The following is a 57671-nucleotide window of genomic DNA, read 5'->3' on the forward strand; positions in this document are numbered from 1 at the left end:
GCGAGACCCTCGCATCCGGGGCCGGCGATGGCGATTCCGGTGCCGCCGCCGATGACGGCGGCGACGCGCGCGCGCCGGCCAGCCAGGGCAACCTGTTCGCCGCCGAAGAGACGCCGGACGCCGGCGGCGGCAGCGAACTGGGTCGCCGCACCAGCGAGGCGTTCGACAAGATCGTGACCCTCTATCTGGCCGCGCGCGCCGGCCACAAGCTGCACGGTCCGGACATCGTCGTCGCCGCCGAGAAGGCCGGCCTGGTCTACGGCTACATGGGCGTGTTCCACCGCCTGGTCGAGCATCATCCCGAGCGCGGCCCGGTGTTCAGCGTCGCCAACATCATGAAGCCGGGCAGCTTCGACATGGCCGAGATCCAGTCGCTGGAGACGCCGGCGATCGCATTCTTCCTGACCCTGCCCGCGCCGATGCCGGCGCTGGACGCCTGGGAGGCGATGCTGCCCACCGCGCAACGGATGGCCGAGCTGCTCGACGGCATCGTCCTCGACGAGCAGCGCAATGCGCTCGGCCGTCAGCGCATCGCCCACATCCGCGACGAGCTGCGCGCCTACGACCGCCAGCGCGAAGCGCCGCCGTTGAGCAAACCCGGCCGCTGGTGATTCGCGTCCAGGTTTCCGGGAGCGCTACCTAGCAGCGGCGCAAGCCGCGATGAAGTTAGAAGTTACCTGTCAGGACGCGTTCGCGGCTCACGCCGCTGCCACAGCCGTCCATTGGGACATGCAGCCACACAGATGAGCACCGATCCCGCCGCCCGTATCGCCGAGCTGTGCCGTCAGCTCAACGACGCCAACTACCGTTACCACGTGCTCGACGATCCGGCGATCCCGGATGCCGAGTACGACCGCCTGCTGCGCGAGCTGGACGAGCTGGAGGCCGCGCACCCGGAGCTGGCCAGCCCCGACTCGCCGACCCAGCGCGTCGGCGCGGCGCCGTCGGGCGCGTTCGACGAGGTCCGCCACGCGCTGCCCATGCTGTCGCTGGGCAATGCCTTCAGCGACGAGGAGGTCGCCGACTTCGTGCGCCGGATCGACGAGCGGATCGGCCGCGAGGCGCCGGTGTTCTCGGTCGAACCCAAGCTCGACGGCCTGGCGATCAGCCTGCGCTACGAGCACGGCCGCTTCGTCCAGGGCGCGACCCGCGGCGACGGCGCCACCGGCGAGGACGTGACCGCCAACCTGCGCACGGTCAAGGCGATTCCGTTGAGCCTGCGCGGCGAGGGCTGGCCCGAAGTGCTGGAGGTCCGCGGCGAGGTCTACATGCCGCTGGCCGAGTTCCAGGCCTACAACGCGCGGGCGCTGGCCGCCGCCGAGGAAGGCCGTGGCGACAAGGTGCTGGCCAATCCGCGCAACGGCGCCGCCGGTTCGCTGCGCCAGCTCGATCCGCGGGTGACCGCGCGCCGGCCGCTGGCGTTCTATGCCTACGGCGTCGGGCTGGTCGAGGGCGGCGAGCTGCCGGACACCCATTCGGCGACCCTGGCGAAGTTGCGCGAGTGGGGTTTTCCGGTCAGCGGCCAGAGCGACGTGGTCACCGGCCTGGACGGCCTGCTCGGCTATTACCGGCGCATGGGCGCCGCCCGCGACAGCCTGCCGTTCGACATCGACGGTGTGGTCTACAAGCTCGACGACTACGCCGGCCAGCGCGAGATGGGCTTCGTCTCGCGCGCGCCGCGCTGGGCGATCGCGCACAAGTTCCCGGCGCAGGAACAGTCGACCGTGCTGGAGGGCATCGACATCCAGATCGGCCGCACCGGCGCGGCGACCCCGGTCGCGCGCCTGCAGCCGGTGCAGGTCGCCGGCGTCACCGTGACCAATGCGACCCTGCACAACGCCGACCAGATCGCGCGCCTGGACGTGCGCGTCGGCGACACCGTGATCGTGCGCCGCGCCGGCGACGTGATTCCCGAAGTGGTGCGGGTGGTGGCCGACATGCGCGCACCCGACGCGCAACCGTGGACGATGCCGGCGCAGTGTCCGGTGTGCGGTTCGGAGCTGGTCCGCGACGAGGGCGGGGTGGTGTTCCGCTGCTCCGGCGGACTGACCTGCGCGGCGCAGCGCAAGGAGGCGGTGCGTCACTTCGCCTCGCGCCGGGCGATGGATATCGAGGGCCTGGGCGAGCGCTATGTCGAGGAACTCGACGATCTGGGCTACATCCAGAGCGTGGCCGACCTGTTCAAGCTGGAACTGGACGACCTGCTGGAGATGAAGCGGCGCGCCGACGAGCGCGACGGCACCACGCCGGCTCACCTGGAAAAGGCCGGGGCGAAGGGCGCAAAGGTCGCGACCAAGTGGGCCGAGAACCTGATCGAGGCGATCGACCACAGCCGCAAGGCCTCGCTGGAGCGCTTCCTGTTCGCGCTGGGCATCCAGCACGTCGGCGAGAGCACGGCCAAGGCGTTGGCCGCGTGGTTCGGCGACCTGCAGCTGATCCGGCGCCTGCCGTGGCCGCTGTTCAAGCGGGTGCCGGACATCGGCGGCGAGGTCGCGCGCAGCATCGGTCACTTTTTCGACCAGCCCGGCAACCAGCAGGTGATCGATGACCTGCTCGAACGCGGGGTGACGATCGCCGATACCCATACGCCGTCGCCGAAGCTGCGCGAGGCGCTGGGTCTGGCGGCCGTGCTGACCGACATGGAGATTCCCAAGGTCACCGCGCTGCGCGCCGAACAGCTGGCGACGGCATTCTCCGACGCCGCCGCGCTGCGGGATGCGCCCGAGCACGCCTTCGTGACCGCCGGCCTGCCCGCGGACTCGGCGCGCGCACTGGCCGGGTGGTTGTCGCAACCGCCGCATGCGGCGCTGCTGTCGCGCTGCGGCGAAGCGATGGCCGAGCTGTTCGCGCGCATGCCCGAGGGCGAGGCCGCCGCCGTCGGCCCGCTCGATGGCCAGACCGTGGTGCTGACGGGCACGCTGTCGGCGATGACCCGCGACGAAGCCAAGGCCCGGCTGGAGGCGCTGGGCGCCAAAGCGTCGGGCAGCGTGTCGAAGAAGACCCACTTCGTCGTCGCCGGCGAGGCTGCCGGTTCCAAACTGGCCAAGGCCGAACAGCTCGGTGTCGAGGTCTGGGACGAGGCGCGCCTGCTGGCGTTCCTGGCGGAGCACGAATGAACCGCAACAACGCCGTTCCTGGCCGTGGCCGCAGGAGCGGCGTGGGCCGCGATCCGGTCCGTGCCGCGAGGCGGGGCCGGTGAGCTGGCAACCCTCGGCCTCGTTCGAGGCGCTGCGCCTGCGCGCAGGCTTGAACGCCCGCATCCGCGCGTTCTTCGCCGAGCGCGGCGTCACCGAAGTCGAGACCCCGGTGATGTCGGTGGCCGGCAACACCGATCCGAACATCGCCTCCTTCGCGCTGGAGTTCAGCGGTCGCACCGATGGCGCGCCGCGCACGCGTTGGCTGCGCACCTCGCCGGAGTTTCCGCTCAAGCGCCTGCTCGCCGCCGGTTTCGGCGACTGCTATGAGTTGGGCCGGGTGTTCCGCGACGGCGAGGCCGGCGGCCGCCACAATCCCGAATTCACGATGCTGGAGTGGTACCGGCTGGGCTGGGACCACCGACGTCTGGTGACCGAGACCGCCGAGCTGGTGCAGGCGGCGCTGGCCCTGGTCGACCGTCGCGCGCGGCTGCAGACGATCGGTTACCACGAGCTGTACCGGCAGCGGTTGGGGGTGGATCCGGCCAGTACCGACGAGGCCGGCCTGCGCGCCGCGCTGGGCGACATCGAGATCGACCCACGCGGGCTGGGTCGCGACGACTGGCTCGATCTGTTGATGACCCATCGCCTGCAACCCGGCTTCGATCGCGACACCTTGTTGGCGGTGATCGACTACCCGGCCTCGCAGTGCGCGCTGGCGCGGGTTCGCGAAGACGGGGACGCCGTGGCGGTCGCCGAGCGTTTCGAGCTGTACCTGGGCCCGCTGGAACTGGCCAACGGCTACCACGAGCTCACCGATGCCGGCGAGCAGCGGCGGCGCTTCCTGCACGATGGCGGCGTGCGTGCGCGCCGCCAGCAGACGTCACCCCCGGTGGACGAGCGCCTGCTGGACGCGCTGGCGGCCGGTCTGCCGGCCTGCGCCGGAGTCGCGCTCGGCGTCGACCGGCTGCTGATGGCGATGCTCGGCAGCGGACGGATCGGCGATGTGCTGGCGTTCGACTTCGCGCGGGCGTGAATCCGTGACGCGGGAACGGTAACCGGGCGCTTGGGGCATTGCGTGTCGGGCGGCGTGTCACTACGGTGGCGATCGGCGCCGTCACTTGTCCGTTCAGGATCGGTTGCGCCGCGATCGTCCGCTGGCGGGCGGGGATTCAGGTGGTCGCGGTACCGTGGAAGCAGTCACGCGATGCGCGATGACGAAGTCATATCGGGAGGGAACAGGCAATGGGTGCGTTGATCCGGATGCTCGCGCCGGTACTGGTGCTGGCCTGCGCAGGCTGTATCTATGATCCGGGGTTCTTCGGTGGCGGCCCCACCGCGCCCGGCACGCCCTATCCGGGCGGCGGCCACCCCGGTTACCCGACCTATCCGAACTATCCCGATCCGTACCCGGACAACGGTCGCGGCGGTCCCTTCGTCTGCGAGTCCCGCGACAACCGTACCCAGCGCTGCCCGGCCGATACCCGTGGCGGCGTGCGCCTGGTGCGCAAGCTGTCGCGCGCTTCCTGCGTGGAAGGGCAGAGCTGGGGCGTGGATCGCAACGGCGTGTGGGTGACCCGTGGCTGCCGTGCCGAATTCGTTGCCGGCTACGGCGGCACCCCGCCGGGCTACGGCACCGGGCTGGTGCGCTGCGAGTCGCAGGACAACCGCACCCGGCATTGCCCGGCCGACACCCGTGGCGGCGTGCGCCTGTCGCGCAAGCTGTCGCGTGCCAGTTGCGTCGAGGGCCACAGCTGGGGTTACGACCGCGGCAGCATCTGGGTCAGCCGGGGGTGTCGCGCCGAGTTCGTGACCGGTCGCGGTGGCGGCCACCGTCCGACGCCGGACCCGGGACATGGCCGGATCGTGCGCTGCGAGTCGCGCGACGGCCGCCACCAACGCTGCAGCGTGCACGTGCCCAGGGGCGTGGTCCTGTCGCGGCAGTTGTCGCGCGCGCCGTGCATCCGCGACAGCAGCTGGGGCTGGGATCGCAACGGCATCTGGGTCGGCAGCGGCTGCCGGGCCGAGTTCAGCGTCCGCTGAGCGCCCGCGGTCGAGGTCCGCTGCGCGCACCCGCCAGCGGTTAGAATCTATCGATGACGCAAGCCATCGACTTCGACCGCTACGACCGCATCCGCCCGATCCGCTGGACCGGCGATACCCTTGAACTGCTCGACCAGCGCAAGCTGCCGTTCGAGGTCGAATACGTCCGTTGCGCGGACAGCGATGCGGTCGCGGAGGCGATCCGCCTGCTGATCGTGCGCGGCGCTCCGGCGATCGGCATTTCCGCCGCCTGGGGCGTGGTGCTGGCGGCGCGCGACATCGACGCGGCCGACGGCGCGCAGGCGCTGCAGCGGCTGGAACCGGCGATGCAGCGGCTCAATGCCGCCCGCCCGACCGCGGTCAACCTGGCCTGGGCGCTGGCGAGGATGCGCCGGGTGCTGGCCGCCGCCGGCGCCGACTGGCACGAGGTCATCGCGCGCGAGGCGCAGGCGATCGCCGACGAGGACCTGGCCGCCAATCGCCGCATGGGCGCGCTGGGCGCGGCCCTGATCGCCGAAGGCAGCGGGGTGATGACCCACTGCAATACCGGCTCGCTGGCGACCGCCGGCTTCGGCACCGCGTTGGGAGTGATCCGCGCCGGCGTCGCCCAGGGCCGGATCGCCCGCGTGTTCGCCGGCGAGACCCGGCCATGGCTGCAGGGCGCGAGGTTGACCTCGTGGGAGCTGCAGCAGGACGGGATCGCGCCGACCCTGGTCGCCGACGCGGCCGCCGCGCACCTGATGAAGGGCGGGGCGGTGCAATGGGTGATCGTCGGCGCCGACCGGATCTGCGCCAACGGCGACACCGCCAACAAGATCGGCACCTATCAGCTGGCGATCGCCGCCCGCCACCATGGCGCGAAGTTCATGGTGGTCGCGCCGTCCTCGACCGTCGACATGGATACCGCCAGCGGCGACGCGATCGAGATCGAGGAGCGCGATCCCGGCGAGATGTTCGCGATCGGCGGCGTGCGTACCGCCGCCCCGGACATCGCCGCGTGGAACCCGGTGTTCGACGTGACCCCGCACGAACTGATCGACGCGATCGTCACCGAGCAGGGCGTGATCGAGCGCCCTGACGCGGCGGCGATGCGGGCCGCGTTCGGCGGCTGAATCCGCGCCATCGGTCCGGGCCGCGCCGGGACCGCCGGCGGACGCGCCAAGTCCTTGTTTCTGCCCATAAATCGGCCGTGCCCGAGGCTGCGGGGAGGGGCCGTGTTGTGGTAAGATTTCACGTCTTTTTGATGGCGCTGCGCGCGTCGTCCCGGGCGGCGCCGGATCGGCCTGTCCGCGGGTGGCGCAACGTGGCCGATCCAACGCCCAATACGGAAACCTGATGGCCGATCTCGCCAAGGAAATCATCCCGGTCAACCTCGAAGACGAGATGCGTCGCAGCTACCTGGATTACGCGATGAGCGTGATCGTCGGTCGCGCGCTCCCCGACGCCCGGGACGGACTCAAGCCGGTGCACCGCCGCGTCCTGTACGCGATGAACGAGCTCGGCGCGCACAGCAACAAGCCGTACTACAAGTCGGCCCGCGTGGTCGGTGACGTGATCGGTAAGTACCACCCTCACGGCGACAGCGCGGTATACGACACCCTGGTGCGCATGGCGCAGCCGTTCTCGCTGCGCTACATGCTGATCGACGGCCAGGGCAACTTCGGCTCGATCGACGGCGACAACGCCGCGGCGATGCGATACACCGAAGCGCGGATGTCGCGGCTCAGTCACGAACTTCTGGCCGACATCGACAAGGAAACCGTCGACTTCCAGCCCAACTACGACGAGAAGGAACTCGAACCGTCGGTGCTGCCGACGCGGGTGCCGAACCTGCTGGTCAACGGCTCGGCCGGCATCGCGGTCGGCATGGCGACCAACATCCCGCCGCACAACCTGTCGGAGGTGGTCGACGCGACCATCGCCCTGATCGACAACCCCGAGATCGACATCGACGGGCTGATGGAGTACGTCCCCGGTCCCGACTTCCCGACCGCGGGCATCATCAACGGCACCGCCGGGATCATCACCGCCTACCGCACCGGCCGCGGCCGGGTGCGGATGCGCGCGCGCGCCGAGGTCGAGGTCAACGACAGCACCGGCCGCGAGGCGATCGTCGTCACCGAGATCCCCTACCAGGTCAACAAGGCGCGTCTGATCGAGAAGATCGCCGAGCTGGTCAAGGAAAAGCGCATCGAGGGCATCTCGGAGCTGCGCGACGAGTCCGACAAGGACGGCATGCGCATCTTCATCGAGGTCAAGCGCGGCGAGTCGGCCGAGGTGGTGCTGAACAACCTCTACCAGCAGACCCAGATGGAGTCGGTGTTCGGCATCAACATGGTCGCCATCGTCGACGGCCGGCCGCAGCTGCTGAACCTCAAGGACATGCTCGAGGTGTTCGTGCGCCACCGCCGCGAGGTGGTGACCCGTCGCACCATCTTCGAGCTGCGCAAGGCCCGCCAGCGCGCCCACATCCTGGAAGGCCTGACCGTCGCGCTCGCCAACATCGACGAGATGATCGAGCTGATCAAGACCTCGGAGAACCCGCAGGTCGCCAAGGAGCGCATGCTCGCCCGCCGCTGGGTACCGGGCCTGGTCGGCAGCCTGCTGGCCGCGGCCGGCGCCGAGGCCTCGCGTCCGGACGACCTGCCCAAGGGCGTCGGCCTGGTCGACGGCACCTACCAACTGACCGAGACCCAGGCCCAGCAGATCCTGGAGATGCGCCTGCACCGCCTGACCGGCCTGGAGCAGGAGAAGCTGACCGACGAGTACAAGCAGCTGCTGGAGGTCATCCGCGGCCTGATCGAGATCCTCGAGAATCCCGAGGTGCTGATGGAGGTCATCCGCACCGAGCTGCGCAACGTCAAGGAAGAGTTCGGCGATGCCCGCCGCAGCGAGATCCGGCAGAGCGAGGAGGACCTGGACATCCTCGATCTGATCGCGCCGGAGGACGTGGTCGTGACCCTGTCGCACGCCGGCTACGCCAAGCGCCAGCCGGTGACCAGCTACCGCGCGCAGAAGCGCGGTGGCCGCGGCCGCAGCGCGGCGGCGACCAAGGAAGAGGATTTCATCGACCAGCTGTGGCTGGTCAATACCCACGACACCCTGCTGACCTTCACCAGCGCAGGACGGGTGTTCTGGCTGCCGGTGCACCAGCTGCCCGACGCCGGCCCGAACGCGCGCGGACGCCCGATCGTCAACTGGATTCCGCTGGAGGAGGGCGAGCGCGTACAGGCGGTGCTGCCGGTGCGCGAGTACGACGAGGGCCGCTTCGTGTTCTTCGCGACCCGCAACGGCACGGTCAAGAAGACCCCGCTGACCGAGTACGCGTTCCGCCTGCAGAAGGGCAAGATCGCGATCAAGCTCGACGACGGCGACGCCCTGGTCGGGGTCGAGATGACCGACGGCGACCGCGAGGTGATGCTGTTCGCCAGCAATGGCAAGGCGGTGCGTTTCGCCGAGTCGGAGGTGCGCTCGATGGGTCGCACCGCCACCGGCGTGCGCGGCATGAGGCTGGCCGACGGCGAGGAGGTGGTGAGCCTGATCGTGGTCGAGGGCGACGGCGACATCCTGACCGCCAGCGAGCGCGGCTACGGCAAGCGGACCCCGGTCGACGAGTACCCGTGCAAGGGCCGCGGCATCCAGGGCGTGATCGCGCTCAAGACCACCGAGCGCAACGGCAAGCTGGTCGGCGCGGTGCAGCTGAGCGAGCAGCACGACGTGCTGCTGATCTCCGATGGCGGCACCCTGGTGCGTACCCGCGCGGCCGAGATCTCGCAGGTCAGCCGCAATACCCAGGGCGTGACCCTGATGCGATTGGCGGCCGACGAGTCGCTGCAGGCGGTCGAGCGTCTGGACGCCTCGCTCGATGGCGGCGACGAAGCCGATGGCGAGATCGATCCGGCATTGGCGGACGCCGCCGGAGCCGCGTCCGTGGCACCCGAGGAGGTCGCTGGCGAACAGCCGGATCCGACGGCCTGATCCCACGCTTGCCGGGCGCAGACGGTTCCTGCGATCGAGAACGCCGCCTTCGGGCGGCGTTCTTTTTTGCCGCGCCGGAGCCCTGGTGTCGCGCGAAATTTTCGTCACGGACGCAGGTCTATACTGGCGCGACGTCACGGAAGCCGCAGCCAGGGGGAGTACCACGATGGGGATCAGTCGCTTGCGCAAGTCCGCAGAGGGCCGCAGCCGCGGCGGTGGCCGATGGACTGCGTTGCTGCTGCTCGCCCTGCTGCTCCCGACCGCCTGCCAGCGCGACCAGGACGGCCAGTTGCCCGCCACCAGCGGCGAGAAGATCCAGGCCGAGGCGGCGACCACGCAGGCCGGTTTCGCGCTGGCTTCGGCCTATCCCGACCAGCACGACGAGCAGCTGGCGATCGCGCTGGAGTTCACCCAGCCGGTGGTCGGCTCGCAGGATTTCGACGCCCTGATCGCGGTCGCCAGCTCCAAGGGCGCGGCGGTATCGGGCAGCTGGGTGCTCGACGACGAAGGCAAGGTGCTGCGGTTTCCGCATGTCGAGGCCGACAAGGACTACACCGTCACCATCAAGGCCGGCCTGACCGCCGCCGCCGGCGACCGCCTCGACCGGGAACTGGTCAAGACCGTGCATACCGGGCCGCTGGAACCGGTGGTCGGTTTCGCCTCCCAGGGCAGTGTGCTGCCCGCGCGCGACAGCCGCGGCCTGCCGGTGGTTTCGGTCAACGTGGACGAGGTCGACGTCGAGTTCCTGCGCGTGCGCGAGGCATCCCTGCCCAGGTTCTTCAGCGAGTACCAGCGTGGCGGCCGCCGCGACGGCTGGCAGCTGGACGCCAACTACCGCGACAACACACCGCTGGGCGATCTGGCCGAACCGGTCTACGTCAACCGCTTCGTGCTCGGCGGCAAGCCCAACGAACGGGTGCTGACCCATCTGCCGTTGCAGGACATCCGGGAGCTGCAGGAACCGGGCCTGTACTTCGCGGTGATGAAGCGCACCGGCCGCTTCGGCGACGACTTCGAGACCGCGTTCTTCACCGTCAGCGACCTCGGCCTGCACGTGCGCGCCTACAAGGACACGCTGTTCGTGCATACCGCCTCGCTGGCCAGCGGCGCGCCGGTCAGCGGCACCGGGCTGCGCATTCTCGACGCCAAGGGCGAGCCCGTGCTCAAGGGCGAGACCGACCGGCACGGCAACGCGATGCTCGAATACAGCCTCGATGCCGGCCACGTGCTGGTCGCCGAGCGCGGCAGCGACGTTTCGATGCTGCCGTTCAACCAGCCCGCGCTCGACCTGTCCGAGTTCGCCGTCTCGGGACGCGAGCAGGCCTGGTTCGACGTGTTCGCCTGGTCCGGTCGCGATCTGTACCGGCCCGGCGAGACGGTGCGGGTGTCGGCGCTGTTGCGCGACCAGGACGGTCAGCCGCTGAAGGCCGGCGGCAGCGGCGGCGACCTGTCCAAACAACCGCTGTACGTGCGCTACGTGCAGCCCGACGGCAAGATCCTGATCGAGTCCGCGCTCAGCCCCGATCCGCGCGGATACGTTCGCCATGAGCAGACCATCCCGGCCGATGCCGCGACCGGACGCTGGAAGATCGAGTTCCGCAGCGACCCGGCGAGCAAGGAGGCGGTGCAGGGGATGACCCTGCGGATCGAGGAGTTCCTGCCGGAGCGGATGAAGCTCGACCTCGACAGCGCGCAGGCCGTGCTCAAGCCGGGCGAAGCGCTGAAGCTCAAGGCCACCGGCGCCTACCTGTATGGCGCCTCGGCGGCCGGCAACCGCTTCACCGCCAAGCTCGCGGTCGCGGTGGAACAGCATCCGCTCGACAACCTGCCGGGCTGGTTCTTCGGCGATCCCACCGTGGATCTGCCGCGCGAGGCCAAGGAGGTCGTCGACGCCAAGCTGGGCGAGGACGGCAGCTACACCGCGGACATCAAGTTGCCGGCCGAGGTCAAGGCCGACACGCCGGTCGCGGCGATCGTGTCCGGGAGCCTGTTCGAGACCGGCGGACGCAGCGTCAATCGCAATCTGAAGCGGGTGCTGTGGCCGGCCGAGGCCCTGGTCGGCGTGCGCCCGCTGTTCGACGACAAGGAGGGAACCGACGCCAATGCCAGCGCCGGTTTCGAGCTTGGGCGTTTCGGCGTCGACGGCAAGCCGCGTCCGGGCAAGGGCCTGCGGGTGACCCTGGTGCGCGAGCATCGCGACTACCACTGGAACCACGACGACGAACACGGCTGGGACTACGACTTCGTCCGCCGTTTCGAGGACATCGAAACGCGCGAGGTCGAGGCTGGCAGCGCGCCGCTGCGGATCGACTTCCCGGTCGAGTGGGGCGACTACCGGATCGACGTGTTCGACCCCCAGACCCGGCTGACCACGCGCTACCCGTTCACCGCCGGCTGGAGCTGGAACGACGAGAACCGCGGCCTCGACGCGCGTCCGGACAAGGTCAAGCTGTCGCTGGACAAGACCAGCTACCGCGCCGGCGACACCCTGGAGGTGACCCTGACCCCGCCGCACGAGGGGCGGGGCCTGGTGATGGTCGAGAGCGACCGCATGCTGTTCGTGCAGGGCGTGGACGTGAAGGCCGGCACCAAGGTCGAGATTCCGGTCACCGCCGACTGGGAGCGCCATGACGTCTACGTGACCGCGCTGGTGTTCCGCGGCGGCAGCGCACCGAGCAAGGTGACCCCGGCGCGGGCGGTGGGCGTCGCCCACGTGGTGATGGACCGCAAGGACCGCAAGGTCGCGGTCGGCCTGGTTTCGCCGGAGATGATGCGTCCCGAGCAGGACATGCCGGTGACCGTCAGCGTGCCCGAGCTGGCCGGCAAGGACGCCTGGGTGACCGTCGCCGCGGTCGACGTCGGCATCCTCAACATCACCCGCTTCCCGGTACCCGATGCGGCCGCGCATTTCTTCGCCCAGCGGCGACTGGGCGTCGACGCCTACGACGTCTACGGCCGCGTGATCGAGAGCTTCGACGGCAGCCTGGCGCGGATCCGCTTCGGCGGCGACATGGCCTTGCAGCCGCTGGTGCAGGCACGGCGTCCGACCGCGCGGGTGCAGACCGTCGACCTGTTCGCCGGGCCGGTCAAGCTCGACGGCAAGGGCAATGCACGCCTGGCGCTGCCGGTGCCGGACTTCAACGGCACCCTGCGGGTGTCGGCACTGGTCTATGCCGGCGGCCACTACGGCAGCCGCGATCGCGAGACCGTGGTGCGGGCGCCGGTGCTGGCCGAGGCGAGCCTGCCACGGGTGCTGGCGCCGGGCGACCGCAGCAAGGTCACCCTCGACGTGCAGAACTTCACCGACAAGCCGGGCAGCTTCAAGGTCCGTGTCGACGGCATCGGTCCGCTCTCGGTCGATGGCGGCGAACGCAGTGTCGAGTTGAAGGTCGAGGGCAAGGCCACGCTCGATTTCCCGCTGACCGCGCGCGAGGGTTACGACGTCGCCCAGGTCCGGGTCCGTGTCGAGGGCAACGGCTACAAGGTCGACCGCAAGTACGACCTGCCGGTGCGCCCGGCCTGGCCGTCGGTGCTGCGCGCCCGTACCCGGGTGCTCGACGAGCTCGCCGCGATCCAGCTCGATCCGGGCCTGGCCGACGGATTGATGCCCGGCTCGGTGACCGCGCGCCTGTCGGTCAGCGCATTGCCGCCGATCCCGTTCGCCAGCGCGCTCGACGGCGCGCTCAAGTACCCGTACGGCTGCGCCGAGCAGACCACCAGCAAGGGCTACGCGACGCTGGAACTGGACGATGCGACCGCGAAGATGCTCGGCATCGAGGGGCTTGGCGAGGGCAAGCGCCGTCATCGCATGGAAGGCGCGTTCGCGCGCCTGGCCGGAATGCAGATCAACTCCGGACACTTCTCGATGTGGGGCGATGGCGACTACGTCAATCCGATCATCACGCCCTACATCGTCGAGTTCCTGCTCGATGCGCGCGAAGCCGGCTTCGCGGTGCCCGATGCGATGCTGCAGAAGGCGCTGAAGGTGCTCAACGAGGATCTGCTGGCCGGCGGGCCGTCCTATTTCGGCTACGACCGCCGCGAGCATCTCAAGTTCGCCTACAAGGCCTACGCCGGCTACGCGCTGGCGCGGGTCAACCGCGCGCCGCTGGGCACGCTGCGGGCGATGTACGACAACGAGCGCGACAAGAGCGTGACCGGACTGCCGCTGGTGCACCTGGGCCTGGCGCTGAGCCTGCAGGGCGACAAGGCACGTGGTGCCCGTGCGATCGCCGCCGGTTTCGACCGCAGCTCGGCGTCGCGGCCGCGCTATCTGGGCGACTACGGCAGCCGCGTGCGCGACGATGCGTTGATGATCGCGCTGGTGCACGAACACGACCTCGCCAGGCCCGAGTACGACGCACGGGTGGTCGACCTGGGCCGCGAACTCGACAGCCGCCGCAACCGCGGCTGGCTGTGGCTGAGCACCCAGGAGCAGGTCGCGCTGGCGCGACTGGGCAAGGCGCTGATGGCCGACCAGGGCAATCGCGTCTCCGGCCAATGGCTGGTCGATGGAAAGATCAGCGATGCCGCCGAGGCGCGTTACATCGGTCGCGACTTCGATCATGCCGGGCTGTTGTCCGGGGTGCGCTTCAGCCCGCAAGGGAAGGTGCCCCTGTACGCCAACCTGGAGGTCGCCGGCGTGCCGCGCAGCGCACCGGCGCCGGACGCCTCGGTGATCAAGGTCGAACGCCGCTGGTTCACGCCGGAGGGCAAGCCCTGGGAAGGCGGTGCGCTGGAGGAGGGCGACGTGCTGATCGCCGCGGTCAGCGTCAGCGCCGACCAGGACATGCCCGACGCGCTGTTGACCGAGCTGCTGCCGGCCGGACTGGAGATCGAGAACTTCAATCTCAGCGACGCCAAGCAGTGGGCCGACGTGGTGGTCGACGGCATCACCCTGAGCGAGCGCGACCGGGCCGCCGAGATCCGCTACGAGGAGTATCGCGACGACCGCTATGTGGCCGCGCTCAAGCTCGACCGGCGCGATACCGATCACGTGTTCTACATGGTCAGGGCGGTCACCCCGGGCGTCTACGCGGTACCGCCGTCGCTGGTCGAGGACATGTACCGGCCCAATCTGCGCGGCATCGGCCGGGCGGTACCGGCCAGGATCACGGTGGTGCCGCCGGGCGGTTGATCCCGCCCCGGCGGCTGTCGCCGGGGGCGGGTCCCGATGCCCGGCGGGCCATCGTCCCAGGCTCCCGTAGGAGCGGCGAGAGCCGCGATTGCACGACGTTCTCATCCGCACATGTCCGTGATCGAACCCAGCACAAGCCGGCGTCCCCCGAGAGGGCGCCGGCTTGCCCTCAAGCTGACCCTGGCGGGGCTGCTGCTGGCGACCCTGGCGATGCTGCTGGACCTGGCCTTTCCGTTGCCCGTGCCGGACGCGCGCGGTGCCGGCGCGGTGGTGGTCGCCGCCGACGGCACGCCGCTGCGCGCCTTCGCCGACCGCAACGGGATCTGGCGCTACCCGGTCGAGCTGGAGGAGGTCTCGCCGCTGTATGTCGAGGCGCTGCTGGGATACGAGGACCGCTGGTTCTGGCGCCACCCGGGAGTCAATCCCCTGTCGATGCTGCGCGCGGGCGGGCAGTGGCTGCGGCATGGCCGGGTGGTGTCCGGCGGTTCGACCCTGACCATGCAGGTCGCCCGCATCCTGGATCCGCCGGCGGGCGGCAGCCGCACGCCGTGGGCGAAGGCGCGCCAGGTGCTGCGGGCGCTGCAACTGGAAGCGCATCTGTCCAAGCGCGAGATCCTGACCCTGTACCTCAACCATGCGCCGTTCGGCGGCACCATCGAGGGGGTCGAGGCGGCCAGTTGGGCCTATCTCGGCAAGCCGTCCTCGCAGCTGTCGCACGCCGAGGCGGCATTGCTGGCGGTGCTGCCACAGGCACCGAGCCGGTGGCGCCCGGACCGTGAACCGGAGGCGGCCGGTGCCGCCCGCGACAAGGTGCTCGAACGCATGGCCCGGCTCGGCCGCTGGAGCCGGGCCGAGGTCGAGGATGCGCGCATCGAGACCGTGGTGTCGCGTTCGCTGGCGCCGCCGCGCCACGCCGCGCTGCTGGCCAGGCGCCTGCGCCAGCAGTTGCCGCGGGCGCGCAGGATCACCTCGACCCTCGACATCGAGTTGCAGCGGACCCTGGAAGCGCGCGTTTCCAGCTACTTCTCGAGCCTGCCCGAGCGCACCTCGGCGGCGCTGCTGGTGGTCGACAACGCGACCCTGGAGGCGCGCGCCTATGTCGGCTCGGTCGAATTCGCCGATGCCGAGCGGCTCGGCCACGTCGACATGGTGCGCGCCTGGCGTTCGCCTGGATCGACGCTCAAGCCCTTTCTCTACGGGCTGGCGATCGACGACGGCCTGATCCATTCCGAGAGCCTGCTGGTCGACGCGCCGCAGTCCTTCGGCGACTACCGCCCCGGCAACTTCGACGCCGCCTTCAACGGACCGGTAAGCGTCGCGACGGCGCTACGGCTGTCGCTCAACGTGCCGGCGGTCGACGTGCTCGACCGGCTGGGGCCGGCGCGGTTCTCGGCCCGGCTCGCGCATGCCGGCATCGAGCTGCACTGGCCGCGCGGCGCGTCGCCGAACCTGGCGATGATCCTCGGCGGCACCGGTGCGCGGCTGGAGGATCTGGTGGGCGCCTATGCCGCGCTCAACCGCGACGGACTCGCCGGCCACGTCCGCTACCGGCCCGACGAAGCCGGCAGCGAGCGACGCCTGCTTTCGCCGGGGGCGGCCTGGATCGTGCGCGAGATCCTGGAAGGCAATCCACGCCCGGGCACCGCCGTCGATACCTTCGATGCCAGCCGGCGCGCGCGCGTGGCCTGGAAGACCGGCACCAGTTACGGGTTCCGCGACGCCTGGGCGTTGGGCTCGACCCGCAGCTACACGGTCGGGGTCTGGGTCGGTCGGCCGGACGGAACGCCGTTGCCCGGACAGTACGGCGCGGTGACCGCGCTGCCGCTGCTGTTCGAGGTGATCAACACCCTGCCGAGTCCGCGCGGCGATGCCGCGCCGTCGCCGCCGCCGGACACGGTGGCCCAGGTGGATATCTGCTGGCCGCTGGGCCTGCCGCCGGATCCGCGGGCGCCGGAGCTGTGCCAGCAGCGGCACGCCGCGTGGACCCTGCAGGGGGTGGTGCCGCCGACCTTCGCCGAGCGCGGCGCCCGCTTGTGGAGCGCCGGCGAGGTCCGCTTCGATGTCGATGCCGGCAGTGGCGAACGCTTGTCGGCGCAGTGCGCCCGCGACCATGAGCGCCGCGCCGCCCGGATCGCGCGTTGGCCGGCGCTGGCATCGCCGTGGTTGACGCGCGCGCAACGCACGGCCTCGCGGTTGCCGCCGCTGGCCGCCGACTGCGTCGACGACGGCCGCGAAGGGAGCGAGGCGCTGAGCATCGAGGGCATCAACCATCGTGCGACCCTGGCGACGGCGCCGGGCGGGCGCGGCGGCCTGCGCCTGTTCGTGCGGGCGGTCGGCAGCGATACCCGGATCCGCTGGCTGCTGGACGGACACCTGATCGGCGAGTCGCAGGGTAGCGGGCGCTTCGAACACGACTTCGGCGAGCCCGGCGCGCATACCCTGACCGCGCTGGCCGACAGTGGCGCCTGGGCCAGCGTGGACTTCAGGGTGCTGCGCTGAAGACCGTCGGCCGGTTGCGGCTTATGCCGCTCCCGCAAGGCTGCGGAGCGACGGGACGATGTAGGAGCGGCGTAAACCGCGATGCGGACGCCCTGGTATCCGGGCGTCCGCACTCCCGGGTCAGGACAGCTGCGCGAGCACGTATTCGGCCGAGGACACCTTGAACTCGCCGGGCGCCTCGACCCACAGCTGCTTGACCACGCCATCCTCGGCATACAGCGCGAAACGCTTGGCGCGCAGTCCCATGCCGTAGGCGGTGGCATCCAGTTCCAGCCCCAGCGCCTTGGTGAACTCGCCGTTGCCATCGGCGAGCATCAGCAGCTCGGCCGGCACCTGCTGGGACTGCGCCCAGGCCTGCATCACGAACGGGTCGTTGACCGACAGGCAGGCGATGTCGACGCCCCTGGCGCGGAACGCGTCGAAGTGCTCGACGAAGCCAGGCAGGTGGCGTTCGGAGCAGGTCGGGGTGAACGCGCCCGGGACCGCGAACAGGACCATCTTGTTGCCGGCGAACAGCGACGCGGACGCGACCGGTTCGATGTCGTTGCCGACCTTCTGGAGCAGGATGTCGGGGAGGGTGTCGCCGATCTGGACGGTCATGGGAGATCTCCGTGGGGAAGCCGGAAGTCTAGCGCGTCGGAGACGGCCTGAATGCCTCGGAACGACTTGAAATCCGCCCGCCGGTACCCATTTTCCGGACATGGCCGCAGCGGCCGTGGGCCGAGGCGGCCGGACCCGAATCCCTCTTGACTGGAGTATCGACATGAACATTGTCCGTTACAGCCAGCGGCCCGGCCCTGGCGCATTGCAGGAAGAAATCAGGCAGGTCTTCGATCGCTTTTTCGACAACGACGACCGCGACGAATCGTCGGTGGTGACCAGCCAGTGGGTGCCCCGCGTCGACGTCAGGGAAGAGGCCGACCGCTTCGTGCTGTATGCCGATCTGCCGGGCGTCGACCCGGAGGAGATCGAAGTGCAGATGGACAAGGGAATCCTGTCCATCAAGGGCGAGCGCAAGGCTCAGGACGCCACCGGCAGCGAGCGGTTTTCACGTATCGAGCGCTACCATGGCAGCTTCCATCGCCGCTTCGCGTTGCCGGACAGCGCCGATCCCGACGGGATTGCCGCCAACGGCCACAATGGGGTGCTGGAGATCGTCATTCCGAAGAAGCCCGAAACCACGCCGCGTCGTATCCAGGTGGGCAGGCCCGACTGACCGGCCACGCTTCCGGCGAGGCCCCCAACGCGGCCGGCGGACCATCGCCGGCCGCTGCCCGTGGAGGTCCGTGACGGAGCGGTTCCCGGGCTGCCTGACCCGCCGTCACCCAACACTTTCCGGACCAGGAGCCCTGGATGCAGTTCAAGGACTACTACGAAACCCTGGGCGTCGAGCCCAGCGCGGGCGATGCGGAGATCAAGACCGCGTACCGGCGGCTCGCCCGCAAGTATCACCCCGATGTCAGCAAGGAGCCTGGCGCGGAGGACAAGTTCAAGGCGGTCAACGAGGCATACGAGGCGCTGCGCGATCCGGACAAGCGCCGGGCCTACGACCAGTTGCGCGCACGCGGCTACCGGCCGGGCGACGAGGTGCAGCCGCCGCCGGGCGGTTTCGGAGGCGGTTTCGACGGTGCCGGTTTCGAGGAGATCTTCGCCGGCGGCGGTGCCGGTGGCGGTTTCAGCGACTTCTTCGAGAGCCTGTTCGGCCAGGGCCGTCGCGGCGGCGGGTTCCGTGGCCCGGGCGGTCCGCGCGGGCCGTCGGTGCCGCCGCGCGGCGATACCCGCGCCAAGCTCGCGGTGCCGCTGGAAGCGGTCTACGACGGCGGCAGCGTGCGCATCTCGATCAATGGCAAGACCCTGGACGTGCGTGTGCCCAAGGGGGTCCGCGAGGGCCAGGCGATCCGCCTGGCCGGCCAGGGCGAGCACGGCGATCTGCTGCTGGAGATCGAGTACGCGGCGCATCCGCAGTTCGAGGTCGACGGCCGCAACATCATCCACGTGCTGCCGCTGGCTCCGTGGGAGGCGGCGCTGGGTGCGAGTCTGAGTGTTCCGACCCTGGGCGGCGCGGTCGAGGTCAAGGTGCCGGCCAATTCCGAAGCCGGACGCAAGCTGCGCCTGCGCGGCCGCGGGCTGCCCGGCGCCACTCCCGGCGATCAGATCGTCGAGCTGGAGGTGCTGGCCCCGCGCGCGGAGAACGAGGCGCAGAAGGACGCCTATACCGCGTTGCGCGATGCGTTCGGGGACGACTGGCGGAGGGTGTGAGGCGGGCGGGGCGGCGCTGCCGCCAGGGACCGGTGGCTGGCGCCGCTCAGGCGCTGGCCGGCAGCAGCTGGCCGATCACCTCGGACAGGTCGCTTTCGGTGAACGGCTTGGTGATGTAGGCCTTGGCGCCCTGGCGCATGCCCCAGACGCGGTCGGTGTCCTGGTCCTTGGTGGTAACCAGCACCACCGGGATATGGCGGGTCGCCTCGTCGCGGCAGATCGAGCGGGTGGCCTGGAAGCCGTTGAGGTTCGGCATCACCACGTCCATCAGCACCAGGTCGGGCAGCTCGCGCTTGGCCGCCTCCACGCCGGCGGCGCCATCCTCCGCGGTGAGTGCTTCATGGCCGAGCTTCTCGACGATGCGCCGGATGCCCATCAGCTGCGAAGGTGAGTCGTCGACGATCAGGATGCGCGCCATAGTGGTCCCCCGGGAACGTGAACCCGATTGTAACGGCGGGCGGTGACGCCGCAAGCGCCGGTGCCTCAGTCCGCGAACGCGACCAGGGTCCGGCCGAAGGATCCGCCCGACAGCATGGTCCCGAACACCTCCGGCAGCCCATCCAGGCCGACCTCGCGGGTGCAGATCCGCTCCAGATGTCGAGGCTTCCAGTCGCTGGCCAGGTGCTGCCAGACGGTTTCACGGATATCGCGGGCGGTACCGGCCGAGGCCACGCCCAGCAGCGAGACCCCGCGAATGATGAACGGCATCACTGTCGCCTCCAGCGCATGCGAGGCGGCCAGGCCGGCGCTGGCGACATTGCCGTAGGGCTCGGTCTGGGCCAGCAGGCTGGTCAGCATCGGCCCGCCGACGTTGTCCAGGCCGCCGCCGAAGCGGGCCGACTCCATCGGCCGGGTCGTGGCCAGGGCGTCGCGACCGAGCACCTCGCTGGCGCCGATCGACTTCAGATAGTCGGCCTGGTCGGCCTTTCCGCTGATCGCGTGCACCTCGAAACCGGCGCGGCTGAAGATGTCCAGCGCCAGCGAGCCGACGCCACCGGTGGCGCCGGTGACCGCGAGCGGGCCCAGCTCGGGGGTCTGCCGGTTCTCGGTCATCCGCAGCAGCGCCAGCGCCGCGGTGAAGCCGGCGGTGCCCAGGATCATGCTCTCGCGCAGGCTGAGCCCGGGCGGCAGCGGGATCGCCCACTTCGCCTCCAGCCGCGCGTACTGCGAGTAGCCGCCGTCGCGGGTCTCGCTCAGGCCGCAGCCGGTGACCAGCACCGCGTCGCCCTCGCGGAAACCGGGGTCGGTCGAGGCGACCACGTGGCCGGCCACGTCGATGCCGCCGACCAGCGGGAAGCGGCGCAGGATCTTGCCCTTGCCGGTGCCGGCAAGGGCATCCTTGAAGTTCACCGACGAATAGGCGGTGCGGATCACCACCTCGCCGGGCGAGAGGTCGTCGATCGACAGCGGCTCGATGCCGCTGCGGTAACCGGCGTCATCGTTGTGGATGCGGAAAGCGTCGAAGGTCGCGGGGAGGGGGGACATCGGGAGCTCCTTGTGGGTCGGACGCGGCGGACGGCCGGGGCGGGGATTCAGCGCAGCGACTTGCGCCGCTTCTCGTCCATCCACTTGTCGGCCTGTGCCGGTGAATAGTCGCGCATCCACGCCAGCATCGCCGGGATGTCGTCGCCGTGCCAGAGGTCGGCGCGCTGGTCCGGATGCAGGAAGCGTTCGGCGACCATGCGGTCGATCATCGCGATCAGCGGCGCGTAGAAGCCTTCCACGTCGAGGAAGGCGCAGGGGCGCTGGCCGATGCCGAGCTGGCGCCAGGTCAGCATCTCGAACATCTCGTCGAGGGTGCCGAAGCCGCCGGGCAGGGCGATGAAGCCGTCGGCGAGGTCGAACATGCGCGCCTTGCGCTCGTGCATGTTGGCGACCACCTCCAGTCGGGTCAGGCCCTGGTGGGCGACTTCCCACTGCACCAGTTGCTCGGGAATCACGCCCACGACCTCGCCCCCGCCCTCCAGCACGGCATCGGCGACGATGCCCATCAGGCCGACGTTGCCGCCGCCGTAGACCAGGCCGATGCCCTCGGCGGCGAGCCGGTGGCCCAGGGCCATGGCCCGCTCCGCGTAGGCCGGGTTGGAGCCGGCATTGGAGCCGCAATAGACGCAGACGCTGCGCATGATCAGTAAGCCTCCAGCATGATGATGCCCGACATTTTCCGTGCCGCCTCGCGTTGGGCGCGCGGTTGCAGTTTCGACAGCAGGTTCCAGAACCAGGCCCCGCGCATGCTCCGCTCCAGTCGCAGTGACTCGTCCCAGCTCGAACGGAAGTCGCGTTCGCGCCAGCCCAGCGGCTCGAAGAAGGCGGTGCCTTCGGCGGGACCGAACAGGAATGGCGCATTGGCCTGCTGCAGACGGCGCTGCCAGTTGCGCGCCAGCATCTTCAGCAATCGTGGCGAGGCCAGGTCGCTCATCCACAGCGTGCCCGGGCCCAGGCCGCGCAACGCGCGGGCGAGGTCGGCGACCTGGGTGGGCTCGAGGTAGATCAACAGGCCCTCGGTGATCACCAGCACCGGTCCGTCGGCGGCGGCGCGGGCGACAACCGCGTCGCGGGCGCCGGCTTCGCGCAGGTCGGCGGTGACGAACTCCAGCCGGCAGCGCGGCGTTTCCTGCCGCATGTGGTCGCGGAAGTAGTCGACCATCTCCGGCAGGTCTACGTGCAGCCAGCGTAGGTCGGCGGGCAGGTCGAGCCGGTAGGGGCGGGCGTCGAGACCGGCGGCCAGGTTGAGCACGCTGCGCACACCGTTGCCGACCGCCTCCAGCAGCAGCTCGTCCATCACCTGGGTGCGCACGACCATCGGCCAGCTCATCGACATGCCCTTGGGCATCGAAGCGACGATCGCCGCGCCTCGTTCGCCGGCGAGCCGGCGCGCGTACGGGTCGTGGAAATGCGCATCGCCGCGCTCGCTTTCCATCGCGCGATACATCGCGACCCACAGGGCGGTGTCGGATACGTTGCGGATCGGGCGCGGGTCGTTCATCACGGTGTTCCTCCAACGACGAAGCCGCCGGCGGCACGGGGCGGCGGGCGGCTTCGGCGGGTGATCCGGAGTCGGGCTCCGGAATCGCTCAGTTGGCCTTGTGGATGGCGCGCTTGGACACCGCCATAGCGGCGTCGTGGATCGCCTCCGACAGGGTCGGGTGGGCGTGGCAGATGCGTGCGAGGTCGTCGGCCGAGCCCTTGAACTCCATCGTCAGCACGCCCTCGTGGACCAGCTCGGACACGTTCACGCCAACCAGGTGCAGGCCCAGCACGCGATCGGTCTCGGCGTGCGCGATCACCTTCACGAAGCCCGCCGGCTCGGCCATCGCGACCGCGCGGCCGACCGCGGCGAACGGGAAGCTGCCGGTCTTGTACGGCACGCCCTCGTCCTTGAGCTGCTGCTCGGTCTTGCCGACCCAGGCGATTTCCGGTTCGGTGTAGATCACCCACGGAATGGTGTCGAGGTTGACGTGGCCCGGCAGGCCGGCGATCAGCTCGGCGACCGCGATGCCTTCCTCGAAGCCCTTGTGCGCCAGCATCGGACCGCGCACGCAGTCGCCGACCGCCCAGACGCCGTCGACGCCGGTGTGGCAGTGCTCGTCGACCTCGATCTGGCCGCGCTCGTTGAGCTTGACGCCGGTGCCGTCGGCGAGCAGGCCGCCGCTCGCGGCGCGGCGGCCGACCGCCACCAGCAGCTTGTCGACGGTCAGGCTCTGCTCACCCTTGGCGTCGCTGTAGGTGACCACGACTTCCTTCTTCTTGCCCTTGCCCTTGATCTCGGTCGCGCTGACCTTGGCGCCCAGGCGAATGTCCAGGCCCTGCTTCTTGAACTCGCGCGCGGCGGTCTTGGCGACCTCGGCGTCGGCGGCGGCGAGGAAGTCCGGCAGTGCCTCGAGGATGGTGACCTCGGCGCCCAGTCGCTTCCACACGCTGCCCAGCTCCAGGCCGATCACGCCGGCGCCGATCACCGCCAGGCGCTTGGGCACCTCGGTGAAGTCCAGCGCGCCGACGTTGTCGACGATGTTCTCGCCGTCGAACTTGGCGAACGGCAGCTCGATCGAATCCGAACCCGCAGCCAGGATCACGTTGGTGCCCTTGAGCTCGACCTCGGAACCGTCGTGCTGCTTGACCTTGACGATGTTGCCCTTGTGCAGGGTGCCGAAACCGTAGAACGGGGTGACCTTGTTCGCCTTGAACAGCATCGCGATGCCGCCGGTGAACTGCTTAACGATCTTGTCCTTGCGGTCGATCATCGTGCCGACGTCCATCTTGGCATCCTTGAAGCTGATGCCGTGCTCGCCGAACAGGTGGCCCATGTTCCAGTACTGGCGCGAGGAGTCGAGCAGCGCCTTCGACGGAATGCAGCCCACGCGCAGGCAGGTGCCGCCGAGGGCGGGCTTGCCGTCCTTGCCCAGCGCCGCGTCGATGCAGGCGGTCTTCAGGCCCAGCTGGGCGGCGCGGATGGCGGCGTGGTAGCCGGCAGGGCCGGCGCCGATGACGACTACGTCGAATTGTTCGCTCATTTCATTCGCTCACGAGAGGAGGAGTGAGTGGAGAGAAGCGAGGAGCGGGAGAAGGAAACAAAGCAGGCTGCTCCCACTCCTCCCTCCCGGTCGTTCACTTCCCGCTCGAATCTGCAGGAGTGGGTGGAGGGAAGCGAGGATCGAGCCAATCAACCGCTCTCACGCCTCGCTCCCGACCACTCGCTCCTTGCCCTTACATGCCCAGCAGCATGCGGTGCGGGTTCTCGAGCTGGTTCTTGATGTCGACCAGGAACAGGACCGCGTCCTTGCCGTCGATGATGCGGTGGTCGTAGCTCAGCGCGATGTACATCATCGGCGCGGCGACGACCTGGCCGTTCTCGACGATCGCGCGCTCCTTGATCGCGTGCATGCCGAGGATGGCCGACTGCGGCGGGTTCACGATCGGAGTCGACATCAGCGAGCCGAAGGTGCCGCCGTTGGTGATCGTGAAGGTGCCGCCCTGCAGGTCCTCCAGCGCCAGCTTGCCGTCGCGTGCCTTGGTCGCGTATTCGGCGATGCCCTTCTCGACGTCGGCGAAGCCCATGCGCTCGACATTGCGCAGGACCGGGGTGACCAGGCCCTTGTCGGTCGAGACCGCGATCGAGATGTCGGCGTAACCGTGGTAGATGATGTCGTCGCCGTCGACCGAGGCGTTGACGATCGGGTGGCGCTGCAGGGCGTTCGCGGTGGCCTTGGCGAAGAAGCTCATGAAGCCCAGCTTGATGCCGTGCTCCTTGAGGAAGCTCTCGCCGAGCTCCTTGCGCATCGCCATCACCTTGCCCAGGTTGACCTCGTTGAACGAGGTCAGCATCGCGATCGACTCCTTCGACTGCATCAGGCGCTCGGCGATGCGCTTGCGCATACGGGTCATCGCCACGCGCTCCTCGGGACGCGCGCCGCCGGCCTGGCCGACGCCGCCGTCGCGGGCGTAGTTGAGCAGGTCTTCCTTGGTCACCGCGCCGCGGCGGCCGGTGCCCTCGACGTTGGCCGGATCGATGCCCTGGCTGACCGCGGTGAAGCGCGCGCCCGGCGGCAGGTCGTCGGTCTTGCCGGCGGGCTTGGGCGCTTCGGCCTTGGGCTGGACCGGCTTGGTGTCGGCTTCCTGTCGGGCGGCCTCCTTGCCGGCGCTGGCGCTCTGCGCCTTGGGCGCCTCGGCGGCGACCGCACCGGCCTCGACCAGGCCGAGGATCTGCTCGCTGGTGACGGTGTCGCCTTCGTTGAACTTGATTTCCTTCAGCACGCCGTCGACCGGCGAGGGCACTTCCAGCACCACCTTGTCGGTTTCGAGGTCCACCAGATTCTCATCGCGCTTGACCGCGTCGCCCGGCTTCTTGTGCCAGGTCGCGATGGTGGCGTCGGAGACGGACTCGGGCAGTACCGGAACTTTGATCTCGGTGCTCATGGGGTGGGCATCCTGGATTGCTTGAAATGAGGGTCGGTGGGCGAAGGAGGTGGGTTATTCGGGACTTGCGTCGCCCTGGAGCGGATTGACGAGCGCATCGGCGACGAGCTGGGTCTGCTCGGCGACGTGGTCCGCATAGTGGCCCGCAGCCGGCGACGGCGAACGCAGACGTCCGGCGTAGTGCAGGCTCTGCTTGCCTTGCAGGCAGTGGATCAGGTGGTGGCGGATCTGGTACCACGCCCCCTGGTTCTGCGGCTCTTCCTGACACCAGACCACGTCGGTGGCCTTGGAGAAACGCTTCAGCTCGGCCGACAACAGGTTGCGCGGGAACGGGTACAGCTGTTCGATGCGGACGATCGCGACGTCTTCCAGGCCGTCCTTCTGCGCCTGCTCCAGCAGGTCGTAGTAGACCTTGCCGCCGCACACCACCACGCGCTTGACCTTCTTCGGGTCGGCGGCGGCGTCCGGGATCAGGTGCTGGAACTCGCCATCGGCCAGCTCGTCCAGGGTCGAGACCGCGAGCTTGTGGCGCAGCAGCGACTTGGGCGTCATCACCACCAGCGGCTTGCGGGTGGTCATCAGCATCTGCCGGCGGATCATGTGATACGCCTGCGCCGGGGTGGTCGGCGTGCAGACGATCATGTTTTCCAGCGCGCACAGCTGCAGGAAGCGCTCCAGGCGCGCCGAGCTGTGCTCGGGGCCCTGGCCTTCGTAGCCGTGCGGCAGGAACAGCGCCAGTCCGCACAGACGGCCCCACTTGGCCTCGCCGGAGGACAGGAACTGGTCGATCACCACCTGGGCGCCGTTGGCGAAGTCGCCGAACTGGGCTTCCCAGATGTCCAGCGTCATCGGGTCGGTGGTCGAGTAGCCGTACTCGAAGCCCAGCACCGCTTCCTCGCTGAGCAGCGAGTCGATGATGGTCACGTCCGAGGGCGTGTCGACCAGCCGGCGCAGCGGCAGGATGTACTCGTCGGTGCTCTGCTCGTGCAGGATCGCGTGGCGGTGGAAGAAGGTGCCGCGACCGCAGTCCTGGCCGACCAGGCGCAGCTTGTAGCCCTCGGTCAGCAGGGTGGCGTAGGCCAGGTTCTCGGCGAAGCCCCAGTCGCCGGAGAGCTCGCCGGCGGCCATCTTGCGGCGGTCGTCGTAGATCTTGGCCACGCGCGGGTGCAGCTTGACCTCGGCCGGAACCTCGTTGATCAGTCCGGCCAGCTTGCGCAACTCGCCGCCATCGAAACGGGTGTCGACCTGATCGCTGAGCTGGCCCTTGAGGAAGCGCGGCCAGTCGATGGTGAACTCGTCGGACTTGGCCTCGGCCAGCTCGGTGGTGACCTCGCCGTTGTCGAGACGGTCGCGGTAGGCGTCGACCAGCTGCTGCGCCTCTTCGGCCTCCAGCACGCCCTCGGCGACCAGCTTCTCGGCGTACATCGCGCGCGGGGTCGGGTGCTTGCGGATCTTCTGGTACATCAGCGGCTGGGTCGCCGCCGGCTCGTCGGCCTCGTTGTGGCCGTGGCGGCGGTAGCAGACCAGGTCGATGACCACGTCCTTGCCGAAGGTGTTGCGGAAGTCCAGCGCCAGCTCGGCGCAGAACACCACCGCCTCCGGGTCGTCGCCGTTCACGTGCAGCACCGGCGCGCCGACCATCTTGGCGACGTCGGTGCAGTACAGGGTCGAACGGGCGTCCTGGCGGTCGCTGGTGGTGAAGCCGACCTGGTTGTTGATCACGATGTGGACGGTGCCGCCGACCGCGAAGCCGCGCGCCTGCGACATCTGCAGCAGCTCCATCACCACGCCCTGGCCGGCGAACGCGGCGTCGCCGTGCATCAGCACGGGCAGCACCTGGCCGCGGCCGTCATCGCCGCGACGGACCTGGCGCGAACGCACGCTGCCGGCGACCACCGGATCGACGATCTCCAGGTGCGAGGGATTGAAGGCCAACGCCAGGTGGACCGGGCCGCCGGGGGTGGCGATGTCGGCCGAGAAGCCCATGTGGTACTTGACGTCGCCGGTGTGGGCGCGATCGCTCTGCGGGTGCTCGAACTTGCCCTCGAACTCGTCGAACAGCTGCCGGGGCGGCTTGCCGAGCGTGTTGACCAGCACGTTGAGGCGGCCGCGATGGGCCATGCCGACGATCACGTCCTGCACGCCGTTGGCGCCGGCGCGATGGATCAGGGTGTCCATCAGCGGGATCAGGCTGTCGCCGCCCTCCAGCGAGAAGCGCTTCTGGCCGACGTACTTGGTGCCCAGGTAGCGCTCCAGGCCCTCGGCCGCGGTCAGGCGCTCGAGGATCCGCTTGCGGTCCGCGGCCGCGCGGCCGAAGCGGCCGCCGGCCTTCTCCAGCCGCTCATACACCCAGCGGCGCTGCTCGGCGTCGGAGATGTGCATGAACTCGGCGCCGATCGGGCCGGTATAGGTGGCCTTGAGCAGGTCGATCAGCTCGCCGAGCTTCATCCGTTCGCGTCCGGCGACGCCGCCGGTGCTGAACTCTGCCGAGAAGTCGGACTTGTTCAGGCGGTGGAACGGCAGGTCCAGGTCCGGGGCCTCCAGCTTCTCGAGCATCCCCAGCGGGTCGATGTCGGCGGCCAGATGACCGCGCGAGCGGTAGGCGGTGATCAGGCGTCCGACCGAACGCTCGCGCTCGTCGCCACCGCCGGAGCTGGCGGCCTTGCCGGCGTTGCGGGCGGCGACGGCGATGCTGTCGAGGACCGCCGAGTGCGGCACGTCGCCGGCCTCGCGACCCTTGAAGCCGTCGAAATAGGCCTTCCACTTGGGCCCGACACTGTCGGGATCGACCAGGTACTGCTCGTACAGGTCTTCGATATAGGCGCCGTTGGCGCCGAGCTGCGACGACTGGGAAAACTGCTTTAGGAGGCTGTCCACGATGGCATCGGGAAACTCAAGGGGAGGGGCTGGACCGTCCGCGGGCGCGATTCGCGCCTTAATGGGGGCCAAGACGCGGAATTATAACGGCAGCAGGGGGGGCGGCGGCCACCACCTAAAGTCGAAAGAACCGTTCTGGCGAGGTCGCGGGTCATGCGCGGGTCATCCTCGACCGCCGCCGCGGGGCTCACAGGCCCAGTGCGCGGAACTCGGTACAGGGGCGGGCGCGCTCCCAGACCTCGCGGAAACCGGCGCGCAGCTGGCGCGCGCGGCCGGGTGCGTCGAGCCGGGTCTCGCCCTCGAAGCGGTGGCCGAGGGTGCGGGTGTACCAGCCGCCGCGGTCGTTGACCGCGTAGGCGCCGGCGAAATCGCGGTCGACCGGCTCTTCGATCACCCGGAACGCGATCGCCGACGGCAGCCGTTGCGACAGCGCGATCAGCGGCGCCTGTTCGCGCTGCGGCGGGCCCGGGTCCTGCAGCAGGATCCTCAGCTCGCCGCCGGCGATCGCGAAGCGGCGGAACGCGGTCATCAACCCGGGCCGGTCCAGCAGACCCGGGTCCAGCTCGCGGCTGTACACGCACAGCAGACGGCCGGCGCTGGCGACCAGGCCCAGCATCGCCGCCAGCGCGGTCTCGCGGTCGCCGACCGGATTGGGGCCGTCGACCACCCGGGACATGGTCTGGTGTTCGATCCCGGCTTCCTCGAAGCGCGGACCCTCGGGCAGGAAGCCGTGGCGCAGGTAGAAGTCGATCGCGTCGACCTGCGCGTGCAGCGACAGCGAGCGCCAGTGATGGACGCGCGTGCGCTCGATCAGCGCCTCCAGCAGTGCGCTGCCGACGCCGCGGCCGCGCCATTGCGGGAGCACCGCCATCCGTCCGATCCGCCGCTGGGGCGTCAGCCGGCCGGTGCCGATCGGCTGGCCGTCGCCGTCGCGGGCCAGGACGTGGTCGCACAGCGGGTCGAGCGCGTCGAGCTCAAGTTCGGCCGGGACGCCCTGTTCGCGCACGAACACCGCCTCGCGGATCGCGCGCAGCGCGGGCAGGGCGGTGGCGTAGTCGACCGCCTCGACGCCGAAGCCGGTCGCGCTCAATGCCCGCTCCCGTCGTCGGGCCCGTCATCATCCTCGCCGGCGTCGGGCGCGTAGCTGGCCCCGTTGCCGCCGTCGTCGTCGCCGAACTGCAGCTGGTAGTGGCCGGCCCGGAACAGCTCGAACACGCAGTCGCGGCCCTTCTGCGACAGCGCCCGGTAGTCGCCGCCGTCCAATGCGGTGGCATTGGCGATCCGCGCCGCGTCGCGGGCGGACAGGGCAAGGATCCGGCCGCTGACGAACAGGCGCGCGCCGCGGCTGGCCCTGCGCCAGGCCATCCGCGACCACGGATGGCGTTCCAGCAGCGCGCCCTGTTCGAGGTCCCATTCGACCTCGATCCGTGAGCGCTCCGGTCCGGCCGCGACCACCTCGCCGGCGCTGCGGTAGACGGTCATGAAACGGCCGAACCAGTCGCCCAGGCGTTCGGGGTCGTTCATCCGCAGCATGTTCAGCGCCTCGACCGCGCGGTTCATCGCCGCGGTGTCGATCTGCGCCGGGTCGGCGGCCGGCGCCAGGTCGGGGTCGTGGTAGCGCAGGGTGTCGTCGGCGTCCGCGGCGAGGGTGTCGACGAAGTCGCCGAGCAGTTCGGCCGCCGACGGCGCACGCATGCCGACCGAGAAGGTCAGGCAGGCATCCTCGGCGACGCCGTGATGGGGCACGTTGGGCGGCAGGTAGAGCATGTCGCCGGGACCGAGCACCCAATCGTGGGTCGGCTCGAACTCGCGCAGCAGCTTCAGCTCGACGTCGTTGCGGAAGTCCAGCGACGGCTTCGCGCCCCCCAGCGCCACCGATGCATCGATCTGCCAGCGCCGGTGGCCCTGGGCCTGCAGCAGGAACACGTCGTACTGGTCGACATGGGCGCCGACCGAGCCGCCGGGGGCGGCGAACGAGACCATGATGTCGTCGATGCGCCAGCGCGGCAGGAAATCGAAGTGTTCCAGCAGGGCGCCGACGTCGGCGTCCCACTTGTCGACGTCCTGGACCAGCAGGGTCCAGTCCTGGTGCGGCATGCCGGGAAACTCGTCCTCACGGAACGGTCCGCTGCGCAGCTGCCAGTGGTCGCCGGCGCGGTCGTGGCTGACGATCCGCGACAACGCCAGTTCCTCGCAGGCCAGCCCGGCCAGGTCCTCGGGCTGGATCGGCGAGACGAAGCCGGCGAACGCATTGCGGATCAGCAGCGGCCGCTTCTGCCAGTAGTCGCGCAGGAACTCGGCCGGGGCCATGCCCAGCAGCGACCGCCCCCCCGCATCGACCTCGAGCGGCAGCGGGCGGGCGCGACGCGAGGGCCTTGCGGCCGACGGTCTGGAGGAGGTCTTGTTGGTCTTGCCCATCGGAATTGGGGGTCCTGGGGGATCGGAGGGGGAGCGGGAAGGCGCGCGGTCAGGCCCCCGCAGGCTCATCGTAGCCGCGGCCGAGGAATTGGATCAGGCACCAGCCGTGCCCGAACGGGTCGGCGATCTGCGCCAGCCGGCCCCAGTGGGCTTCGCGGACCGGGCCCTCCTGGATCGCCCCGGCCGCCAGCGCCCGCGTCAACGCGGCGTCGAGATCGTCGACGCAAAGATCGCCGTGCAGCGGGCTCCAGTGACGCTCGTAGCGGCGCGGCTGGTCGCTCGCGCCGATGCTGCCGGCGGGTTTGGCCAGCAGGTAGAGCGGCACTTCCAGGCCCAGCAGCTCGAGCACGCCTGCGCCCAGGCGCCGGCCCGGATGCAGGCCGAACGCCGCGCAATAGAACGCCTGCGCGGCGTCGATGTCGGGCACGTCGATGTTCAGCAGCAGGTTCAAGGCGGTGGGCCTGGCGGGCCAGGACGGGCCCGGTTCGGGGGACGGATTCTACCTGTCCCCGGGTCGGCGCCGTGTCGTCGCCGGCATTCCGGCCGCTGCCCGGGGGCGGTGTTCTCGGGACAAGCGGCCGAGGCGGGAAGGGTCGCGCCATGCGGCCCTTTTACATGTGCGGAAAGGCGATGCGATCAGATGTCGCGGGCCAGGCGCTCGGCGATGCCGGTGTAGCTGCCCGGAGTCATTTCCAGCAGGCGCTGCCTGGCCTCGGCCGGCAGTTCCAGCGAGCCGATGAACTCGCGCATCGAGACCTCGTTGATGCCCTGCTGGCCGCGGGTCAGCGCCTTGAGCTGTTCGTAGGGGTTGGGCAGGCCGTGCCGGCGCATCACCGTCTGCACCGCCTCGGCCAGGACCTCCCAGGCCGCGTCCAGGTCCTCGGCCAGCCGCTCGGGGTTGGCGCTGAGCTTGCCCAGGCCGCGTCCCAGCGCATCGAAGCCGATCAGCGCATGGCCGAACGCGGTGCCCAGCGCGCGCAGGGTGGTGGAGTCGGTCAGGTCGCGCTGCCAGCGGCTGATCGGCAGCTTGGCGGCGAAATGCTCGAGCAGCGCGTTGGCGATGCCGAAATTGCCTTCGGCGTTCTCGAAGTCGATCGGATTGACCTTGTGCGGCATCGTCGAGCTGCCCACTTCGCCGGCCTTGACCGCCTGCCTGAAGTAGCCCAGCGAGATGTAGCCCCAGATGTCGCGGGCCAGATCGATGCAGATGGTGTCGATCCGGCGCTGCGCGTCGCACAGCTCGGCGATACCGTCGTGCGGCTCGATCTGGGTGGTGTAGGGCTGCCAGTTCAGGCCCAGCGAGTGCACGAAGCGCTCGGAGAACGCCGGCCAGTCGACTTCCGGGTAGGCGGCGACGTGGGCGTTGTAGTTGCCGACCGCGCCGTTGATCTTGCCGGGCATGCGCGCGCCGGCGAGGGTCTCGCCCTGGCGCTGCAGGCGCGCGACGACGTTGGCCAGTTCCTTGCCGACCGTGGTCGGGGAGGCGGTCTGGCCGTGGGTGCGCGACAGCATCGGCAGTGCGGCGTGTTCGTGCGCCATCGCCCGCAGTTTCTGGATCAGCTCGTCGAGCCGGGGCAGCAGCACCTGCTGGCGGGCCTGGTTGAGCATCAGCGCGTAGCTGAGGTTGTTGATGTCCTCGCTGGTGCAGGCGAAGTGCACGAACTCCAGCGCCGGCCCAAGCTCGGCGTCGTCCTTCAGCCGCTCCTTGATGAAGTACTCGACCGCCTTGACGTCATGGTTGGTGGTGCGCTCGATGTCCTTGACCCGGGCCGCGTCCTCGACCGACAGCTGCTCGGCGAGCGCGCGCAGGCGCGCCGCGGCCGCGTCGGAGAACGGTGCCAGTTCGACGATCGCCGGTTCGGCGGCCAGCGCCAGCAGCCACTCGACCTCGACCGTGACCCGGGCCTTGATCAGGCCGTACTCGGAGAAGATCGGCCGCAGCGCATCGACCTTGCCGGCGTAGCGGCCATCGAGCGGGGACAGGGCGACGAGCTGGTTCTGGACGGACATGTTCTGGACGGACATGGCGGGGCGGCGGGGTGCGGGAGACGGGCGCGCATTCTAACGCCGATGGCCCGGGGCCGTGGTGCCGGCTCACGCACCGGCCACGCCCGCGCCCGTATCCTGCGGGCCGATGATCGGTTTTTGAACCCGGAGGACGGCATGACCAGGCAGGACGAGCGCATCGAACACGACAGCATGGGCGAGCTGAGGGTGCCCGCCGATGCGCTGTGGGGGGCGCAGACCCAGCGGGCGGTGCAGAACTTCCGGATATCCGGACGGCCGATGCCGCGCGGGTTCATCCGCGCGCTGGGCCTGATCAAGGCCGCCGCCGCCGGGGTCAACGGCCGCTTCGGGCTGCTCGGCAAGGGCGCGGCGACGGCGATCGGCAAGGCCGCGCTGGAAGTGGCCGATGGCGCCCACGACGCGCATTTTCCGATCGACGTGTTCCAGACCGGTTCGGGCACCTCCAGCAACATGAACGCCAACGAGGTCATCGCCCGGCTGGCATCGGGCGCGCGGTTGAAGGTCCATCCCAACGACCACGTCAACCTCGGCCAGAGCTCCAACGACGTGGTGCCGACCGCGATCCGGGTCTCGGCCTGTCTGGGCGTGCGCGAGGACCTGATGCCCTCGCTGGCGCATCTGCGCAGGACGATCGAGAAGCGCGCGCGGTCGCTGGGCAAGGTGACCAAGACCGGCCGCACCCACCTGATGGATGCGATGCCGCTGACCTTCGCCCAGGAGTTCGGCGCCTGGGCCTCGCAGTTGCGCTCGGCCGAGGCCCGCATCGACGATGCGCTCAAGCGGTTGCGGCGACTGCCGATCGGCGGCACCGCGATCGGCACCGGCATCAATGCCGATCCGCGCTTCGGTGCGGCGATGGCGAGGGCCCTGTCGTCGCTGGCCGGTACCCGTTTCGAGGCCGCCGGCGACCGCTTCGAGGGCATCGCCGCGCAGGACGATGCGGTCGAACTGTCCGGCCAGCTCAACGCGCTGGCGGTGGCCTTGATGAAGATCGCCAACGACCTGCGCTGGATGAACTCCGGGCCGTTGGCCGGGTTGGGCGAGATCGAACTGCCGGCGTTGCAACCGGGCAGCTCGATCATGCCGGGCAAGGTCAATCCGGTGATCCCGGAGGCGGTGGCGATGGTCTGCGCGCAGGTGATGGGGCATCACACCGCGATCACCGTCGCCGGCCAGAGCGGCAATTTCCAGCTCAACGTGATGCTGCCGTTGATCGCCAGCGACCTGCTCGACGGCATCGGTCTGCTGGCGAACGCGATGCGGCACCTCGCCGACGATGCGATCGCCGGCCTGGGCGTGCGCAAGGCGCGGGTCGAGGAGGCGCTGGTGCGCAACCCGATCCTGGTCACCGCCCTGAACCCGATCATCGGTTACGAGAAGGCGGCGGCGATCGCCAAGCAGGCCTATCGGGAAGGGCGGCCGGTGCTGGAGGTCGCGGTGGAGGCGACCGGGATGCCGGCGCGCGAGCTACGGCGCCTGCTCGATCCGGCCGCGCTGACCCGCGGCGGCATCCACGACGTCTGAGCGGGCCGGGCGGTCGGGGATGCGGAAGCGGAGGGGCGCAGGCGCCCGCTCCGCAATGACCTGTTCCGACGCTGGTCGGGTCGATCAGTTGTTGGCGGCTTCTTCCAGCGCGTTGCTGGCCGGAGCGGCATTGTTGGTCTTGTACTTCTCGATCAGCACGCCGGCGCCGTTGAACTCGAACACGGTCGACTCGTTGATGTTCTTGCCGAAGGTCCTGATCTTGGAGAAATCGTAGTACCAGGCCTGGTTGGAGCCCAGCTGTTCCTTGCGTCCCGGGTGACCGATCGCTTCGACGACCTGGTCCTTGGTGGTCTTGCCGATCTCGAAGGAATCGAACTGCTCGGCACTGATCTGGGTGCCGGTCTTGTGCGAGAGGAAGTCGATCGCGTGCGCGGAGGAGAAGGCCATCGACAGTGCGACTACGGCCAGTACCTTGTGAACCAGTACTTTCTTCATGATTGCTTGTCCTTGTGGCAGTGCGGTAAAGATGCCGGGCCCATTCCCTTAGGCTGTCCGTCACGAGGCGGCCAGGCCGCGGCGGCGCCAGCCTAGCACGGCCGGATATCCGCATTCCGGGCAGGAAATCAAATAAAAAGGCCCCGCGATCGGCGGGGCCTGCAATGGGTGAACGGTAGTGGCGGATTTTCAGATGTCGACCTTGCCCTCGTCCATGCAGTCGTCGATGTCGCCCTGGTCCATGTCGGCATAGGGAACGAACTCCGGCAACGACTCGACCAGTGCCTGCTGGGTTTCCAGCATCGGCGGCAACTGTTGGCACAGTTGGGTGACGGAGGCCTTGATCTTGCCTTCGATGTCGTTCTCGAGGCGCTTCTCGATGTCCTGCTCGCTGTCGCCGGTGAAGATCCCCTTGATCGCCTCGCCGACGGCGTCGGTCGCCAGCTCGGCGGCCTGCAGGCCGATCTCGGCGCCGGCGGCGCCGACTTCGGCGACGTGGCCGCGGTACTTCAACAGCAGCGCGCGCTGCGCGTCGTCGATCTCGATCTGGCGGTCGCCGACATAGAAGTCGCCGGCCGGGGTGATCCTGGCCTCGGGCGCATCCTTGTCCGCGCCCTTGGCATCGAGCTCGATGTCCTCGGACTGGATCTCGGTGCGCACCTTCTCGCGGACTTCCTGCATCCTCCCGCGCAGCTCCGAGGTCGTCTTGCGGCTGGCGTCGGCGGCGCCCTGCGCGGCGTTGTTGTCCTGTCCGCAGGCGGCCAGCAGCGGCAGCATGCAGAGCAGGGCGGTGGCGAGGTGCTTCTTCATGGTCGGGTCTCCGGTCAACGCGATGCGAACTCGTCGCGGATCTGCTTCTCGCAGCCGTCGATGTCGCTCGTTTCAAGGGTGGCGTACGGTCGGAACTGCGGCACGCTGGCGGCGAGTCGTTGCTGCGAGTCCATCAGCGCGGGCAGTTGCATGCACAGCCCGCGCACCGCGGGTTCGATCTGTTGGGCGACGCTGCGTTCCACGCGCCGCTCCAGGCTTCCGGTCATCGCGCCGAACAGCAGGCCGGCCCAGGAGGTGTCCACGGCATCGAGCGCGGCTTCCGCGCTGCGCTGGCCGATGGCGATGCCGGAGCGGGCGATGTCCAGGACCTGCCCGCGATAGGCGAGCAGGTCCCGGCGCTGCCGGGCGTCGATCGCCAACGTGCGGCCCTCGACCAGGAAATCGCCCGCGGGGGTGATCTCCGCCGGAGGAAGCTCGTCGCGGGCGTGCCCGGAGGTGCCGAAGCGAAGACTGCCGTCCAGGCGCAGGTTCTCCTCTTCCAGCTCCCGCAGCGCCCGGGCCAGATCGGTGCGGACTTCCTCGCGGGCCTCGGCCAGATCCCGGCGGATCTCCTCGCCGATGCCGTCCGCCTCGCGGTCCGCGGCCTGGCCGGCCAGCGGCAGCAGCAGGGCCAGTGCGATGATGGTGATTCGCATGCGCTTCATCTCGATCGTGTCCTTCGGGGTGACGGGGGGCGCGACTCAGTTGTCGTCGCGCCAGCGGCGCAGCCGGATCGCGGCGAAGACGAAGGCCGCGCCGACGATCGCGCCGATCCACAACTCCGGCATCGTCAGGTTTTCCACCATGCCGGACAGCGAGGCCTCGTGCAGCAGCGCCTGCACGCCTTCGTTGTCGCCGATCATGTCGCCGGAGCCTTCGCGATAGAACAGATGGCTGCCCGGCACCGTGCCCAGCAGCAGGCGGCCGACCACGTTCGACCAGAACCAGCCGCTCTGCATGTTGAACAGCTCCATCACGTCGAACCAGCTGACGAAGATGCCGGCGAACAGCGGGATCATGATCGCCCACAGGAACGGCTTGCTGCGGGCCCAGACCGAGCACAGCATCAGCCAGCCGACCGTCGGCAGCGCCCACAGCGCGAAGACCGGTATCCAGGTCAGGTGGCCGATGGTCAGGGTGAACAGGTGTGCCGGCCCCCACAGCAGGGTGAACGGGTTGCCGCCGTGGAGCAGCACCACGATGCTGATCAGGGTCAGGAAGCCGAACATCGTGGCGACGCCGACCAGGCCCGCGATCAGGGGAGCGACCAGGGTCGCGCTGGCGACCTTCGACAACACCGTCTCGGTGTCCGAAAGCGGCAGTGACTTCCAGAACAGCACGCTGCGGTCCTTGCGCTCGTCGTACAGGGCGCCGATGCAGTAGAAGAACACCACGAAGGCGAGCACGATGTAGGGCCACATGCCGCTGAACAGCAGCGAGATGTCGATGCCCTGGCTGAGCTTGGCCAGGTCGTCGGCGCTGAGCTTGCTGGTCAGCATTGCCAGGTCGAAGCCGTTGACCTGGACGCCGTCGATCTCGAACTCGCCGGCGGCGGCGGCGCGGTGGCCGGCGACCAGGCCGACGATGATGCCCATCAGGGCGAACAGCAGCGAGATCGCGCCGGCGATGATCGGGGCCCAGAAGAAGCCGCCGCGGTGTTCCCAGAACTCGCGCTTGAGCAGCAGCTTGAACTTGTGGGTCGGGTGGGGCGCCGTCTGCGGACCCGGCGTCGGCGAATCATGGGTTTCGACGATGGCGTTCATGCGTAGGTTCCCTTCATGGTGGCGACGAACAGGTCAGCCAGGCCCGGGGTGCGGGTCTCGCCGAGTGCGGCCAGGCGATCGCCGGCCACGCCGTCGTAGAGCATCACGGTCTTGCCGAACGGCAGCGCGCGTTCGTCGATCGGCCCCATGCCGCGCGCCTCCTCGGCGCGATCGCCGTTGACCAGCACCTCGACGAAGCGGTCGCCGAGCTCGTCCATGCCGCTCTCCAGCACGATCTTGCCGTCGCGGATGAACATCACGTCGGTGAGGATGTGTTCGATCTCCTCGACCTGGTGGGTGGTCACGATGATGGTCTTCTGCTCGTCGAAGTAGTCCTCCAGCAGGCGCTGGTAGAACTGCTTGCGATAGAGGATGTCCAGCCCCAGGGTCGGCTCGTCGAGCACCAGCAGGCGGGCGTCGATCGCCATCACCAGGGCCAGGTGCAGCTGCACGATCATGCCCTTGGACATCTCGCGCACCCGCATGTTCGGCTTGAGCTGGGTGCCCTGCAGGAAGCGTTCGCAGCGGTCGCGATCGAAGCGCGGATGCACACCGGCGACGAACTCGATCGCCTCCTTGACCTTCATCCAGCGCGGCAGCACCGCCACGTCGGCGATGAAGCAGACATCGCGCATCAGCTCGTCGCGCTGGGTGCGCGGATCGAGGCCGAGCACGCTCAGCGAACCCTCGAACGGGATCAGGCCGAGCAGGGCCTTCAGCGCGGTGGTCTTGCCGGCGCCGTTGGGGCCGATCAGGCCGACGATGCGGCCGGCGGCGATCTCGAACCGGGTGTCGTCCAGTGCGAGCTTGTTCTTGTAGGCCTTGCGCAGGCCCCGGGCGTTGACGACGGTGGAAGCGTTCATTGCGTGCCTCCCTCGCGCTGGCCGGCGGCCAGCAGTTCCTCGGTGCTCAGGCCCAGGCGCATGATGCGCTCCAGCACCAGCGGCCATTCCTCCTTGAGGAAGCGTTCGCGCTCGTTGACCAGCAGCTTCCGGGCGGCTTCTTCGGTGACATACATGCCAAGTCCCCTGCGTTTCTCGATGAGGGCCTCGTCCGCGAGCTCCTGATAGGCGCGCGAGACGGTGATGGGATTGAGCTGGTACTCGGCGGCGACCTGCCTCACGGAGGGCAGGGCGTCGCCGGGCTTGAGGACGCCGTCAAGCATCATCGCGATGACGCGTTCCTTCAGCTGGCGATAGATCGGAGCGCCGTCGCTCCATTGGATGGCGGTCATGGTCAACCCCGCGGTGCGAATGAGAAATAAGGCATGACCAACGGCTGGCGCTTGTCGCGCCTGCTGCGATGGCGGGTGGTGGCCGGGTCCGTGGCCGATTTGATGTTCCGGATGAGGGACAGGTCGGGCGCGACCGGGGCCGCGCTATGCAGCGCGGCCGGGGCGACTTTCGACAGGCATGCGGCGGAGGCGGCGCAGGTGGCCGACACCGCGCTGGAAGTGGCGACGATCGCGACCAGGCCGTCGGCGCCGGAGGCCACCTCCAGCATCGCGATCGGGGGCGGATCGCCGGCCCGCATCGCCGGGCTGAAGACCGCCAGCGCCAAGGCGAGGGCGATGCCGCAGGTGCTGAGGGCGGTCAGGCTGTTTTGGAGCTTGCGGTTCATGGGGGCCTTCCTGCTCGTTGGTAGACCGGTGTTGTATGCAACTATAACACCGAAACACGCTCGGTCAAGTCCCGCCGTCCCCAACTGAAGTCATACTGTCCCGGCCACCCCCTCGGAGCATTCCTGAATGGCCCGGATCCGCCTGAAACCCTTCCTGCCAGCGGCGCTTGCCGCTTTCCTGCTGTCGGCCGCCGGCGTCGCCTTCGCGGCGGACGGGCTGCTCGCCCACAGTTACCGCCCGCTGGCCGGCAAGACGCCGGTCGACCTCGGCAGCACCTATTCGGGTGAGGTCGTGTTGATCGTCAACACCGCCAGCAAGTGCGGCTTCACGCCCCAGTTCGAGGGCCTGGAGGCGATGCATGCCCGTTACCGCGAGCGCGGTTTCGCGGTGCTGGGCTTCCCGTCGGGCGACTTCAAGGAGCAGGAGTTCGAGGACGAGGCGCAGATCCAGGAGTTCTGCACCCTGACCTACGGAGTGAAGTTCCCGATGTTCCAGAAGGTGCACGTGGTCGGCGAGCGGGCCACGCCGCTGTATCGCGAGCTCGCCGCCGCGGCCGGCGAGGCGCCGCAGTGGAACTTCCACAAGTACCTGATCGGGCGCGACGGGCGCCTGGTCGCCAGCTACGGCAGCCGCACCACGCCGGACGATCCGGCGCTTGTCGCGGCGATCGAGCGGGCGCTGGCGGCGCCGCGCCCGCAGCCCGGCGGCGACTGATCGAGCCGGCGCCGATTTGCCGGCATCGCACGACCCCGCGACAATGTCCGCCGGTTCCGCCACCGGCGGCGTCCGGATCGTCGGCATCCCGCTGCGGTCCGGTGCGCGGCGGGCGATACACGACAAATGGTTCAAGACAGCAACATCCACCGATACAGGAGCAGGTTTGCAATGAAGGCTTTGATGCATGGCGCCGCCACGCTACTGGTGTCCGCCGCGGCGATCACCGGCGTCGTTTCCCCCTCGGTGGCCCAGGCCCAGGACGGGACCGAGCTGAGTAGCGAGCGCGACAAGGTCAGCTACATGGTTGGCCACGATGTCGGCCGTTCGATCGAGCCGATCGGCCCCGATCTCGACCTGCAGGCGTTCCAGCGCGCGATCGAGAATGCGTTCGCCGGCGGTGAGCCGCTGCTCAGCGAGAGCGAGGTGCCGGCGATCGGCCAGGCGATGATGATGCGTTCGGCGGCGCGTGCCGGCCAGGCGCCGGAAGGCGCGCAGATCCCCGAGGTGGCCAAGGACAAGGCCGGCTACCTGGTCGGCGCCGACATCGGCCGCTCGATCTCGCCGATCAAGGACGAGATCGAGGTGAAGGTGCTGGTGCAGGCGGTGCGGGCGGTGCTCTACGACGAGCCGCTGCTGCTGGACGAGGCCCAGCTGGGCAGCGTGCGCGAGTCGTTCTCCGCGCGACTGAAGGAGAAGGCCGCCGCCAAGGGGCAGGCCAACAAGGCCGAGGGCGAGAAGTTCCTCGCCGAGAACAAGGCGGTCAAGGGGGTGTTCACCACGCCGTCTGGCCTGCAGTACATGGTCCTGCGCCAGGGCTCGGGTCCGCGTCCCAAGCCGACCGACCGGGTGCGGGTGAACTATCGCGGCACCTTGCTGGACGGCACCCAGTTCGACAGCTCATACGATCGCGGCCAGCCGGCCGAGTTCGCGCTGAACCAGGTGATCGCGGGCTGGACCGAGGGCCTGGGCCTGATGCCGGTCGGCAGCAAGTACAAGTTCTGGATCCCGGGCGACCTGGGCTACGGCGCCAACGGCGCGCCCGGTGGCGTGATCGGACCGAACGCGCTGCTGGTGTTCGAGGTCGAGCTGCAGACCATCCTGTAACGGCTCGACCGGTCGCCGCCTCGCCGCGGCACCGTGCGTAGGCACGGCACCGCGGCGAGCGGATATGCGGAACCGTTCGACGCGTCGCGGTCGTGTTCATCGACAACGTGCGACCCTTTTCCTCTTCCCAATTCATTGCCGGAACCCAGTCCATGTCCCCGATTGCCCGTACCGCCAAGGCGGCGCTGACCGCCTCCGTCCTGAGCATCGCGCTGCTGTCCGCCTGTTCTCCTTCCGGGGAGGCGTCCGGCGAGGCCGCTGGCGACACCGCCGACGCCGCCGATGCCGCCGATGCCGACAAGGCCGATGGCGATGCCCTGGTGATCGAGGGGCTGGAGGGCGACAAGGCCCAGGCCAGCTACATGATCGGCATGGAGATCGGCAAGTCGCTGGAGTCGGTGAAGGATGAGGTCGATACCGATGTGCTGTTCGGCGCGATCCGCGACAGCCTCGACGGCAAGCCGTCGCTGCTGTCGGAGGAGCAGGCCCAGCAGGTCGCCGCGCGCTTCGGCGAGCACATGGCCGGCAAGCTGGAGGCCGAGCGTGTCGAGGAGGGCAAGAAGAATGCCGAGGCCGGTCGCCAGTTCCTGGAGTTGAACGGCAAGAAGGACGGGGTCGTGACCACCGAGTCCGGTCTGCAGTACCAGGTGCTCACCGAGGGCAAGGGGCCCAAGCCCAAGGAGAGTGACGTCGTTCGTGTCCACTACAAGGGCACCCTGCTCGACGGCAGCACCTTCGACGACTCCATCGCCCGCGGCGAGCCGGCGGTGTTCCCGCTCGGACAGGTGGTGCCGGGTTGGCGCGAGGGGCTGACCCTGATGCCGGTCGGCAGCAAGTACCAGTTCTGGATCCCGGGCGACCTCGGCTACGGCGAGATGGGAACCCCGGGCGGCCCGATCGGGCCGAACCAGACCCTGGTGTTCGAGGTCGAGCTGCTCGGCATCGAGGCGCCGCCGGCCGGCTGAGCGGCCGAGCGGCTGTTCCGTGCGGTATAAGCTCGCTTGCGGCGGGCCCTTGCCGCGGTTTTAGTGATGACTGCCGCATGCGGCAGTCATTCCAGCAACAGGATCGAGTATGCGCGTCACCATTTTCGGAACCGGCTATGTCGGCCTGGTCACCGGCACCTGCCTGGCCGATGTCGGTCACAGCGTCGTGTGCGTGGATATCGACCAGGCCAAGGTCGAGGGCTTGAACCGCGGCGTGATTCCGATCTTCGAGCCCGGCCTGGAGCCGATGGTCAAGGCCAATCATGCCGCCGGTCGCCTGCGCTTCACCACCGACGCGGCGGCGGCGATCGAGCGTGGCGACATCATCTTCATCGCGGTCGGCACGCCGCCGGACGAGGACGGCAGCGCCGACCTCAGGTACGTGCTGGAGGTCGCCCGGACCATCGGTCGGCACCTGTCGCGACCGGCGGTGGTGGTCGACAAGTCGACGGTGCCGGTGGGGACCGCCGACAAGGTGCGCGCGGCCATCGCCGCCGAGCTGCAGGCGCGCGGCGCCGATATCGCATTCGAGGTCGCCTCCAACCCCGAGTTCCTCAAGGAGGGCGATGCGGTCAACGACTGCATGCGCCCGGACCGTATCGTGATCGGCGCCAGCGACCCGGACGCGATCGAGAAGCTCAAGCGCCTGTACGCGCCGTTCAACCGCAACCACGAACGCATCGTGGTGATGGACGTGCGCTCGGCCGAGCTGACCAAGTACGCCGCCAACGCGATGCTGGCGACCAAGATCAGCTTCATGAACGAGATCGCCAACATCGCCGAGCGGGTCGGCGCCGACGTCGAGATGGTCCGCCATGGCATCGGCTCGGACCCGCGGATCGGCTGGCACTTCATCTATCCCGGAGCCGGCTACGGTGGCTCGTGCTTCCCCAAGGACGTGCAGGCACTGGCGCGGACCGCCCAGCACCACGGCGTCGAACCTCGCCTGCTCAATGCGGTGGAGGCGGTCAACGAGCACCAGAAGGGCCATCTGTTCGAGCTGATGGCGCGCCACTACGGCGGTGTCGACGCGCTGCGCGGAAAGACCGTGGCGGTGTGGGGGCTGGCGTTCAAGCCCAATACCGACGACATGCGCGAAGCGTCCAGCCGGCGCCTGCTGGCGCAGCTGTGGGAGGCCGGCGCACGGGTCCGCGCCTATGATCCGGAGGCGCGGCAGGAAGCGCAGCGGATCTTCGGCGAGCGCGACGATCTGCTGCTCTGCGACTCCGCCAATGCGGCCCTGGCCGATGCCGACGCGCTCGTCGTGGTGACCGAATGGAAGCCGTTCCGCAGCCCCGACTTCGCGCGTATCCGCGGAGCCCTGGCCGATGCGGTGATCTTCGACGGCCGCAATCTGTACCATCCCGACGAGGTCGAGGCGGCCGGCATCGCGTACTACGGCATCGGCCGCGGGCGCTCGATCGGCCTGGACTGAGCCCGGGCCGATGAATCCGGACGACACGACGATGCGCGACGATCACGAACAACGCCTGGCGGAGCTGGAATCGCGCATCGCGTTCCAGGAGCATGCGCTGAACGAGCTCAGCGACGCGCTGGCCGCCGCGCGCGACGAGGAGGCCCGCAACGCGCTGTTGCTGCAGCGGGCGCTGGAGGACCTCAGGCAGTTGCGCCTGGCGCTTTCCAGCGGCCCCGTCGCCGCCGATCCGGCGAACGAACCACCGCCTCCGCACTACTGAACGAGCACGACACAGCGGCCGCAAAAAGATGAGTGACACCCTCCGCAACCAGTTGCTCGGACTCGGCTTCAAGCCCAGTCCGGGAAAGCCCGCAGACCGCAAGCGCAAGGGCGGCGGCGGCAACAAGCCGCGCCAGAATGCCGCGGCCGGCAAACCCGCCCGGGGCGGCGGCAAGGCCCGCAGCCGTGAGGACATCGATCTGGGCAAGGCCTACGCGATCCGCGCCCAGCGCGAGAAGGAAGAACGGATCGCGGCCGAGCAGGCCCGGCAGGAAGAGGCGCGCAAGCGCCGCGAGGCCCGCGCCAGGCTCGCCGAGATGCTGGAGGGCAAGGCGCTCAATCGCGACGACGCCGATATCGCCCGCCATTTCGAGTACGGCGGCAAGATCAAGCGGGTCTACGTGAGCGCCGACCAGCTCAAGGCCTTGAACGCCGGCGAATTGGGCGTGATTCAGCACAATGGACGCTATCTGCTGGTCGGCGCCGACGTGCTGGCGCAGGCCGAGCGGTTGTTCGCCCCCGCGGTCGCGCTGAAGGTCGATCCGGACGCGCCGGTCGCCGACGATCCCTACGCCGACCCCAAGTACCAGGTGCCCGACGACCTGGTCTGGTAGCACCACGCCACCCATGCCCGTAGGAGCTGCGTAAGCCGCGATTCCCGGGCTGCGCCCCCGGATATCTCCCAAGGTTTGCTACGCCCCCTGACTCAGGGGGGGGGGCTGCCGTACCGCATACCGTAGGAGCGGCGTGAGCCGCGATGAGGCTTTCATGGGATGGCCCGATCGCAGCTTACGCAGCTCCTACAGGAGCCAGAGAGTGCGCGCGTCCTGGTCTTGTCGCCCTTACTCGGGGTCGTAGTCCAGGTTGGAGGCCAGCCAGCGCTCGGCCTGCTCCAGCCCGACGCCCTTGCGCCGCGCATAGTCCTCGACCTGTTCCTTGCTGACCCGGCCGACCACGAAGTACTGGCTGCGCGGGTGGCTGAAGTAGTAGCCGGACACCGCGGCGGCCGGGTACATCGCGAAGCTCTCGGTCAGCCTGACGCCGGCGCTGCGCTCTGCGTCCAGGATCCGGAACAGGGTCGCCTTCTCGCTGTGTTCGGGGCAGGCGGGATAGCCCGGGGCGGGGCGGATGCCGCTGTAGGCCTCGTCGATCAGGGCATCGTTGTCCAGCGATTCCCCGCTCGCATAGCCCCAGAACTCCTTGCGCACGCGCTCGTGCAGGCGCTCGGCGAAGGCCTCGGCGAGGCGGTCGGCGAGGGCCTTGAGCAGGATCGCGTTGTAGTCGTCGTGATCGGCCTCGAAGCGGGCGACATGCGCCTCGATGCCGATGCCCGCGGTCACCGCGAACGCGCCGATCCAGTCCTTGAGTCCGCTGTCGCGCGGCGCGATGAAGTCGGCCAGGCAGAAATCGGGGCGCTCGACCGGCTTGTCGGCCTGCTGGCGCAGGAAGTGCAGGGTGACCGGCTCGCCGTCGATCTCGGCGACGATGTCGTCGCCGACGCTGTTGGCGGGCCACAAACCGAACACGCCGCGGGCGGTCAGCCAACGCTCCCCGACGATCCGTCGCAGCATCTCGCGGGCGTCGCGGTAGAGCTCGCTGGCCTGGCTGCCGACGACCTCGTCGTCGAGGATCGCCGGAAACTTCCCGGCCAGCTCCCAGGTGTTGAAGAACGGCGTCCAGTCGATGTAGTCGACCAGCTCCTCGAGCGGGTAGTCGTCCAGCACATGCAGGCCCGGGTGGAGCGGGGCGGGCGGGACATGCGTGTCCCAGCCGCCGTCGAACCTCTGGCCGCGCGCCTTTTCCAGCGACACCAGCCGCTTGCCGTCGCCGCGGTTGCGGTGGCGCTGGCGGATCTCGGCGTAGTCGGCGTCGTTGGCGGCGACGAACGGACCGCGCAGGTCGGCGCTGATCAGCGACTGGGCGACACCGACCGCGCGCGAGGCGTCCTTGACCCAGACCGTCGGCGCCGAATAGTGGGGGTGGATCTTCAGCGCGGTGTGCGCGCGCGAGGTGGTCGCGCCGCCGATCAGCAGCGGAGTCGCGAACCCTTGTCGCGACAGCTCCCGGGCGACATGGCTCATCTCCTCCAGCGACGGGGTGATCAGGCCCGACAGTCCGATCAGGTCGGCGTTCTCGGCTTTCGCCCGGTCGAGAATGGTCTGCGCCGGCACCATCACCCCGAGGTCGACCACCTCGAAGTTGTTGCAGGCCAGCACCACGCCGACGATGTTCTTGCCGATGTCGTGGACGTCGCCCTTGACCGTCGCCATCACGATCTTGCCGTTGGACTTGCCGACGTCGCCGGTGCGCAGCTTCTCGGCCTCGATGAAGGGCAGCAGATAGGCGACCGCCTTCTTCATCACCCGCGCCGACTTGACCACCTGCGGCAGGAACATCTTGCCGGCGCCGAACAGGTCGCCGACCACGTTCATGCCATCCATCAGCGGGCCCTCGATCACGTCCAGCGGCCGCGTCGCCTGGGCGCGGGCCTGTTCGGTGTCGGCCTCGATGTACTGGTCGATGCCGTGCACCAGGGCATGGCTGAGGCGCTCGCGCACCGGACGTTCGCGCCAGGCCAGGTCCTCGACCTTCTTCTCGCCCTTGCGGCCCTTGAAACGCTCGGCGATCTCCAGCAGCCGCTCGGTGGCGTCGCTCCGGCGGTTGAGCACGACGTCCTCGACCCGCTCGCGCAGGTCGGCGTCGAGGTCGTCGTACAGGGGCAGGGCGCCGGCGTTGACGATGCCCATGTCCATGCCGGCGCGGATCGCGTGGTACAGGAACACCACGTGGATCGCCTGGCGCACCGCCTCGTTGCCGCGGAACGAGAACGAGACGTTGGAGACGCCGCCGGAGATGTGGCTGAGCGGGAAGCGCCGCCTCAGTTCGCGGGTGGCCTCGATGAAGGCGACCGCGTAGTCGTCGTGCTCCTCGATACCGGTCGCGATCGCGAACACGTTGGGGTCGAAGATGATGTCCTCGGGCGGGAAACCGACCTCGGCGGTCAGCAGCCGGTAGGCGCGCGAGCAGATCTCGATCTTGCGCTCGACGGTGTCGGCCTGGCCCTGCTCGTCGAAGGCCATCACCACCACCGCGGCGCCGTAGCGACGCACCAGCCGCGCCTGGCGCAGGAACTCGTCCTCGCCTTCCTTCATCGAGATCGAGTTGACGATGCCCTTGCCCTGCAGGCATTTGAGCCCGGCCTCGATCACGCTCCACTTGGAGCTGTCGACCATCACCGGGACCCGGGCGATGTCCGGCTCGGCGGCGATCAGGTTGAGGTAGTTCACCATCGCCTGTTCGGAATCGAGCAGGCCCTCGTCCATGTTGACGTCGATGACCTGGGCGCCGCTGTCGACCTGCTGGCGGGCGACGTCGACCGCTTCGTCGAAGCGGTCCTCCTTGATCAGCTTGCGGAACTTCGCGCTGCCGGTGACGTTGGTGCGCTCGCCGACGTTGACGAAGTTGCTTTCCGGGGTGATCTGCAGCGGCTCCAGGCCGCTGAGCCGGGTGTGGCGGGGCAATGCGCTCATGCGGCCTGGTCGAGCTCGGGACGTTGGCGTGGCGGGATCTCGCGGACCGCATCGGCGATCGCGGCGATGTGTTCGGGGGTGGTGCCGCAGCAGCCGCCGACCAGGTTCAGCAGGCCGGCGCGGGCGAACTCGCCCAGCACCCCGGCCATGTCCTGCGGGGTTTCGTCGTAGCCGCCGAAGGCGTTCGGCAGGCCGGCGTTGGGGTGGGTGCTGACATAGGCGTCGGCGACCTGCGACAGCACGTCCACGTGCACCCGCAGGTCGCGCGCGCCCAGCGCGCAGTTGAGCCCGATCGCCAGCGGCCGGGAGTGCCGCAGCGAATACCAGAACGCCTCGGCGGTCTGCCCGGACAGGGTGCGCCCGGAGGCGTCGGTGATGGTGCCGGAGATCATCACCGGCAGCCGCGCCCCGCGCGCGTCGAACGCGTCCTCGATCGCGAACAGCGCGGCCTTGGCGTTGAGGGTGTCGAATACGGTCTCGACCATCAGCACGTCGGCGCCGCCGTCGATCAGGCCGTCCGCGGCCTCGCGGTAGGCCGCGTGCAGCTCGTCGAAGGTGATCGCGCGGAAGCCGGGGCGGTTCACGTCCGGGCTCAGCGAGGCGGTGCGGCTGGTCGGGCCGAGCACGCCGATCACGAAGCGCGGACGTCCAGGGTCGCCGGCCTCGACCGCATCGCAGGCTTCCCGAGCCAGGCGCGCGCCGGCCTCGTTGAGTTCGCGGGCCAGGTGCTGCAGGCCGTAGTCGGCGAGCGAGATCGAGGTCGAGTTGAAGGTGTTGGTCTCGACCAGGTCGGCGCCCGCGTCCAGGTAGGCGCGGTGGATTCCGCGGATGATCTCCGGACGGGTCAGGCTGAGCAGGTCGTTGTTGCCGCGCTGGTCGTGGCCGCAACCGCAGCCGGGGCCGTGGGCATGGCCGTCGACGGCGTCGTGGTCGCGGTCGAAGCCCTCGGCGAAGCGCTCGCCGCGGTAGTCGTCCTCGGCCAGGCCGTGCTGCTGGATCATCGTCCCCATGGCGCCGTCGATCACCAGGATGCGCTCGCGCAAACAGCGTTCCAGGCGCTCGGTGCGTTGCGGGTTCAACCAGGGCAGGGTCTGCATGTCAGCTCTTCCTCTGTGTCTTGCGCGGCGCCCGCGGGCTGCGTGCGATCAGGGCGATGACCTCGAAGTGGGGCGGGCGGCGTTCGCGGGTGACCGTCTCGCAGCTGACGATCTCCAGCCCGGCGCGGTCGGCGAACCGGCGCAGCTCCTTCTCGCTGAAGCCGAGGTTGACGTGGCCGTAGGCCTCGACCGTGCTGCGGTGCTCGTGGCTGGCCAGGCTGGTCAGCAGCAGTCGGCCGCCCGGCCGCAACACGCGACTGGCCTCGGCGACCGCCCGCGCGGGGTGGTCGGCATAGGTCAGCGCATGCATCAGCACGACCAGGTCGAATTCGCCGTCGGCGAACGGCAGCGCATGCATGTCGCCTTCCTGGACCTCGACGTTGCCGAGCCGGCGCAGACGCTCGGTGGCGGCGTTGACGACCTTGCTGCTGGCGTCGAGGCAGACATAGCGGTGGGCGTGCGGGGCCATCAGTTCGGCCAGTACGCCATCGCCGGACGCGATGTCGAGCACGTCGCCGGGCTCCAGCAACGGCAGCGCCGAGCGCGCCATCGCCTCCCAGGTACGGCCGGGCGAGTAGTGGCGCTCCATGTCGCCGGCGACCGAGTCGGCCCAGTTCTGGTCGGCGGCGCGACTGGCGAGCACGTCCGGCAGCCGTTCGGCGTCCTGGCGCAGCAGCGGATCGTCGCTGCCGCGGCGCAGGGTCTGCCACAATGCGCGCTGGGCCGGATCGAGCGAATCCTCCTCGAACCGGTAGTAGGCCGAGACGCCGGAGCGGCGGTCGCGGACCAGCCCGGCTTCCTTGAGCCGGGCGAGATGGGTCGATACCCGCGGCTGGGCGAGCCGGGTCACCGCCGACAGTTCGGCGACGGTCAGCTCCTCGCCTTCGAGAAGGGCGAGCAGGCGGACGCGGGTGGCGTCGGCGAACACCTTCAGCCTTGACGACCAGCCTTCGAGATCCATGCGGGCTCCTGGATGTGCGTGGCGATGCGGAACGGCACCCGGCGGGCGTATCCATCAAATCATCGCGATATAGCGATAAGTCTGATTCGCGGGGCCGCCGCGGTCAAGTCCGGGGCCGTCGGCGGGGCCGGGCATGGCTGGGGTTATCGGTCTGCGGGAGCTACAATGGCCGGATTGTTCAGCCGATCCGGGCGTGCCCGGTGATGCTTCACTCCGGATAGATTTCGAGGTGCCGACGTGGATTTCCGCTTTACCGACGAGCAGTTGATGATCCAGGACGTGGCGAGGCGCATCGCCCAGGAGAAGATCGCCCCGAGCGCCGAGCACCACGATCAGACCGGCGAATTCCCGCTCGAGAACATCCGCACCCTCGGCGAGAACGGCCTGATGGGCATCGAGGTGCCGGCCGAGTACGGCGGCGCCGGTATGGACCCGGTCAGCTACGTGCTGGCGATGGTGGAGATCGCCGCCGGCGACGCCGCCCACTCGACCATCATGTCGGTGAACAACTCGCTGTTCTGCAACGGCATCCTCAAGTTCGGCAGCGAGGAGCAGAAGCAGACCTACGTGCGCGCGATCGCCGAGGGCCGCGAGATCGGCGCGTTCGCGCTGACCGAGCCGCAGTCGGGCTCCGACGCCACCGCGATGCGCTGCAAGGCGGTCAAGCAGGACGACGGCAGCTTCGTGATCAACGGCAAGAAGAGCTGGATCACCTCCGGTCCGGTCGCCCGCTACATCGTGCTGTTCGCGATGACCGACCCGGACAAGGGCGCGCGCGGCATCACCGCGTTCATGATCGATACCCAGCGCGAGGGCTTCCACCGCGGCAAGACCGAGCCCAAGCTCGGCATCCGCGCCTCGGCCACCTGCGAGATCGAGTTCACCGACTACGTCGCCCGCGCCGAGGACGTGCTCGGCGAGGAAGGGCACGGCTTCAAGATCGCGATGGGCGTACTCGACGCCGGCCGCATCGGCATCGCCAGCCAGGCGATCGGCATCGCCCGCGCCGCCTACGAGAAGACCCTGGAGTACGTGAAGGAGCGCAAGGCCTTCGGCCAGCCGATCGGCGCGTTCCAGATGACCCAGGCCAAGATCGCCGACATGAAGTGCAAGCTCGACGCCGCGCTGCTGCTGACGCTGCGCGCCGCCTGGACCAAGGGCGAGACCGACAAGAACGGCGGCCGCTTCAGCAACGAGGCGGCGATCGCCAAGCTGACCGCGTCCGAGGCGGCGATGTGGATCAGCCACCAGGCGGTGCAGATCCACGGCGGCATGGGCTATTCCAAGGAGATGCCGCTGGAGCGCTACTTCCGCGATGCCAAGATCACTGAGATCTACGAGGGCACCAGCGAGATCCAGCGCCTGGTGATCGCCCGCAACGAGACCGGCCTGCGCTGAGCGCCCGTCCAAGGCCATGAACGCCTCCCGGGGCCGGTCTTCCGCGTGCCGTTGCCGATCGTCCGGCAACGGCCGTGGTCGCGACCCCGCGCGCCGACTTTGCGCGATCGCGCCGGTCGCCGCGGCGTCATTGCCTGTTCACGCGATGGGGCGTGCAATAGCCCCCGTTATGACCGTCGAAGACTGTTCAGCCCACACCTGCGCGGTTTCTCCCACATGACCCCCGAGCGGCCCGCGCGAAAGCGTGGGCCTCACTGCATTGGAATCCCGGATTCCATGAGCCCTGAGCACCCATGAGCACTTCCAAGACTCCTGCCAAGAAGAAGGCCGTCAAGACCGCCAAGACTGCCAAGACTGCCAAGACCGTCAAGCGCGCGAACCCGACCGCCGTCCAAGCCGATTCGGGTAACGGTGCGGTCTCCCTCGCTCCGATCGTGGCCGCGATGCGCAAGAAGCTGCCCAAGGCGCGCCAGGCCGAGGCCTTCGTCAAGGCCTTCTATGTCCGCATGGGCGACGACGAGCTGCCCCAGCACAGCGCCGCGGGCTGGGCGGCACTGGCCGCCGACTTCCTCGATTTCGCGCGCGTGCGCAAGTCCGGCAAGGCGCTGGTGAGGCTGTTCAACACCACCGTGAAATCGCATGGCTGGGAGTCGCCGCACACGGTCCTGCAGATCGTCAACGACGACATGCCGTTCCTGGTCGACTCGATCACGATGCGGCTGGCGGAGATGGGCATCGGCGTGCACGTGCTCGGCCACCCGGTGGTCTGCTTCGAGCGCGACCGCTCCGGCCGGGTGACCGCGATCGGCTCCGGCAATTCCGAGTCGCTGATGCACCTGGAGATCGACCGCCAGGCCAGCGACACCATGGCCGACATCGAGCAGGCCATGCAGGCGGTGCTGGCGGACGTGCGCGCGATCGTGGTCGACTGGCAGGCGATGCGCGACAGGATGGTCGAGATCGCCGATGAGCTGCCGGACCGGCAGTCGCCGGTCAACGAGGCCGGCCGGCGCGAGGCCCGGGAGTTCCTGCGCTGGGCGGCGGACAACCACTTCACCCTGCTGGGATACCGCGAGTACGAGGTGACCCGCCAGAAGGGCGTCGAGGTGCTGAGCGCGGTCAAGGACAGCGGCCTGGGCCTGTTGCGCGCGGGCGATGTCGGCAAGCCGCGCCTGCTGACATCGCTGGCGGCCCACTTCATGCCGCAGTCCGGCGCGGTCGACGCGCTGATCCTGACCAAGACCAATGCCCGCGCCACCGTGCACCGGCCCGGTTACATGGACTATGTCGGCATCCTCGACTTCGATGCCGCCGGCAAGCCGGTCCGCGAGCAGCGCTTCCTCGGCCTGTACACCTCCAGCGCCTATACCTCGCGCCCGTGGAACATCCCGCTGGTGCGCGAGCGCCACGAGTACGTGATGGAGCGCTCCGGGCTGGCGCCCAACAGCCACAATGGCAAGGCGCTGCGCCACATCCTGGAGACGATGCCGCGCGACGAGCTGTTCCAGGCCAGCGGCGACGAGCTGTTGCGCACCGCGATGGCGATCCTCGGCCTGCAGGAGCGGGTACGCAGCAAGCTGTTCCTGCGCCGCGACCGCTATGGCCGTTATTTCTCGGGCCTGGCCTATATCCCGCGCGACCGCTTCAACACCGAGGTCCGTCACCGCATCGAGGCGATGCTCAAGCGGGTCCTGTGCGGCGAACACATCGACACCAACGTGCAGCTCAGCGAGTCGCCGCTGGCGCAGCTGCACCTGATCGTGCGGCCGAAGTCCGGTGAGGCGATCGAGATCGATCATGCCGCGATCGAGGCCGAGCTGGCCGAGATCGTCCGCAACTGGCAGGACGACCTGCGCGACGCGCTGATCCGCCGCCATGGCGAGCAGGAAGGCCTGCACATCAGCCAGCGTTTCGGCCGTGCGCTGCCGGCCGGCTACATCCAGCACTCCGGCGCCGAGGCCGCCGCCGGCGACGTCGATCACCTGGCCGCGCTGACCGGCCCGGACGACCTGGGCCTGAGCCTGTGCCGCCAGCACGAGGGCGTCGGCGGCCTGCGCTTCAAGTTCTACCGCCAGCTCGACGACATTCCGCTGTCGGACGCGCTGCCGATGATGGAGAACATGGGGCTGCGGGTGATCGCCGAGCATCCGTTCCGGATCCTGGTCGACGACGTTCCGCTGTACATCCAGGACTTCGAGGTCGAGTCCGCCGGCGGCGACATCGACATCGAGCAACTGGGCGCCAACTTCGAGGACGCCTTCGCCCACATCTGGCGCGGCGATGCCGAGAACGACGGCTTCAACCGCCTGATTCTCGGCGCCGGCCTGTCGTGGCGCCAGGTCGCGATGCTGCGCGCCTACTGCAAGTACCTGTTGCAGGTCGGGGTGCCGTTCTCGCAGGCCTATGTCGAGCAGACCTTCGCCCGCTATCCGTTGCTGGCGCGGCTGATGGTCGAGCTGTTCGAGGCCCGCTTCCATCCGTCCACCGGCGGCGAGAGCAAGGCCGAGATCAAGGCCGGAATGGCGGCGTTCCGCGCCGAGCTGGAACGGTTGGCCGGCGGCGACGCGTCCGCGCTGGCGGCGCTGGCGCCGGTCATCGAGGCCCGCGCCGGCAAGCGCGAGGCGCAGACCGAGGCGACCCGCAAGGCGCTGAAGGTCCTGCTCGACCGCGTCTCCAGCCTCGACGAGGACCGCATCCTGCGCAGCTACATGGGCGTGATCGAAGCGACCCTGCGCACCAGCTACTACCAGAACGGCGGGGCCGACGACGGTGCCGACAAGGGCTACGTCAGCTACAAGTTCGACTCGGCCAAGGTGCCGGACCTGCCCAAGCCGCGCCCCTACCGCGAGATCTTCGTCTACGGTCCGCGCGTGGAGGGCATCCACCTGCGTTTCGGTCCGGTCGCCCGCGGCGGCCTGCGCTGGTCGGACCGCCGCGAGGACTTCCGCACCGAGGTGCTGGGCCTGGTCAAGGCGCAGATGGTGAAGAACACGGTGATCGTGCCGGTCGGCTCCAAGGGCGGCTTCATCAGCAAGCGTCCGCCGGCCGATGGCGACCGCGACGCGGTGTGGGCCGAGGGCGTGGCCTGCTACAAGATGTTCATCAACGGCCTGCTCGACATCACCGACAACCTGGTCGACGGCAAGGTGGTGCCGCCGCGCGACGTGGTCCGCCACGACCAGGACGATCCCTACCTGGTGGTCGCCGCCGACAAGGGCACCGCGACCTTCTCCGACATCGCCAACGGCATCGCCCGCGAGCACGGCTACTGGCTCGACGACGCGTTCGCCTCCGGCGGCTCGGTCGGTTACGACCACAAGGGCATGGGCATCACCGCCAAGGGCGCCTGGGAGTCGGTCAAGCGCCACTTCCGCGCGCTCGGCCGCGACAGCCAGAAGCAGGACTTCACCGCGGTCGGCATCGGCGACATGTCCGGCGACGTGTTCGGCAATGGCATGCTGCTGTCCAGGCACATCCGCCTGATCGCCGCGTTCGATCACCGCCACATCTTCATCGATCCTGAGCCGGAGGCGGCGCGTTCCTACAAGGAGCGCCAGCGCCTGTTCAAGCTGCCGCGCTCCAGTTGGCAGGACTACGACACCGCGCTGATCAGCAAGGGCGGCGGCGTGTTCCCGCGCAGCGCCAAGTCGATCCCGCTGTCGAAGCAGGCGCGCGAGGCGCTGGGCATCGACGAGGGCATCGAGGCGATGAGCCCGAACGAGCTGATGAGCGCGATCCTGTGCGCGCCGGTCGACCTGCTGTGGAACGGCGGCATCGGCACCTACGTCAAGGCCGCCAGCGAGACCCACGCCGACGTCGGCGACCGCGCCAACAACGCGCTGCGGGTCAATGGCCGCGATCTGCGCTGCAAGGTGGTGGGCGAGGGCGGCAACCTCGGCCTGACCCAGCTCGGCCGCATCGAGGCCGCGCATCATGGCGTGCTGCTCAACACCGACTTCATCGACAACTCCGCCGGTGTCGACACCTCCGACCACGAGGTCAACATCAAGATCCTGCTCAACGGCGACGTCCAGGCGAAGAAGCTGACGGTGCCGGCGCGCAACAAGCTGCTGGCGGCGATGACCGACGAGGTCGAGGCGCTGGTGCTGACCGACAACTACCGCCAGAACCAGGCGATCAGCCTGATGGAGCGGATGAGCGTGCCGCGGTTGGGCTCCAAGCAGCACTTCATCCGCACCCTGGAACAGCAGGGCCTGCTCGACCGCCAGATCGAGTTCCTGCCCAGCGACGCCGAGCTCGCCGAGCGCAAGGCGCGCGGCCAGGGCCTGACCCGTCCGGAACTGTCGGTGCTGCTGTCCTACGCCAAGCTGGTGATCTACCAGCAGTTGCTGGAGTCGGACATTCCCGAGGACCCGTACCTGTCCAAGGAACTGGTGCGCTACTTCCCGCAGCCGTTGCAGAAGAAGTACGCCGGGTCGATGGAGCACCACCGGCTCAAGCGCGAGATCATCGCCACCGCGGTCACCAACTCGATGGTCAACCGCATGGGCGCGACGTTTACCCTGCGCATGACCGAGGACACCGGCCGCAGCGCCGCCGAGGTCGCCAAGGCCTACACGATCAGCCGCGAGGCGATCGATGCGCGGGCGCTGTGGGCGCAGATCGACGCGCTCGACGGCAAGGTGCCGGAGTCGGTGCAGATCGACGCGCTGAAGGTGATCTGGCACCTGTTGCGGACCATGTCGCGCTGGCTGCTGTCGCGCCCGGGGGCGATTCCGGAGATCACCGACGCGATGGCCCGCTACGGCGCCGGTCTCAAGGCGGTGCAGGCCGCGCTGCCGACCGCGATGTCGGAGGTGCGTCGCGAGGGCTTCGAGGCGCGCAAGACCGAGTGGAAGGACAAGGGCTTCCCGGCCCCGCTGGCCGAGCAGCTGGCCGCGTTGCCGTTGCTGGAATTCGGCTGCGACATCGTCGAGGTGGCCAACGCCCGCCGGCTGCCGCCGGCCGAGGTCGCCTGCGCCTACTTCGCGCTCGGCGCGGCCCTGCACATGCCGTGGCTGTACGAGCAGATCGATGCGCTGGAGGTCGACGGTCGCTGGCAGGCGCTCGCGCGCGGCGCATTGCGCGACGAGCTGGGCGTGCAGCAGCGTGCCCTGGTCGGGCAGATCCTGTCCAGCGGCGGCAGGCAGTCGGCCAGCGCCAAGGTCGAGGCGTGGTTGAACCGCGACGACCCGTCGCTGCGCTTCACCCAGGCGATGCTGTCGGAACTGCTGAACCAGAAGGCGGTCGACTACCCGACCGTGTCGGTGGCGGTGCGCCGGCTGGCCCAGGTCGCCGGCACCAGCGTCTGAGTGCCGGCGGCGCGATCCATCGTCGCAACCGCGGGGCCCGGAGGCGGACGTAGCGCCTCCGGGGTATCCTCGGCCGAAGCCACCAGGAGTCGCCGATGACCGTATCGCCCCGGATCGCCTTCTTCGCCAGCCCCGCCGAGGGGGCCGGACAGGCCTTCGAGGAACTGGTCGCCCGGCACGGCCAGCACGACCCTGCCGAGGCCGACGTGCTGGTCGCGCTCGGCGGCGACGGCTTCATGCTGCAGACCCTGCACCGTTACGGCGGGCAGGGCAAACCGGTCTACGGAATGAAGCTGGGCAGCGTCGGCTTCCTGATGAACCATCACCATCCCGACGGTCTGCTCGAACGCCTGCACGCGGCCGAGCCGGCGGTGCTGAGGCCGCTGGAGATGGTCGCGGTCACCGAGTCCGGTGCGACCGTCGGATCGCTGGCCTACAACGAGGTCTCGCTGCTGCGGCAGACCCGCCAGGCCGCGCATCTGTCGATCGAACTCAATGGACAGGTCCGTCTCGACGAGTTGATCAGCGACGGCGTGCTGGTCGCCACCGCGGCCGGCAGCACCGCCTACAACTTCTCCGCGCACGGCCCGATCCTGCCGCTGGGGACCAATGTGATCGCGCTGACTCCGATCGCCGCGTTCCGGCCACGACGTTGGCGCGGCGCGGTGCTGAAGGCCGATACCGAGGTCAGGTTCCGGGTGTTGGACCCGTACAAGCGGCCGGTCAGCGCGACCGCCGATTCCCACGAGGTCCGCGATGTGGTCGAGGTGACCATCCGCGAGTCGCGCGATCGCACGGTCACCCTGTTGTTCGACCCCGAGCACAATCTCGAGGAGCGGATCCTGGCCGAGCAGTTCTCCAGCTGAGCGCGCCGCCGTTTGCGGCGGCGAAAGTCTCAGCGGATGACACCGGAGCAGGGCACAATGGCGGCATGCCAGACCGTGATGCCGACCCCCTGATCGTCGCGATATCCTCGCGCACCCTGTTCGACCTGGAGGACAGCCATGCGCTGTTCGAGGCCCAGGGCATCGATGCCTACGCCGACTACCAGCGCGACCACGAGGACGACATCCTGCCGCCGGGCGTCGCCTTCCCGCTGGTGCGCAAGCTGCTCGGGCTCAACGATGGCGCGCCGCCGGAGGCGCCACGGGTCGAGGTGATCCTGATTTCGCGCAATTCGGCCGATACCGGGCTGCGCATCTTCAACTCGATCGCCCATCACGGGCTGTCGATCAAGCGTGCCGCGTTCAGCAACGGCTCGCCGCCGTTCCCGTACATCCGCCCGTTCGGCGCCGACCTGTTCCTGTCGACCCATGCCGAGGACGTGCGCAGCGCACTGCAGGCGGGGGTCGCCGCGGCGACCCTGCTGCCGGCGCGGGCGGCGCAGCAACGGCACGACCAGTTGCGGATCGCCTTCGACGGCGACGCGGTGATCTTCGACGACGAGGGCGAACGGGTATCGCGCGAGGGCGGCCTCGACGCCTTCGCCGCGCACGAGCGGGCCCGCGCCGGCGAGCCGCTGTCGGGCGGGCCGTTCCGCGGATTTCTCGATGCCCTGCACCGGCTGCAGGCGGCGTTCCCGGTCGGCCAGGACGCGCCGATCCGTACCGCGCTGGTCACCGCTCGCTCGATCCCGGCGCACGAGCGGGTGATCCGCACCCTGCGCGACTGGGGCATCCGCCTGGACGAGGCGCTGTTCCTGGGCGGTCGCGCGAAGGGCCCGTTCCTGGACGCCTTCGGCGCGGATATCTTCTTCGACGACTCGGTCCACAACATCGAGTCGGCGCGCGGCCTGGTCGCCGCCGGCCACGTACCGCACGGCATCGCCAACCGCGACTGACGGCGGCCGTCGCCGTTCAGTCAGGGATCGCGGCTTACGCCGCGATCCCCGGGCTGCGCCCGGGAATCCCCAAAGTTTGCTTCGCAAACCTTGGGCCCCGCCGTTGCGCTGCCATACCCCCATTCGCACCTGCGGTGCGAATCGCCCCCTGACTCAGGGGGCTGGGCCGTCCATACCTATCTCGTAGGAGCGGCGTAAGCCGCGATGGGGCTTTCATGGGAAGGCCTGGTCGCAGCTCACGCGGCTCCTACAGAAGCGATGGCCTTCTCCCGTACGCGCGGCGTGAGCCGCGGTATCTGGATGCAGCCGGATACCGTTCCTTCAGCCCTGGTCCTGTTCGCCGAGGTTGATCTCGGCGACCTTCCAGCTCAGGCCCTGTCGGCGCAGCACGACCTCGACCGGCATCTGTCCGGGGTTGTCCAGGCCGACACTGAAGCGGTCGTGCGACTGCAGGCGGTAGTGCGCGTGCTCGAACGGGTCCGGCGCCGGCTCGGTGCTGACCGGCTTGTCCAGCTCCAGGCCGGAGGCGGTGCCCTGGCGCCAGGCGACCCGCCCGCGCATCAGCACGCC

At 69.3% G+C, this 57671-nt stretch carries 44 protein-coding genes (1 of these 44 running past the window's edge); 21 read left to right on the plus strand and 23 right to left on the minus strand.

Annotation, left to right across the window (positions count from 1 at the left end; all coding sequences use genetic code 11):
• From zipA to pbpC, 8 genes are all read left to right on the plus strand, one after another.
• A partial coding sequence (gene zipA, locus FKV24_RS05360; protein ID WP_141481641.1) for a cell division protein ZipA occupies nucleotides 1-611 on the plus strand: 611 nt, incomplete at its 5' end.
• A gap of 132 nt (nucleotides 612-743) precedes the next feature.
• The gene (gene ligA, locus FKV24_RS05365) at nucleotides 744-3116 is read left to right on the plus strand and encodes an NAD-dependent DNA ligase LigA (protein ID WP_141481642.1); all 2373 of its coding nucleotides are present in this window, start codon (nucleotides 744-746) and stop codon (nucleotides 3114-3116) included.
• A gap of 79 nt (nucleotides 3117-3195) precedes the next feature.
• Nucleotides 3196-4170 (plus strand): EF-P lysine aminoacylase EpmA, encoded by a 975-nt coding sequence (gene epmA / locus FKV24_RS05370; RefSeq protein WP_141481643.1) that lies wholly within the window; start codon nucleotides 3196-3198, stop codon nucleotides 4168-4170.
• Nucleotides 4171-4379: 209 nt separating this feature from the next.
• Entirely contained in the window at nucleotides 4380-5177 is a 798-nt protein-coding gene (locus FKV24_RS05375; RefSeq protein WP_111266244.1) for a DUF3011 domain-containing protein, read from the plus strand.
• 53 nt (nucleotides 5178-5230) lie between these two features.
• On the plus strand, nucleotides 5231-6289 hold the full coding sequence (gene mtnA, locus FKV24_RS05380; protein WP_141481644.1) for an S-methyl-5-thioribose-1-phosphate isomerase: 1059 nt from the start codon (nucleotides 5231-5233) through the stop codon (nucleotides 6287-6289).
• 223 nt (nucleotides 6290-6512) lie between these two features.
• Nucleotides 6513-9155, plus strand: coding sequence for a DNA gyrase subunit A (gene gyrA, locus FKV24_RS05385; RefSeq protein WP_141481645.1), 2643 nt, complete (start codon nucleotides 6513-6515; stop codon nucleotides 9153-9155).
• 181 nt (nucleotides 9156-9336) lie between these two features.
• Entirely contained in the window at nucleotides 9337-14292 is a 4956-nt protein-coding gene (locus tag FKV24_RS05390) for an alpha-2-macroglobulin family protein (protein ID WP_425481583.1), read from the plus strand.
• A 111-nt stretch (nucleotides 14293-14403) separates the two neighbouring features.
• Nucleotides 14404-16791: a penicillin-binding protein 1C gene (pbpC, locus tag FKV24_RS05395; RefSeq protein ID WP_141481647.1), complete on the plus strand. Its 2388-nt coding sequence runs from the start codon at nucleotides 14404-14406 to the stop codon at nucleotides 16789-16791.
• A 120-nt stretch (nucleotides 16792-16911) separates the two neighbouring features.
• Here the strand turns inward: pbpC and FKV24_RS05400 are convergent, their stop codons facing one another.
• Entirely contained in the window at nucleotides 16912-17391 is a 480-nt protein-coding gene (locus FKV24_RS05400; protein ID WP_141481648.1) for a peroxiredoxin, read from the minus strand.
• 163 nt (nucleotides 17392-17554) lie between these two features.
• Between FKV24_RS05400 and FKV24_RS05405 the strand changes: the two genes are divergently transcribed.
• Entirely contained in the window at nucleotides 17555-18007 is a 453-nt protein-coding gene (locus FKV24_RS05405; RefSeq protein WP_141481667.1) for an Hsp20/alpha crystallin family protein, read from the plus strand.
• A 137-nt stretch (nucleotides 18008-18144) separates the two neighbouring features.
• Nucleotides 18145-19050 (plus strand): DnaJ C-terminal domain-containing protein, encoded by a 906-nt coding sequence (locus FKV24_RS05410; RefSeq protein ID WP_111266251.1) that lies wholly within the window; start codon nucleotides 18145-18147, stop codon nucleotides 19048-19050.
• A 46-nt stretch (nucleotides 19051-19096) separates the two neighbouring features.
• Here FKV24_RS05410 and FKV24_RS05415 read toward each other — a convergent pair whose 3' ends face one another.
• From FKV24_RS05415 to purB, 11 genes are all read right to left on the minus strand, one after another.
• On the minus strand, nucleotides 19097-19468 hold the full coding sequence (locus tag FKV24_RS05415) for a response regulator (protein ID WP_111266252.1): 372 nt from the start codon (nucleotides 19466-19468) through the stop codon (nucleotides 19097-19099).
• A gap of 65 nt (nucleotides 19469-19533) precedes the next feature.
• Entirely contained in the window at nucleotides 19534-20535 is a 1002-nt protein-coding gene (locus tag FKV24_RS05420) for a YhdH/YhfP family quinone oxidoreductase (protein WP_141481649.1), read from the minus strand.
• A gap of 47 nt (nucleotides 20536-20582) precedes the next feature.
• A complete protein-coding gene (locus FKV24_RS05425) occupies nucleotides 20583-21176 on the minus strand; it encodes an LOG family protein (protein WP_111266254.1) in 594 nt (197 codons plus the stop codon).
• Between the two features lie 2 nt (nucleotides 21177-21178).
• Nucleotides 21179-22036: a class I SAM-dependent methyltransferase gene (locus tag FKV24_RS05430; RefSeq protein ID WP_141481650.1), complete on the minus strand. Its 858-nt coding sequence runs from the start codon at nucleotides 22034-22036 to the stop codon at nucleotides 21179-21181.
• An 88-nt stretch (nucleotides 22037-22124) separates the two neighbouring features.
• Nucleotides 22125-23561 carry a dihydrolipoyl dehydrogenase gene (gene lpdA / locus FKV24_RS05435; protein WP_141481651.1) on the minus strand — a complete coding sequence of 479 codons (1437 nt, stop codon included), beginning with the start codon at nucleotides 23559-23561 and terminating at the stop codon, nucleotides 22125-22127.
• Nucleotides 23562-23754: 193 nt separating this feature from the next.
• On the minus strand, nucleotides 23755-24963 hold the full coding sequence (gene sucB / locus FKV24_RS05440; RefSeq protein WP_141481652.1) for a dihydrolipoyllysine-residue succinyltransferase: 1209 nt from the start codon (nucleotides 24961-24963) through the stop codon (nucleotides 23755-23757).
• 54 nt (nucleotides 24964-25017) lie between these two features.
• Nucleotides 25018-27840, minus strand: a complete 2823-nt coding sequence (locus FKV24_RS05445) for a 2-oxoglutarate dehydrogenase E1 component (protein ID WP_141481653.1) — start codon at nucleotides 27838-27840, stop codon at nucleotides 25018-25020.
• Nucleotides 27841-28027: 187 nt separating this feature from the next.
• The gene (locus tag FKV24_RS05450; protein ID WP_141481654.1) at nucleotides 28028-28930 is read right to left on the minus strand and encodes a GNAT family N-acetyltransferase; all 903 of its coding nucleotides are present in this window, start codon (nucleotides 28928-28930) and stop codon (nucleotides 28028-28030) included.
• Nucleotides 28927-30258, minus strand: coding sequence for a ribosomal protein uL16 3-hydroxylase (locus FKV24_RS05455; RefSeq protein ID WP_141481655.1), 1332 nt, complete (start codon nucleotides 30256-30258; stop codon nucleotides 28927-28929). The genes FKV24_RS05450 and FKV24_RS05455 overlap by 4 nt, the downstream gene beginning before the upstream one ends.
• A gap of 49 nt (nucleotides 30259-30307) precedes the next feature.
• Nucleotides 30308-30709 (minus strand): VOC family protein, encoded by a 402-nt coding sequence (locus FKV24_RS05460; RefSeq protein ID WP_111266261.1) that lies wholly within the window; start codon nucleotides 30707-30709, stop codon nucleotides 30308-30310.
• 185 nt (nucleotides 30710-30894) lie between these two features.
• The gene (purB, locus tag FKV24_RS05465) at nucleotides 30895-32268 is read right to left on the minus strand and encodes an adenylosuccinate lyase (protein ID WP_111268041.1); all 1374 of its coding nucleotides are present in this window, start codon (nucleotides 32266-32268) and stop codon (nucleotides 30895-30897) included.
• A 153-nt stretch (nucleotides 32269-32421) separates the two neighbouring features.
• Here purB and FKV24_RS05470 point away from each other — a divergent pair, with 153 nt between their 5' ends.
• Complete coding sequence (locus FKV24_RS05470; protein ID WP_111266262.1) at nucleotides 32422-33810, plus strand: class II fumarate hydratase; 1389 nt, start codon at nucleotides 32422-32424, stop codon at nucleotides 33808-33810.
• 84 nt (nucleotides 33811-33894) lie between these two features.
• Here FKV24_RS05470 and bamE read toward each other — a convergent pair whose 3' ends face one another.
• From bamE to FKV24_RS05505, 7 genes are all read right to left on the minus strand, one after another.
• The gene (bamE, locus tag FKV24_RS05475) at nucleotides 33895-34266 is read right to left on the minus strand and encodes an outer membrane protein assembly factor BamE domain-containing protein (protein ID WP_111266263.1); all 372 of its coding nucleotides are present in this window, start codon (nucleotides 34264-34266) and stop codon (nucleotides 33895-33897) included.
• A 189-nt stretch (nucleotides 34267-34455) separates the two neighbouring features.
• On the minus strand, nucleotides 34456-35076 hold the full coding sequence (locus tag FKV24_RS05480; RefSeq protein ID WP_141481656.1) for a YggN family protein: 621 nt from the start codon (nucleotides 35074-35076) through the stop codon (nucleotides 34456-34458).
• Between the two features lie 14 nt (nucleotides 35077-35090).
• Nucleotides 35091-35741 (minus strand): hypothetical protein, encoded by a 651-nt coding sequence (locus FKV24_RS05485; RefSeq protein WP_141481657.1) that lies wholly within the window; start codon nucleotides 35739-35741, stop codon nucleotides 35091-35093.
• Between the two features lie 36 nt (nucleotides 35742-35777).
• Complete coding sequence (locus tag FKV24_RS05490; RefSeq protein ID WP_223250329.1) at nucleotides 35778-36839, minus strand: hypothetical protein; 1062 nt, start codon at nucleotides 36837-36839, stop codon at nucleotides 35778-35780.
• Complete coding sequence (locus tag FKV24_RS05495) at nucleotides 36836-37702, minus strand: ABC transporter ATP-binding protein (protein ID WP_111266266.1); 867 nt, start codon at nucleotides 37700-37702, stop codon at nucleotides 36836-36838. The genes FKV24_RS05490 and FKV24_RS05495 overlap by 4 nt, the downstream gene beginning before the upstream one ends.
• Complete coding sequence (locus tag FKV24_RS05500) at nucleotides 37699-38073, minus strand: GntR family transcriptional regulator (protein ID WP_111266267.1); 375 nt, start codon at nucleotides 38071-38073, stop codon at nucleotides 37699-37701. The genes FKV24_RS05495 and FKV24_RS05500 overlap by 4 nt, the downstream gene beginning before the upstream one ends.
• A 2-nt stretch (nucleotides 38074-38075) precedes the next feature.
• A complete protein-coding gene (locus tag FKV24_RS05505) occupies nucleotides 38076-38459 on the minus strand; it encodes a hypothetical protein (protein WP_141481658.1) in 384 nt (127 codons plus the stop codon).
• Between the two features lie 127 nt (nucleotides 38460-38586).
• On the opposite strand from FKV24_RS05505, the gene FKV24_RS05510 reads away from it, so the two are divergent.
• From FKV24_RS05510 to FKV24_RS05535, 6 genes are all read left to right on the plus strand, one after another.
• Nucleotides 38587-39174: a glutathione peroxidase gene (locus FKV24_RS05510; RefSeq protein ID WP_141481659.1), complete on the plus strand. Its 588-nt coding sequence runs from the start codon at nucleotides 38587-38589 to the stop codon at nucleotides 39172-39174.
• 171 nt (nucleotides 39175-39345) lie between these two features.
• On the plus strand, nucleotides 39346-40281 hold the full coding sequence (locus tag FKV24_RS05515) for an FKBP-type peptidyl-prolyl cis-trans isomerase (protein WP_141481660.1): 936 nt from the start codon (nucleotides 39346-39348) through the stop codon (nucleotides 40279-40281).
• Between the two features lie 152 nt (nucleotides 40282-40433).
• A complete protein-coding gene (locus FKV24_RS05520; protein WP_141481661.1) occupies nucleotides 40434-41246 on the plus strand; it encodes an FKBP-type peptidyl-prolyl cis-trans isomerase in 813 nt (270 codons plus the stop codon).
• Nucleotides 41247-41355: 109 nt separating this feature from the next.
• Nucleotides 41356-42702, plus strand: a complete 1347-nt coding sequence (locus FKV24_RS05525) for a UDP-glucose dehydrogenase family protein (protein WP_141481662.1) — start codon at nucleotides 41356-41358, stop codon at nucleotides 42700-42702.
• 10 nt (nucleotides 42703-42712) lie between these two features.
• On the plus strand, nucleotides 42713-42964 hold the full coding sequence (locus tag FKV24_RS05530; RefSeq protein ID WP_223250330.1) for a SlyX family protein: 252 nt from the start codon (nucleotides 42713-42715) through the stop codon (nucleotides 42962-42964).
• 28 nt (nucleotides 42965-42992) lie between these two features.
• Nucleotides 42993-43577 carry a DUF2058 domain-containing protein gene (locus FKV24_RS05535; RefSeq protein WP_141481663.1) on the plus strand — a complete coding sequence of 195 codons (585 nt, stop codon included), beginning with the start codon at nucleotides 42993-42995 and terminating at the stop codon, nucleotides 43575-43577.
• Between the two features lie 228 nt (nucleotides 43578-43805).
• Here the strand turns inward: FKV24_RS05535 and metH are convergent, their stop codons facing one another.
• From metH to FKV24_RS05550, 3 genes are read right to left on the minus strand one after another with little or no spacing between them, the layout of a single operon-like run.
• Nucleotides 43806-46493 carry a methionine synthase gene (gene metH, locus FKV24_RS05540; RefSeq protein WP_141481664.1) on the minus strand — a complete coding sequence of 896 codons (2688 nt, stop codon included), beginning with the start codon at nucleotides 46491-46493 and terminating at the stop codon, nucleotides 43806-43808.
• A complete protein-coding gene (locus tag FKV24_RS05545) occupies nucleotides 46490-47590 on the minus strand; it encodes a homocysteine S-methyltransferase family protein (protein ID WP_111266275.1) in 1101 nt (366 codons plus the stop codon). Before FKV24_RS05545 ends, metH begins: the two co-directional genes overlap by 4 nt.
• 1 nt (nucleotide 47591) lies before the next feature.
• On the minus strand, nucleotides 47592-48551 hold the full coding sequence (locus tag FKV24_RS05550; RefSeq protein ID WP_111266276.1) for an ArsR/SmtB family transcription factor: 960 nt from the start codon (nucleotides 48549-48551) through the stop codon (nucleotides 47592-47594).
• Nucleotides 48552-48788: 237 nt separating this feature from the next.
• Between FKV24_RS05550 and FKV24_RS05555 the strand changes: the two genes are divergently transcribed.
• The 4 genes from FKV24_RS05555 to FKV24_RS05570 all read left to right on the plus strand — a co-directional run bounded on the left by FKV24_RS05555 (nucleotide 48789) and on the right by FKV24_RS05570 (nucleotide 57101).
• Complete coding sequence (locus tag FKV24_RS05555) at nucleotides 48789-49949, plus strand: acyl-CoA dehydrogenase family protein (RefSeq protein ID WP_111266277.1); 1161 nt, start codon at nucleotides 48789-48791, stop codon at nucleotides 49947-49949.
• 293 nt (nucleotides 49950-50242) lie between these two features.
• Nucleotides 50243-55261 carry an NAD-glutamate dehydrogenase gene (locus tag FKV24_RS05560; protein ID WP_141481665.1) on the plus strand — a complete coding sequence of 1673 codons (5019 nt, stop codon included), beginning with the start codon at nucleotides 50243-50245 and terminating at the stop codon, nucleotides 55259-55261.
• 95 nt (nucleotides 55262-55356) lie between these two features.
• Nucleotides 55357-56127 carry an NAD kinase gene (locus FKV24_RS05565; RefSeq protein WP_141481666.1) on the plus strand — a complete coding sequence of 257 codons (771 nt, stop codon included), beginning with the start codon at nucleotides 55357-55359 and terminating at the stop codon, nucleotides 56125-56127.
• 65 nt (nucleotides 56128-56192) lie between these two features.
• A complete protein-coding gene (locus tag FKV24_RS05570; protein WP_111266280.1) occupies nucleotides 56193-57101 on the plus strand; it encodes a 5'-nucleotidase in 909 nt (302 codons plus the stop codon).
• Nucleotides 57102-57422: 321 nt separating this feature from the next.
• On the opposite strand, the gene FKV24_RS05575 is transcribed toward FKV24_RS05570, so the two are convergent.
• On the minus strand, nucleotides 57423-57671 hold part of the coding region annotated (locus FKV24_RS05575) for a DUF2939 domain-containing protein (protein ID WP_211371789.1) (this coding region is incomplete at its 5' end). 347 nt of the annotated region lie beyond the right edge of the window; 249 of 596 annotated nt are visible.

Source organism: Marilutibacter maris (assembly GCF_006546735.2).
GTDB lineage: Bacteria > Pseudomonadota > Gammaproteobacteria > Xanthomonadales > Xanthomonadaceae > Marilutibacter > Marilutibacter maris.

What these genes read in the sequence shown, in the direction of transcription:
- FKV24_RS05420 (WP_141481649.1), bottom strand. Translation starts at nt 20,535, where the DNA reads ATGTCCCCCCTCCCCGCGACCTTCGACGCTTTCCGCATCCACAACGAT.
- FKV24_RS05500 (WP_111266267.1), bottom strand. Translation starts at nt 38,073, where the DNA reads ATGACCGCCATCCAATGGAGCGACGGCGCTCCGATCTATCGCCAGCTG.
- FKV24_RS05490 (WP_223250329.1), bottom strand. Translation starts at nt 36,839, where the DNA reads ATGAACGCCATCGTCGAAACCCATGATTCGCCGACGCCGGGTCCGCAG.
- pbpC (WP_141481647.1), top strand. Translation starts at nt 14,404, where the DNA reads ATGTCCGTGATCGAACCCAGCACAAGCCGGCGTCCCCCGAGAGGGCGC.
- FKV24_RS05375 (WP_111266244.1), top strand. Translation starts at nt 4,380, where the DNA reads ATGGGTGCGTTGATCCGGATGCTCGCGCCGGTACTGGTGCTGGCCTGC.
- FKV24_RS05415 (WP_111266252.1), bottom strand. Translation starts at nt 19,468, where the DNA reads ATGGCGCGCATCCTGATCGTCGACGACTCACCTTCGCAGCTGATGGGC.
- FKV24_RS05470 (WP_111266262.1), top strand. Translation starts at nt 32,422, where the DNA reads ATGACCAGGCAGGACGAGCGCATCGAACACGACAGCATGGGCGAGCTG.
- metH (WP_141481664.1), bottom strand. Translation starts at nt 46,493, where the DNA reads ATGAGCGCATTGCCCCGCCACACCCGGCTCAGCGGCCTGGAGCCGCTG.
- purB (WP_111268041.1), bottom strand. Translation starts at nt 32,268, where the DNA reads ATGTCCGTCCAGAACCAGCTCGTCGCCCTGTCCCCGCTCGATGGCCGC.
- FKV24_RS05455 (WP_141481655.1), bottom strand. Translation starts at nt 30,258, where the DNA reads ATGGGCAAGACCAACAAGACCTCCTCCAGACCGTCGGCCGCAAGGCCC.
- FKV24_RS05485 (WP_141481657.1), bottom strand. Translation starts at nt 35,741, where the DNA reads ATGAAGCGCATGCGAATCACCATCATCGCACTGGCCCTGCTGCTGCCG.
- FKV24_RS05400 (WP_141481648.1), bottom strand. Translation starts at nt 17,391, where the DNA reads ATGACCGTCCAGATCGGCGACACCCTCCCCGACATCCTGCTCCAGAAG.
- FKV24_RS05520 (WP_141481661.1), top strand. Translation starts at nt 40,434, where the DNA reads ATGTCCCCGATTGCCCGTACCGCCAAGGCGGCGCTGACCGCCTCCGTC.
- FKV24_RS05570 (WP_111266280.1), top strand. Translation starts at nt 56,193, where the DNA reads ATGCCAGACCGTGATGCCGACCCCCTGATCGTCGCGATATCCTCGCGC.
- FKV24_RS05550 (WP_111266276.1), bottom strand. Translation starts at nt 48,551, where the DNA reads ATGGATCTCGAAGGCTGGTCGTCAAGGCTGAAGGTGTTCGCCGACGCC.
- sucB (WP_141481652.1), bottom strand. Translation starts at nt 24,963, where the DNA reads ATGAGCACCGAGATCAAAGTTCCGGTACTGCCCGAGTCCGTCTCCGAC.
- FKV24_RS05560 (WP_141481665.1), top strand. Translation starts at nt 50,243, where the DNA reads ATGAGCACTTCCAAGACTCCTGCCAAGAAGAAGGCCGTCAAGACCGCC.
- FKV24_RS05510 (WP_141481659.1), top strand. Translation starts at nt 38,587, where the DNA reads ATGGCCCGGATCCGCCTGAAACCCTTCCTGCCAGCGGCGCTTGCCGCT.
- FKV24_RS05565 (WP_141481666.1), top strand. Translation starts at nt 55,357, where the DNA reads ATGACCGTATCGCCCCGGATCGCCTTCTTCGCCAGCCCCGCCGAGGGG.
- FKV24_RS05430 (WP_141481650.1), bottom strand. Translation starts at nt 22,036, where the DNA reads ATGAACGACCCGCGCCCGATCCGCAACGTATCCGACACCGCCCTGTGG.
- mtnA (WP_141481644.1), top strand. Translation starts at nt 5,231, where the DNA reads ATGACGCAAGCCATCGACTTCGACCGCTACGACCGCATCCGCCCGATC.
- FKV24_RS05410 (WP_111266251.1), top strand. Translation starts at nt 18,145, where the DNA reads ATGCAGTTCAAGGACTACTACGAAACCCTGGGCGTCGAGCCCAGCGCG.
- FKV24_RS05530 (WP_223250330.1), top strand. Translation starts at nt 42,713, where the DNA reads ATGAATCCGGACGACACGACGATGCGCGACGATCACGAACAACGCCTG.
- FKV24_RS05525 (WP_141481662.1), top strand. Translation starts at nt 41,356, where the DNA reads ATGCGCGTCACCATTTTCGGAACCGGCTATGTCGGCCTGGTCACCGGC.
- FKV24_RS05535 (WP_141481663.1), top strand. Translation starts at nt 42,993, where the DNA reads ATGAGTGACACCCTCCGCAACCAGTTGCTCGGACTCGGCTTCAAGCCC.
- FKV24_RS05425 (WP_111266254.1), bottom strand. Translation starts at nt 21,176, where the DNA reads ATGCGCAGCGTCTGCGTCTATTGCGGCTCCAATGCCGGCTCCAACCCG.
- ligA (WP_141481642.1), top strand. Translation starts at nt 744, where the DNA reads ATGAGCACCGATCCCGCCGCCCGTATCGCCGAGCTGTGCCGTCAGCTC.
- FKV24_RS05545 (WP_111266275.1), bottom strand. Translation starts at nt 47,590, where the DNA reads ATGCAGACCCTGCCCTGGTTGAACCCGCAACGCACCGAGCGCCTGGAA.
- FKV24_RS05505 (WP_141481658.1), bottom strand. Translation starts at nt 38,459, where the DNA reads ATGAACCGCAAGCTCCAAAACAGCCTGACCGCCCTCAGCACCTGCGGC.
- bamE (WP_111266263.1), bottom strand. Translation starts at nt 34,266, where the DNA reads ATGAAGAAAGTACTGGTTCACAAGGTACTGGCCGTAGTCGCACTGTCG.
- FKV24_RS05515 (WP_141481660.1), top strand. Translation starts at nt 39,346, where the DNA reads ATGAAGGCTTTGATGCATGGCGCCGCCACGCTACTGGTGTCCGCCGCG.
- gyrA (WP_141481645.1), top strand. Translation starts at nt 6,513, where the DNA reads ATGGCCGATCTCGCCAAGGAAATCATCCCGGTCAACCTCGAAGACGAG.
- lpdA (WP_141481651.1), bottom strand. Translation starts at nt 23,561, where the DNA reads ATGAGCGAACAATTCGACGTAGTCGTCATCGGCGCCGGCCCTGCCGGC.
- FKV24_RS05495 (WP_111266266.1), bottom strand. Translation starts at nt 37,702, where the DNA reads ATGAACGCTTCCACCGTCGTCAACGCCCGGGGCCTGCGCAAGGCCTAC.
- FKV24_RS05480 (WP_141481656.1), bottom strand. Translation starts at nt 35,076, where the DNA reads ATGAAGAAGCACCTCGCCACCGCCCTGCTCTGCATGCTGCCGCTGCTG.
- FKV24_RS05405 (WP_141481667.1), top strand. Translation starts at nt 17,555, where the DNA reads ATGAACATTGTCCGTTACAGCCAGCGGCCCGGCCCTGGCGCATTGCAG.